Origin of the sequence: Halobacillus sp. B29 (genome assembly GCF_052246755.1) — a bacterium.
Taxonomy (GTDB): domain Bacteria; phylum Bacillota; class Bacilli; order Bacillales; family Halobacillaceae; genus Halobacillus; species Halobacillus halophilus.
The window spans coordinates 115,344-166,193 of sequence record NZ_JBQQCM010000010.1; the positions used below are offsets into that span (position 1 = coordinate 115,344).

A 50,850-nucleotide genomic window follows, 5' to 3' on the forward strand; every position below is an offset into this window, starting at 1 on the left:
TACAAGGATGTCTGGAGAGATCCTTCCTTCTAATACTCCCGGCAAAGAAAACCGGGTTTATCGTTATCCGAAAGGGGTCATAGGAGTAATTGGTCCGTGGAATTTTCCATTCCACTTAGCTATGAGGTCGATTGCTCCTGCGATTGCTACTGGAAACACAGTTGTGGCCAAACCAGCATCAGAATCTCCTGTTACTGCAGGATTACTGATTGCCGATTTATTTGAAGCAGCCGGATTTCCAGCAGGAGTGCTGAACGTAGTAGTAGGAAGAGGTTCAGAGATCGGGGATGCGTTTGTTACACACCCGGTACCTAAACTGATTTCCTTTACTGGATCAACAGAAGTAGGCAGTCATATTGGAGAGCTTGCAGGTAAGCATATCAAAGATACGGCGCTGGAGCTTGGAGGCAACAATGCTATGATTGTCCTTGATGATGCCGATGTAGAAAAAGCGGTGGAAGCAGCAGCCTTTGGAAGGTTCCTTCACCAGGGTGAAATTTGCATGTCCATCAATCGTCTGATCGTTCATGAACAGATTCATGATCAATTCGTGGAAGCATTCAAAGAAAAAGTGGAAACTTTAAAAGTTGGTGACCCATCTGAAAAAGATACAACAGTTGGTCCATTGATTAACCATGGAGCCATCGAACGTATTCAGGAAGATCTGCAAGCTTCCCTTGATCGTGGCGCCACCTTGCTAACAGGTGGTGATTCAGAAGGGAATATCATGCACCCTACTGTACTAACCAATGTTACCAATGATATGCCAATTGCAAGCAATGAAGTATTCGGTCCTGTAATTGGAATCATTAAGGTTTCAAGTGAAGAAGAAGCCATTACAGTGGCGAATGATACTTCCTATGGATTAAGTGGGTCAGTATTCACAACAGACGTACACCGCGGTGTTGAAACAGCAAAACAGATTAACACAGGAATGATTCATGTGAATGATCAATCTGTAAACGATGAAGCACATGTAGCCTTCGGCGGTGAGAAAAGTTCCGGACTCGGCCGGTTTGGAGGAGAGTGGGCTCTCGACAAATTTACAACTGTAAAATGGATTGGTGTCATGAATGGATATCGCAAATTTCCATTTTAATAAAGTAAATAAACGCCCTGAGCAAAGAAAAAGCTCAGGGCGTCTTTCTATACAATATTATTTTTATCAGCGAATTTTTGGAATCTGGATATTGCATCACGCAAGGTTTCTTCAGAGTTGTTCAAACCAATCCGAACGAATCCTTCACCGTAATCACCAAACCCAATCCCCGGTGCTACAAACAACCCGACTTGCTCGAGCAAAGCATCAGCAAATTCTTCAGAGGAGTAGCCATTCGGGACATGAACCCACACAAAGAAAGACCCTTTGCAGGGCTGGAAGCGATAGCCGCTGTTTCGCAGACCCTCAAGTAATAAATCACGTCGTGCTTCATAAGTATCCGTTAGCTCCTCCACACATTCCTGTGAATCTAAGAGGGCTGTAGCTGAAGCTTCCTGCACAGCTCCGAAAAGGCTCACAAAATAGTGATCCTGGACAAGTTCCAATGCTTCAACCACACTTTGATTTCCTACGGCAAACGCCACGCGCCACCCTGCCATATTATAAGTCTTTGACATAGTGTAAATTTCGACTCCTACATCTTTGGCACCGGGAACCTGCATAAAACTTAAAGGTTTCTCACCATCAAATCCGATGGCCCCATAAGCAAAATCATGCACCACACAAATATCATTAGCATCCGCGAGTTCAATGGTTTCTTCAAAAAAAGCCTGGTCAGCCACTGCCGAGGTTGGATTGTTGGGGTAATTGAGAAACATAAGTTTAGCTTGTTTAAGGACCTCTGGATCCATCGCGTTATAATCAGGAAGGAAGTTGTTTTTCTCTAGAAGCGGCATAGGTTCCATGACGGCATCAGTCATTGCTACTCCTGACCAATAATCCGGATAGCCAGGGTCAGGGACTAAGGCTGTATCGCCGGGATTCAAGAAGCATTGGCTCAACTCTACCAGTCCGCTTTTACTGCCAAATAGTATAGCTACTTCTGAAGAGGGATCAAGGTCAACATCATATTCTCGTTTATAATACGTTGCCACAGCTTCTTTTAGAAAATCAAACCCTTGAAAAGGGGGATACATATGGTATTCAGGGTTTTCGGCTGCTTTTTGCAGTGATTGTACAATATGTTCAGGGGTAGGCTGGTCAGGGTTACCTTGACCAAGATTTAGTACGTCTTCTCCCTTTTGTTGCTGGAAATCGTTTAATTTCTTTACAAGCTTTGCAAAGAATTGATCTGGTAAACGCTGAATGGCTTCAGATTGCTTATATTGTTTCATTCTTTTCCACCTCGGCTTATTATTTGAATACTCTAACAACTGAATAATATGGATAGTGTAACATGTCTTTATCCGGATAGGGAATACTAGGAGCAATATACATTCAGAAAACCAAACTAAATACTACATAGAAACACTTAAATTTAGATTATTTTCAGTCGAAATTTTGCAGGGCGATATTTTTGGGTATGCATAACTAGAAGAGAAAGAAGGAGTGGTAGAAATGAAAATTGTAATCTTAGGTGGAGACGCAGCAGGAATGAGTGCAGCCATGCAAATTGTACGTAATAGCGAAGGGAATGAAATTGTTGTTTTTGAAAAAGGAGAGATAACATCTTATGGTCAATGCGGCCTTCCTTATGTTGTAAGCGGCGACGTCAAATCGACAGATGACTTGATTGCCAGGGAGCCCCAGACCTTTCGGGATAAGTATGGAATTGATGTACTTACTTCTCATGAGGTTACAAAAGTGGACTGTGATCATAAAGTGGTTTATGGCATCGATCATAAAACGAGCCAAGAGGTTGAGGAGTCTTACGACCGGCTGTTAATTGCTACAGGCGCAAGCCCGATTATACCTCCATGGGAAGGGCGTCAGCTTGAGGGGATCTTTTCATTAAAGACCATACCAGATGTGCAGGCTATTATGGATGACTTAAACCATTCCATTAAAAAAGTAACGATTATCGGTGGCGGCTATATTGGCTTGGAAATGGCAGAAAGTCTAGTTGCGCTGGGTAAAAAGGTGCGGATTATTGACCGTGGATCCCAACTCGCAAAGATCTTTGATGAAGATATGGCTGACCTCATCCATGAAGAAGCAGAACGCCATGGAGTAGAATTGAATTTGGGTGAGTCTGTTGAAGAATTTAGAGGAGATCATCGAGTAGAGTCGATCGTCACAGATAAGGGTGAGTATGAAACTGATTTTGTACTGGCTGCTACCGGAGTCAATCCTAACACATCCTTCTTAGAAGGAACTGGAATTTCTAAAGGAGTGCAAGATTCGATCAGTGTCAATGCTTTTATGGAAACAAGTATAATGGACATTTATGCCGCAGGTGACTGTGCAGCGCAGTATCACCGGCTGAAACAGAAACTGGATTATCTACCTTTAGGAACTCACGCCAATAAACAAGGTCAGGTAGCAGGACTGAATATGGTGAACAAAAGAAAGGCATTTCAAGGTGTGGTTGGCACTTCAATTTTGAAATTTTTCGACTTAACTCTTGGCCGCACTGGATTATCTGAAAAAGAAGCAGCCAGTGAATATATTCCTTACGATACGATTTCTATTAAATCAACCCATGCAGCCGGGTATTATTCTAAAGAGGATCCAATGACGCTTAAACTTATTTATAACAAAGAAAGCCGAGAACTGTTAGGCACTCAGATTATAGGCCAGGCCGGTACGGACAAGCGGGTCGATGTTATTGCTACCGCCCTTTATCATCATATGACAATTGATGAGCTGGCTGATCTTGATCTTGCCTATGCGCCCCCTTATAACAGTGTCTGGGATCCTATTCAGCAAGCAGCGCGAAGAGCGTGAAGAAGGATCCATGCTTTCTGTTACCGCACGGCGCTGTGGTACTATGGAAACAGGATTAACAATACAGGGGGAACTTTACGTTGAATAGAGAATTACTTCAAAAAGCAGAGCAGTTTATTTTTGAATGCTATGAAGAACTGGGACGGCAGGGTGCCGGTGAAAGGGTCAAAGAGATAGAAAGATCAATTGAAGACTCAGGTACTTATCAGCATACTTTCGAAGAATTAGAATACGGAGCAAAAGTAGCATGGAGGAATAGTAACCGCTGCATTGGACGGTTATTCTGGAACAGCTTACAAGTGTTTGACCAACGCCACTTGCAGGACGAAAAAGAGATTCGGGATGCGGTGTATGAGCATATGAACTATGCCACGAATGGGGGCCGTATTCGATCGACTATTTCTGTGTTTAAACCGAAACAGGGGAATGAGGAAGTTCGATTCTGGAATCATCAGCTGATCCGTTACGCAGGGTACGAAATAAACGGGGAGGTAGTGGGTGATCCGGCTTCTGTCGATTTTACCCGCCAATGCGAAGCTCTGGGCTGGCAGGGCGGAGGAGGAAGGTTCGATGTTCTGCCGCTTGTGGTACAAGTTGATGGTTCTAAGCCTCAATGGTTTGAAATTCCGGAAGAGCACATTCTTGAAGTTCCTCTTCGTCACCCAGAGTATAAATGGTTTAGTGATTTTGGTCTGAAATGGTATGCTGTACCGTTTATTTCAGATATGCGTCTGGAAATCGGCGGTATTGACTATACAGCAGCACCTTTTAATGGTTGGTATATGGAAACTGAAATCGGTGCGAGAAACTTGGCTGATGAATTCCGTTATAATCTATTACCTAATGTAGCTGAAGCCATGGGCCTGAATACGAGAAGAAATAGTTCCTTGTGGAAGGACCGGGCGTTAATCGAATTAAACCAAGCGGTACTCTATTCCTTTAAACAGGATAAGGTGAGTATGGTGGACCATCATTCGGCTGCCCAGCAGTTTCAGCTTTTTGAAAAGAAAGAACGAACTTGCGGAAGAGAGCCCACAGGAGACTGGACTTGGCTGATCCCTCCCGTTTCTCCTGCGTCGACTCATATCTTTCATTCGTCTTACACAGATCGGATGGACACGCCAAATTTCTTCTATCAAACAAATGCATACGAAAAAACCCTTTAGATTAGTGCTCTAAAGGGTTTTTTTTGGTTATTCGTATAGGTCTGGTCTCCGGTCCTGAAAAATAGGAATTTGTTCACGGATAGCTTCTACATCCGTAAAATCTACTTCTCCATAAAGAATTTCTTCGTCACCTGATCCCTCTGCCACTACGTTTCCCCAGGGATCTACAATGATGGAATGCCCGCCAAAAGTATTTGCAGCATCCGATCCTACACGATTGCATGCAATAACAAAGCACTGATTCTCAATAGCCCGGCTGATTAAAAGATTGCGCCAATGATCTACCCGGGGCTTTGGCCACTCTGCTACGACAAAAAGAGCTCTGGATCCATTAAGCATGTGAGTCCGCATCCACTCAGGAAAGCGAATGTCATAGCAAATAACACCAGCTGCGGGCACACCGTTCAGTTCAAAATTTCCCTTTTGGTTGCCGGAATGAAGATGCTTTTCTTCGTTCATTAATCGAAAGAGGTGAGCTTTACGGTACTTGGCAATGCGCTCGCCCATAGAATTGTAGGCAACAAACGTATTATAGAAACGTCCTTCCTCGCGCTCCGCGATTGACCCAAGAATGGTCACCCGGTGTTTGGAAGAAAGGTTCATGAGCATTTGATGTGTCGGTCCGTCCATCGATTCGGCCAGTTCATCAAACCTGCTCAGATCGTACCCCGTTGTCCATAGTTCAGGAAGTACAATAATCTCACTTCCATTCCTGGCTGCTTCTTCAATTTTTTTGGTCGCATGTGTCCGATTTGCTTCAGGGTCACCAAACGCGACATCCATCTGGATAATACCTGCTTTTACTGTCATATCATCACCTCGAACTTCTTTGTTTATCAAAAATCATATCATGAATTTACCTGAGTATGAAACGTTTTCAGACATGCTACAATAATAAATAGATGAACAGGAAAGAAAGGATGGTAGAGATGTTTGAATTATTTCTACCGATGCTTGAACGTTTGGGCATCATTGTTACCGTTGCTTTTATCATAACAAGATTTCGATTCTTCCGGGAACTCATTGACCGTAAAGCCTTAAATCGAAAGCAGCATTATATGGCAATTGCTTTTTTTGGACTGTTTGGAATGATTGGTACCTACACAGGAATCACTTATGATACCCAATCATTCGAATTCGGGAGTTGGGCTTATGAACTGAATGAGTCTGAAGCCATTGCAAACTCTAGGGTAATAGGGATCGTAGCTGCCGGGTTATTTGGTGGATATCGAATCGGTGCGGGGGCAGGCTTGATTGCTGGGTTACACCGATTTTCTCTGGGGGGATTCACGGGGTTAGCATGCGGGATTTCGGCTATTGTGGCAGGGATCATTGCTGGATTTTTTCATAAAAAAGATCAGCCATTAAAGTTGAAAACAGCCCTTCTGGTTGGAGGTCTGGCTGAAACGATTCAAATGGGGATTATTTTAGGAGTCGCACAACCTTTTGAGAGAGCATGGGAACTTGTCCAGGAAATAGGGCTGCCGATGATTGTGGCCAATGGTCTTGGCTCTGCGTTGTTTTTATTAATTATTCGAAACGTACTAAACGAGGAGGGAAAAGCCGGTGCTCTTCAAGCTCAGAAAGCATTGAAGCTTGCTGAATCCACCGTTTCACACCTTCGTCAGGGTTTAACGGAGAATTCTGCCCAAAAAGCCTGTCAGATTATCTATGAAGAAGTGAGGGTAAGCGCTATTTCAATGACGGATAAAGAATATATTCTTGCTCATGTCGGACAGGCAGATGACCATCACCAGGCGGGGAACACCATTCAAACACTCGCTACGCGTGAAGTTATTCAAAAAGGAGAAATGGTTGTCGCTGGCCACAGGGATATTAGTTGTGATCATACCGGATGCCCTTTAGGGGCAGCTGTTATTGCTCCTTTAAAACGAAAAAATGAAACAGTCGGTACTTTAAAGTTTTATGTTCGTTCCGAAAAAGAAATTTCAAATGTATTGATAGAGCTGATCCAGGGGCTAAGTGCGCTGCTTGGTCAGCAACTGGAAATCGCTGAAGCAGAAAAAGCACAGGAACTGGCGCGTGAAGCTGAAGTAAAAGCTTTGCAGGCCCAGGTTAATCCGCACTTTTTGTTTAACTCTTTGAATGTAATTGTTTCACTCACCCGCACGGAACCTGATCGAGCGAGGTCTTTGCTTATTGCTTTATCTAAGTTCTTTCGACAAAACCTTGGGGCAACCACAAAAAGGTGGACATCTCTTGCGGAGGAGCTATCACACGTAAGAGCCTACCTATACATTGAAGAAACACGGTTTGTCGATAAGCTTCATGTACACTACGATATAGAAGATCATGCCCTCTCGGCAAAGATTGCACCCCTTACCTTGCAGCCCTTAGTGGAAAATTGCATTAAGCATGGAATAAAAGATCAAGAGGGCGAGTCGGAGATTCTGATTCAGATAAAATATTTATCAGAGGGAGTCCGTGTATCCGTTAAAGATAACGGCAGTGGGATACTGCCGGAACGACTTCATCATTTAGGTTTAGAAGAAGTTACGTCTGAAATAGGCACAGGGCTTGGCTTATATAACGTAAACAAACGACTGGAACTGTTACACGGGAAAAATTCTAAGCTGCAGATAGAAAGTGAGCCTGGGCAAGGAACGAGGATTTCTTTCCTCATTCCTCATAATAAAGAGGAGGTGTCGGCATGAAAGGACCCATTCAGGCGTTAGTGGTAGATGATGAGCGTTTCAGCCGTGAAGAATTAATTCACTTGTTAAAGCAACACGAGGCTATTCAGGTGATAGGAGAAGCAGAGTCTGGTGACACGGCTATTATGAAAGTCCTTCAGCTACAGCCGGATGTTCTGTTTTTAGATGTGGAAATGCCCCGGATGGATGGAATGGAGGTGGCAAAGGCTGTTCAGGAACTGAAAAAGGTTCCGAAAATAATTTTTGCTACAGCCTATCCAGACTTTGCAGTGGATGCCTTTCGACACGACGCGATCGATTACCTTCTAAAGCCCTTTGACGAAGAACAACTAAAAGATGCAGTTGTTAAATTAGAAAAAAGATTCGCTCCTCAAATGGATGCTTCTCAGACTACTAACCAACCGCCTTCAAAGCTCGCTGTAGAAGGGGAAGATAATATTCATTATCTTGATCCTGAAAACATTGTGTACGTTTATCGCGAGGAGCGGTGGACCAAGATTGTTGGGAAAACCCATACCTATGAAACAAGAGCTCCATTAAAGGAAGTAGAACATCGGTTAAGAGGTTTCCCGTTTTTTCGCATTCATAAGAGTTATCTCGTAAACTTAGATTATGTGAACAGGCTGACGCCGTGGTTCAATGGCGCCTATCAATTAGAACTGCAGAGCAGAGAGGAGAAGCTATCGGTCAGCCGAAATTATGTGAAAGATTTAAGAAAACAATTGGAACTTTAAATCCCGGTCTGTTTTTTAGACCGGGATTTTTACATGTTAACCAGAATTTTCGACATGTTAATCAAAAACCCTAATGATGTAAGCGTTATCTTGTTACGATTATTGTAAGCGATTACAAGAATAGATCGAGGGAGGAGCTTTTTGTGATTACGTTTCTAATCAGTATCGGACTTTTAATCATTGGTTATTTCACGTATGGGAAATATGTTGAAAAAATATTTGGGGTAAATAAAGAAAGAACGACACCGGCTTATTCTCACAGTGATGGTGTGGATTATCTGCCGATGGGTCAAAAGAAGAATGCTTTGATACAATTATTAAATATAGCTGGGGTAGGTCCGATTTTCGGTCCCATATTAGGAGCGCTTTACGGACCAGTGGCTTTTCTCTGGATTGTTCTCGGTGCCATCTTTGCCGGGGCTGTTCATGACTATCTTACGGGGATGATTTCCATTCGTAATCGAGGGGCTCACTTGCCAGAACTGGCTGGGAAGTTCCTCGGGAAAGTAATGAAACACGTGGTTAACGCATTTTCTATCTTATTATTGCTACTAGTCGGGACCGTGTTCGTTACAGCTCCAGCTGATTTGCTTCATAACATGACGAGCAGCTGGCTGAGTCTACCGATTATCCTGCTTGCCATCTTTGCTTATTACTTATTAGCAACGATGCTGCCAATCGATAAAATTATCGGACGTTTCTATCCAATTTTCGGAGCTCTGCTTTTAATCAGTGCTATTGGGGTAGGAGTATCATTGGTCGTGACAGGAGCACCAATCCCTGAGCTGACTTTAACCAATATGCATCCGGATAATGCACCGATTTTTCCATTATTATTTTTAACTATCTCATGTGGGGCATTGTCAGGTTTCCATGCTACACAAACCCCAATTATTTCACGTACGACTCAGCAGGAAAAACAAGGTCGTCGCATTTTCTATGGAATGATGATTGCTGAAGGGATTATTGCTATGATCTGGGCAGCCGCAGCTATGAGCTTGTTCAACGGTTCAGGTGGTCTGAACGAAGTATTGGCAAGCGGCGGACCTGCAGCGGTTGTTAGTGAAGTCTCCGTGGCCATGCTTGGTGCTGTCGGAGGAACGCTAGCCATACTTGGTGTTATTATTCTGCCAATCACTTCGGGAGATACAGCTTTCCGCAGTGCCCGTATGATTATTGCAGATTATATCAAAGTATCCCAGAAGAAAATTATGAGCCGCGTTTGGATTGCCGTTCCGATGTTCGTCATTTCATTTGCGCTGACTCGTATAGACTTCACCCTTTTATGGAGATATTTCTCCTGGGCGAACCAGTCGACAGCGGTTATTGCCCTGTGGGTAGGTGCGATGTACTTGTTTTTATCTCGTAAAAATTACTTTATTGCCGCTATACCAGCAACCTTTATGACTATGGCAACCTTTACGTATATTATTAACGCTCCGATTGGGTTCAATCTTCCTTTGAATATATCCTATCTATTAGCAGCTATTATTACAGTTGCGATTGTCACAGCTTTTTTCATTGCCGCTCGCCGTGGTTTAAGCAAGGATATTCCATTAGAAGAAGATTTAAAACCCACAGCCTGATAAAACAGATAAAACATCCATCAGAGAGATCTGGTGGATGTTTTTATATGTCCTAAACAAAGTATCTCGGTTAATTCGGAATAGTGTATCCCAGCCATTTTATAAGGATCCTTCAATGTTCTTTTAACTTCATCTTTTTAATAAGGTTTGTAATTTTAATAAATAAGTTATTACAAAATAAGGCCGGATTGTTGAAGACTCAGTTTCGAGATATTGAGTTAGTTTAAAGGTCCTGAGGGGGGCGATTTCGCTTTCCGGCCCTGCACGACGCAACGTCGATCGATCCTACGTCCTGTAGAACCATAGGAAAGTGTTCAAATGTGGAATCGTCCCGATAGACACGAACAGCTTATGTCTCGAGTGTCTGGGTGATGGAACAAGACGAGTGATTTTCCCCAGCAGCCCACATCCACATAGAGTAACGGACCCAATTTGTCTCGATACTGAGTCTTAAACAAACGGGAGCTTATCTTTAATACTTAACACTATAACTTAAAAGAGATATTATCTTTTGAGACCTCTTTTTGAGCCATCATATGTCTTAATTTGTTAATCAAAGAGGATTTGGTGAATATCTGTTCCTTATTCAGGGTATGGTTGTTGTAGGATAATTGAAAGGAGAGGTAGATAATATGAGTAAAGCTATTCAAAATGATCAAGGAAGATTTTATATAGGAGATCAGGGTAAACCTGATGCCCATCTGGACTTTGAAGAACACGGAGACACTATGAAAATCTTAAGCACCGTCGTTGTCCCTTCTGAAAGAGAGAACGGTCTTGGAAGTGACTTAGTTGATCATGCTGTTAACTACGCGAGAGAAAATAAACTTGTAATAGACCCAGTATGCTCCTTCGCCCATGAGGTGATTAAAGATACTCCAGAATACCACGTGGTTTGGAAAAAATAGTGAAGAACACTGACTAATCAAAGTTGTGATTTTCATCGTTTCTTCCTCTGGATAATGAGTGATGAATAAACTAACCAGATAAATAGAGAGGGGGATACAAATGATGAGAGCAATGCTGATTGTCAATCCTTCATCCGGAAAAGAAGAAGCAGTAGATTATGTAGAAGAAATCGAAACGATCTTAAATGATAAAGGATATGAAGTTAAAGTATCTCAAACTGAAAAAGAATTAGATGCCATGAAATATTGTCAAAACGCTTGTAAGGATGAATTTGATTTAGTGGTGTCTTTAGGCGGAGACGGCACATTGAATGAAACGATTAACGGAATGGTGGATCAGACACATCGTCCGTTACTCGGCATCGTACCGCTCGGAACTGTCAATGATTTCGCCAGAGCTCTTAATATTCCTTTAGAGCCCAAAAAAGCCGTAGATGTGCTCCGCTCTGATCGCTCAAAGAAAGTAGACATTGGCCGATTTAACGACCGTTATTTTGTGAATATTGTAGCTGTAGGTGCTCTGGCCGAGGCTACTTATGAAGTTAGTCCGGAACAAAAAACCAAATTTGGTCCGCTGGCATATATCATGGAGGGGTTAAAAACCTTATCTGGCGATACCGGCTATCCTTTAAGGATTGAATATGAAGATAAAGTATGGGAAGGGGAGTCTTTTCTTTTCCTCGCTGCTTTAACAAATTCCACGGCAGGATTAGAAAAGCTTTCACCTCAGGCAGAAGTAAATGATGGGCTCTTACATTGTTACGTAATAAAAAATGTAAATCTTGTGCGGCTGGCTACTATTGTGTCGTCGATTCTGAGAGGAAATCTTAAAGATCAGAGTGATGTAGAGTACTTCACTGCACAGAACCTGGAGATTACGTCTTCTGAAAATCTGGTTACCAATGTAGACGGAGAAGAAGGAGATTCACTTCCAGTATCCATTCATGTAAAACCATCGCATATCGATGTGATCGTCGAATAAACGGGAAAAGGCTGTCTCACATTTACTGAGACAGCCTTTTTATGCTTTAGTGATATTTATTGTCTAGAGAAGAGATTGAAAAGTGATAAGAATATTATGACGAATGAGAATAAGGCCAAGCCAATTGCACCCACATAGAAGAATAACGCTGAAAAAAATTCATTGTCTGCTATTGTTCCAAATTCAGATAGCCAGAGTAAAAAGAAGCTCGCTACTACTGCTGCTAAGTAATTAAAGAACGAATTATCAAAATTTAACCCAACCATTTTGCACCCCTCCTTTACTAACACTATATGTACCATCAACTGCTAATATTTCTGAACGTTGAAATTTTTTTGTTACACAGTAAGGGAGTTTGATGGACAAGCTGGGGTTATGGATAAAAGTGACGACTTGGGTCGAAATATAAAAAAGACCCCTCTTTGCAGACCAAAGAGGGGCATGGCAGTGCGCTTCTAAATGAAGGGAGACATGCCATGAAAGCTACAGGTCTATTTTTCCTGGCGGGGAAAAATAGATAGGGTGATTCGACGTAAGAGACAAAAGAGAGAACAGATATAAGTCCAGTAAAACGGAAAAGCCATCTTTTCAGACCATTAATCTTTATTAAATAACTATTATCGAGGGAATGAAATAGTTAATTATCTCTTTTGATATTATTATTGTACCATTGATGACCTGCCTTCTGCTTTGGGAAAAAGCCTTGCGAAACCTTTAAATCATTAGTGTTTTTTTGAGCGTTTTTTCTCAACTTTTGGATTCAAATGGAAAAAAAGGTATTATTTTGACGAATTTCATTGTAGGAAGCAGGAGGATGAGGTAAACTTTAGTTACTAATGTACAATGAGGTGGATGTATGAATTCTGGCAGCTTGAATTTTTTGATTCAAATGCAGAGCATGTCTATGATGAGCCTTTATTCAAATAAGAATCAAACCAACAATGATAACAATAGGGATATGACTTTCCATAATTTATTGGAAGCAGCCTTCTCGCAACCTCCGGCCACTAGTGCGGTTCAGCCGCAAGCGAGAATAACTAGCTTCACAACATTTCAGGTCCAGCCTATACATATGGAATCCAATAAAGAATCTCAAGAGGCACCTGTATCTCATAACCACCGAGAAGCGGGAAAAATAAATAACCCAGAAGAATCGAAAGAAGTAAAGGAAACAGATAAAACAAAGGGGAAAGATCAGGATATTGAGCAAATTATTAAAAAAGCTTCTCAACATTATGGCATAGATGAAAAATTGATTCGATCCGTAGTTCAGGCCGAATCCAATTATAACGCAGATGCGGTCAGCCATGCCGGTGCACAGGGGCTTATGCAGCTGATGCCTGCAACGGCCGAAGGACTGGGGGTTAAAGATCCATTTAATCCTGAAGAAAACGTGATGGGCGGAACGAAGTATTTAAAACAGATGCTTGATCGTTATGATGGAGATTCCCGATTAGCGCTGGCTGCTTATAACGCTGGCCCGGGAAATGTAGATAAATATGGAGGGGTTCCCCCATTCCAGGAAACTCAAAATTATGTAAGTAAAGTATTATCTCATGTATAAAAGCCTTGCCACTAAAAAGTGGCAAGGCTTTTACTTATCCAATTCGATCTCTTGACTCATTTGCATGTATTGATTAAATACTTTAATCATTTCTTGAAGACGATTTCGTACGTCTTCATCAATCAGTTCACCTTGAGTGGAGAAGTGGTTTGTGTGAGTGTACACGTAATTAGGTGTAACCATGCACCTAAAGTAGTTTAAAATCGGCTTAAGCTGGTTTTCGATGACCAGATGGTGCTGCAGGGTTCCGCCATTCGCTACAATGGATACAGGTTTATACCGCATAGCAAGCGGGGATACAGCATCAAACACATTCTTTAAAGTTCCTGGTATCGAACCTTGAAATATAGGAGACGCAATAACATAAGCGTTTGCGTTCTCTACTTCTTTAATGAGCTGCTGCATGTCTTCATTATATTCATCGATCGGACGGCCATCTACGAATTGCAGTTCATAGTTTTCTAAATCAATGATTTTTGTTTCGTGGGATTCAGGCAGCATTTGAATGTATTTGTCAATTTCATCGAGTAAAGTTCTCGTTTTCTTTCCGACTATGGTACCATTCAGTAACAGGATTTTCATTAAAGATTTCTCCCCTTTATCTCTTCCGGCATTCTTTATAGAAAGGTTGCAGCAGGTATATATGTAACGATCACAACCAAGAGCAGGAACTTTTCTTTTTATGTTAAAGCATACGTTTTAATTAAGCAATTGTGACTGAAGGAGTAAAAATCAGTGCTCTCAGGGTATAGAAATAGACAAGGGAAAGGAGGGAGCTGATGCTCAGATTATGGCGCAGAATTAAATTTGTCTTCAATGTAAGGAAATCCGTTCCCTTTATGATGCGTTTTTTTCGTTCGAATGAAGTAAGCGCAAGAAAAAAGTGGCTTTCTGTACTATTTCTTTTAGGTTATATACTCTTTCCGTGGGATGTGATTCCTGACTTTTTGGTTCTATTCGGTATATTTGATGATTTAACCGTATTTACTTATATTACCCAATGGATGGTGAAGACTGCTCCGCTTTCTTTAAAGGAAGATTTTAGAATAGAAGAAAGGTAGCGAGGTTTAGAGAGCATGAATTTGAGGTAAACCTATGTTGTGAATGATTATAATACAAAATCAAGGAGTGATGATATTGAGTAACGTAATGTTTACTGCTCATGCAACAGCACAAGGCGGACGTAATGGCCATGTTAAATCTGATGATGGTTTAATCGACCTGAACCTTGTAATGCCTGGTGAAGGTGACGAAAAAGGATCTAATCCTGAACAGCTATTTGCTGCGGGCTACTCCGCTTGCTATGATGGGGCATTAAATCTGGTTGCAAGCAAGAAGAAGAAAGATATCGAATCTGAAATCACTGCTGATGTAAGTTTACTAAAAGATGAATCAGATAACGGCTTTAAAGTAGGTGTGGTTCTGAACGTGCAAGTTAAAGGAGTTTCTCAAGAAGAAGCGGAAGAGCTTGCTGAGGAAGCGCATAAAGTATGCCCTTACTCTAAAGCAACAAGCGGTAACATTAATGTAGAAATTAATACAAAAGCCGTTTAATAAACCTATGGAAACACCTCCAGAATTTGGAGGTGTTTTTTTGTGGGAAAAAGTACAAACCATAAACTTATAGAGGATCTATAAGCGTTTTCAATTCATATGTAGGGCACATTTGTGGTATTTTATAGTCGAAGGAGATGTCTTTATATGAAAATAACAGATGGAGCTAGAGATTTGTTACTTCAGATCCTCGAAGAAGAAGAGGCCGCCTGTTTACGTTTGTACTTTGCTGGATATGGATGTGGAGAGCCTGACATTGGAATGACAATTGGTGAGCCTGAAGCAGATGATGAATTGTATCATTTAAACGCTATTCCAGTAGCGATTGATAAACGAATTGAACATTTGACCACAGAGTTAACCATTGAAGGGAAACAAACGATGGAGGGGCCTAAGTTTCAGATGGTCGGCTTACCCGAAAAAGACTGCTAAGCAAAAAAACAACCCACATGACTAGAATGTGGGTTTATTTAAATGCTCTATAAAACGTATCTTATTGCTGACTTTTTTCCTGAAGGTTTATTCCCCTAAAGGGCCGGTTAGCTGAAGACTCAGTTTCGAGATAAATGGGTCCTTTACGTTAGATGGACAAGGGCAGGTGGGGAAATAACTCGTCTTGTTCTATCACCCAGACACTCGAGACATAAGCCGTTCATCAACGGACGGAAAGACCACCGTCCTTTTGATGCTCGGCTTATGCTGGTCGTGTCTTGCGGGGTGATGCCACATTTGAACACTTTCCTATGGGGGAACGGTGAGCTTCCTCGCTCGTTTCACTCCCTGCGGGATCTCACCTAGTCCCTTCTCCCATGGGAGTCTCGCCATATCCCCACCAGCCCAACTTTATTAGGAATAACGGTCCCTCCGGAAAGAGAAGATTTATTCTTCCTTAACCTGCCTGAAATGCTTATATATAACAGGCTATCCCGCATAGTTCAGCTTGAATAAAGTGTATACGCCCATGTAGTTGTTTTTCTTCAAGTGGGTGAAGGATAAAGCCGTTTCGAGTCTCTGATTTGGCCAGGTCCGGAGGGGAACGGGGAGACTCCTGTGGGATAAACATGATCGGTGAGACCCCGGAAAGCGTTAGCTTGAGGAGGCTCAGCAAATGCCCACGGAAAGCGAGTCGTTCCCCATAGGACCTATCTCTCACGAGATATCTCGAAATCAAGTCTTCCAGAAAAGGGAGCTTTACTTTAAAAGCAGCTAGGCGTTTTAATAGCCTATGAAAGAAAGATAGAAAGGACTTGAAACATCATGATGGCCACAGGACACCAAGTCGTTGGAATAACATTTGGAATAGGAGCTTTAACCTTAATTCCGCAGCTCGTCCCTCATGCTGATGAGCCATTTTCAGCGGTTTTTTTCTTAGGTTTTGTTTTATTTGGATCACTTTTACCCGATATCGATATGCCGAACTCGAAATTAGGACATAAGTTTTGGCGAGGGCTGCTTACTCTTTTCACTCTTGCATTTATAATTTACTTATTTGTGCCACGGTATCTTGATTTATACAGAGAGGAACTGAAAGTTTTTCTTATGCTTTTACTTCCTATTTTGCTCATGATTAGAAGTCACCGCAAAATGACCCATTCTTTATTATTCGTTGGAATGTTAATTGGATACAGCTGGTTTATTGAAGAGTGGCTGAACATACAATGGTTTTATTTATCAGGGCTGATTATTGGAGTTATTTCACATTTATTAGCTGATTACGTAACAAAGAGAGGGATTCCTCTTGTTTATCCTTTTTCAAGCAAACATATGCGTTTCTTTATTACGTTTAGAACAGGATCGGCAATAGAGAAAGCAGTAGTGTACAGTTTAGTATTATGGAATGTCTGGTATATAAACTTGATATTTTAATTGATACATTTCAGATATTCTTAATAAAAGATGAAAAATGATTGTTTTTTCTTAATAAATAGGAACCCAAAGGATACCTTCATTTAAATTTTACCTTAAATTTACAAAATAATCTGACAGATTGCTAGACTTTCCCAATCAAATACAATAAAATGGAAAATAGGTAATGTGAAAGGGATGAAGCTGGATGGTCAGTTATCAGGTTATTGAACCTAGTCCATTGCATCAATTACAAATAAACTATACCTCATCCTTATATGATATATATATCCCCTTATTAAAAAAACTGTCTAAACAAGAAGCCACATTTCAGGCAAGCCGGTACTGCTTGACTCATCCGCCTAAGTATTTAGAGGATCAAATCGCCTATCTTGAATTTCTTTATATGAATGATTTTCTTAGGGAGATGGACACCCTCCTTCAAAACAATAACTTAGACCCCCAGCTCATTTATTTATATAGGCTGCTATTAAACCGACTGAATAGCAAACCATCAAAAGCGCAATTACAGTCATTGCAAAAAGAAAAATTCCTCCATCCATCTCTTCACTGCTTACATCTTTTTACGATTATCTACTACTATTATGATTTAAAAGAATATACAGGACTTGATAAGTACCTGAACAAATTGATGAAGTTATAAGTACCGTTAACGAGCCGCTGACTCTTTACTATATGAGGATCAGGTATCATGAATTACTGTTCCAGCATTACTGGAAAACGAATAATCCGCTTCTTGCTAAGAAATATGCTTATAAAATTACCAATACAGAATTATCCCCGAAGAAAATCTGCCGGATATATCATAATTTGGCCCTATGCAATTTATATACAGACTATCGAACTTCCATGGAACAAGCTGTAAAGGCATATGAAGCTGCAGAAAAGTATAGCTTGAAACGGTGGGCCGCTATTATTAAAAACCATACGATTCCTTTCATTGCTGCCTACCATCTTCAAACAGAAAAAATGACAACGCCTGACCCCATAGAAACAGCTCATTTAGCCATAGCGGACAAAGAGTTTACTAAAGCGATAGCCATATTAAAAAATCTGGAAACATGGACTCCGTTTCAAGAGTGTTATATGGGAGCAGCGAGTAAGAATATTCGCCTGTTGGAAAATGCCCATCATCGATTTATTCATGAACTTGGAGATCAATTCTTTGCGCTTTTACCCAAACACTATTTAAAGCGTTTATAAAATAAGGGGAGGTAGAAGTAAATGAAAAGGCGTTTAACTGTAATTCTCTTAGGTTTAATGCTTGCCGCAGGGACATTTGGATCGGTACCCCTTGCATTTGATAATGAGAAAGGTCAAGAACCTGGAGAAAGCTCGGAAGTTACTCTGGCAAAATTCAAGGCTCATGACCCGGGAGATTTAGGTATGGGGTAAAGATGGTTTGAATAAAGACGAAAAAGCTGCCTCCTACGAAAGGGGGCAGCTTTTTCATTATCTGGCCTTGCGGTGCTGTTCAAATTTTTGCTGAGCAGGTTCTTCTTTTCTAATCATCTTCGTAAATGCATAGACAAAGAGTATGATCACTATGGTAAACGGTAAAGCAGAAACAAGGGATGCAGTCTGTAAGGCATTTAGCCCACCTGCTAACAGCAGAACTCCAGCAATTGCCGCCATTAGAACTCCCCAAACAATTTTAATAATAAGCGGAGGGGTTAAGCTTCCGTTAGTCGTCATACTAGCTAGAATGTACGTAGCAGAGTCTGCTGAGGTAATTAAAAATGTTGCAATTAATAAGATGGATAAAATAGATAGTACTCCCGTCATGGGCAGATGCTGGTAGGTTTCAAACAATGCTAAAGTTACGTCATTGTTAACCGCTTCAGCTATGTTTGTTCCGTTATTCAAATCGCTGTTTAAGGCTGTTCCTCCAAAAGTAGCAATCCATAAGCAGGCAATTAATGGTGGTACAATGAGCACTCCAAAGATAAATTCCCTGATGGATCTTCCTCTCGATACACGGGCTACGAAGGTTCCAACGAATGGAGACCAGGCAATGACCCATGCCCAGTAGAAGATTGTCCACTCTCTCAGCCAGTCCCCTCCACCGTCTTCATAAGGAGTGAGACGAAGGCTGTAGCCCACAAAGTTTGTAATATAATCTCCAAGTCCTAAGGTGAAGGTGTTAAGTATAAATACAGTAGGTCCTGCTATAAACACGAAAGCTAATAAAACCATACATAAACCGAGGTTCACATTACTAAGCCACTTAATTCCTTTATTTAATCCTGTACTGGAAGAGGCTAAATAAAGGACAAGAAGTACAGCGGTAATGGCAAGCTGGATCGTTGTGTTATTCGGCACATCGAATACGGCTTTTAAGCCACCGTTCATTTGCAGAATTCCAAGTCCAAGTGAGGTAGCGATCCCCATAACCGTGGCAATCACAGCAAGTGAGTCAATAAAGGTCTTAACGCCTTTGTTTTTACCCAGCACTGGTTCAAGGGCGGTAGAGATTAAACCGCTCTTATTCTGCCTGAACTGTAAGAATCCGATTAAGAGGCCGACAATGGCGAAAACAGACCATTGATTGATACCCCAATGAAAAAAGGAATATCCCATAGAAATCCGAGCTGCTTCTTCTGTCTGTGCATCAAGCGTATTAAATGGTGTTGTAAAAAAATGGCTCATTGGTTCTGCTACGCCCCAAAACACTAAGCCTGCTCCAAACCCTGCAGAGAAAAGCATGCCGATCCAAGTGAAGAACGGGTACTCTGGTTCGGAGTCCGGTGGGCCGATTTTAATTTTCCCGTACTTACTTAGGGCTAGCGCACCTAAGAAGATAACGAAACCAAATACAGAGATGAGGTAAAACCAACCGAAATTTTTCGTTGTAAAACCAAATAAAGTGGTGGCTACACTGCCAAACCCTTCAGGATTGACGGCACCTATGACTACTAATATGGCGATCACAGAGGCCGAAATAAAAAATACTGGATTTTTCATACTGACTCCTTTCTTGGAACTGATTTTGATAAATAGATGAGTCAATTAATTCAAATAATATTGATGAGTTTATTCCCTTAAAAATCCCAAAAAAAACATGTAATAGGAGATATGTACAATTGGCTGCTGCTTTTAACGGGTGTTGGATTCAAATTCGCTTTTCAATATACCCATAAGAATAGTGTCATAGTAGCTTCCTTGAACAAATTCATTTCTACGAAGCCTGCCCTCCCGCTGAAATCCAGTTTTTTCGTATAACCGGAGGGCTTGATGATTTCCGCTCCAGGTATCAAGCTGCACCCTTTCTAAGTTAAGGGTATAAAAAAGATGATTGAGCAAAGTGTAAATAATGTCTTTTCCATATCCCCGCCCCCAGTAATCTCGTTCACCAATTGTGAGCCCAATTTCTGCCGCTCTTGTGACGGGATTTAAATTTCGATAATCACATTTGCCAATAGGTTCTTGTGTTGCTTTTGAATAAACAATAAAAACAGTTCCATGTTCCCATAAATGGTGTGAATTCAAATTTTTTTCATATTGGGCTTGAAGAGCTTCCAGAGGGTTATTATTCTGGTTCGCTGATTCACTTCCTGAACTAAGAAAAGTAAGGGACTCATCATTGGCCCATGTGTGAAGATTCTCCATATCTTTTCGGGACACAGGCCACAAATCTACTAAACGTCCTTTTAACATATCCCACCTCCTATGCCTCATTATTCGACTAAATATTGGATTTGTCAAAAAACACTGAATTTTTATTTAGGATCTTTCTAGTCAATCATTCTAAGGTAAGGAGGTATTCTGATTGTTTGACTCATGTGTGCAAGTGAAGGAGTTTATGAAAGGCTATCAAGGTCACTGGTGGATCGCGGGTGGATGGGCAATTGACCTTCATATAGGCGAAGAAATAAGAGAACACGAAGATCTCGATATAGCTGTATTAAGGGACGAGCAGTTTTTGCTCCGATCACACTTTAAGAACTGGAAAATGGAGTATGTTAAAGAAAGTAGTGGAGTAAATTGGAAAGTGGGAGATTGGCTGGGAACCCCTATTCACGAGATTCATTCCACGAATCATTCTGGAGAACATATAGAGTTTTTATTAAATGATAGAAAAGGGGACTATTGGCACTTTAGGCGCAACAGAAACATTGGATTCCCGCTTAGTTACATGCATCTTCGGTCTGAGCAGGGATTACCTTATTTAAATCCGGAAATTGTCCTTCTTTACAAAGCAGAGTATACCAGTGAAAAGGATAACCAGGATTTTCACTATATATTTCCTCACTTAAATGAACGTCAAAAGGAATGGCTCAAGCAGAGTTTGATGCATCACCAGCCTGATCATGCTTGGTTAGAAAAATTATTATTTTAAAGGAAATCCTTAAGATTTTTCGTACTTAAATGATATGGTGGGGAAGTGAGTTAAACAGGAAGGGAGAAAGAAGTTAATGAACAGAGAGAAGATTTGGGTTAAAGTGCGAGACAGTTTCTGGTTTCTTCCAACTCTTTACAGCCTTATATCGATCATTTCAGTTATTCTAATAAGTTTTGTGGACTTATGGATCGTTCCGCAAGTTCAGGAAAGTATGCCGAAAATATTTTTAACCGAAAAAAGTGTGGCAACGACCCTGTATGGGTCGCTGATTACGTCGATATTGACGATGACAACCATTAGCTTTTCAACCATTATGGTGGTGCTGACTACTTATTCCACTCAGTTTTCGCCGCGTACTTTACAGGATTTTATGAAAAGCCGAGTGACCCAGCATGTCTTGGGTGTTTATTCGTTTGGATTTATCTTTGCTCTCGTCAATTTATTATTACTCGGGGGTACTCAGAAGAAAGGTCTGGTCAGTCCCTTTTTAACAGTAGTCGTATCCATCATTTGTTTAGGATTTTTCATCCTGTTTATTCACCATTCGTCCCGCTTTTTACAAGTGAACAATTTAATTGGTGATATCCGCCAAACCACTTCGAATGTTATTGCTAATACGTTCAAGGAAAAGAGTTATAATGAATCAACAGAGTGGGATGAAAAAGATTTGGAAAGTTTGAAACAGAATAGCCAAGGAGTCATTTTTGCCAATGAATCGGGTTATCTTCAAGGAATGCAGATGGGATTATTCATTCAGTGGGCTGTAAAAAATGATTTATTTATTGAAGCCAACACGTTAATTGGAGATTACATTCAGAAGGGGATGCCTTTATTTTATTATTGGAAAGAGGACTCTTCAGAAGAAATTAAACCGGAACAAGCCCTGCAGTATATAATAGTCGGAAATGAGAGGACAGATATACAGGACATTGAATTCTCGATTCAAAAACTCGTTGAAATTGCCGTAAAAGCAATCTCACCTAGTATTAATGATCCACATACAGCGGTTAACTGCATCAATCGAATAGGTTCGCTGCTGGCTGAATTAGGTTCAGTTTATGAGCCGATCCGCTATTATGCTGACGATAACAATAATCTTCGGCTGAAGATTGAGCCAAGGGAATTTCACGATTATCTGTATACCAGCTTCTACCAGATGCGCATCTATGGAAGCCACGATTTTTCTGTGATGAACGGAGTGATTGAGGCTCTCTATAAAATCTCTGTTGTTCATGATGAAAAGATTAAAGAAGATGTATGGAGATTTGGACGTTATATGATGAAAGCTGTCGATACAAAGAGTATGGACCAGCTGGATTTTGAATATTTTGATAAGCAGGCTCAGAAGTTAGCCTCAGCCTGTAATAAAACCGTTCAGTTCCCACGTCCATATTAGATATTCCAACCTTTCCGAGGCTATCGACATTTTTTACAGTTTTTAGACAAATTGTTTACAATTTTGAGGATGGGGTAACAGTTAATTAGTCCTCAATTACCATTTCCTCGCAATTATCTATTGATGTAAAAAAAGTTGAGCACCGGAAAGGAGAAAATGATGAAAAAAGTTACGTCGGTTTTTTGGATTACTCTAGCCATCGCCTTATTTTCAGTTATTTGGGGGGCTGTTGCTCCGGGAAATCTTGAAAGTATTACAGGTTCGATACAGTCGTTTATTTCTGTACACTTCGGCTGGTATTATCTATTAATCGTTACGGGTTTTGTCATTTTTTGTATTTATATGATCTTCAGTCCGTATGGTAAGATTAAACTGGGAAAACCTTCTGATAAGCCGGATTACAACTATGCTACATGGTTTGCGATGTTATTCAGTGCAGGTATGGGAATTGGGCTGGTTTTCTGGGGGGCTGCGGAACCAATTTACTTTTACGCAAAGAATGCTCCAACTGCAGAAACTGGCACACCTGCTGCTCTGAATGAGACTATGCAGTTCGTGTATTTTCACTGGGGAGTTCATGCCTGGGGAATCTATGCAATTGTTGCTTTAGTACTCGCCTACTTTAAATTCCGCCGGGGGGCACCTGCTCTCGTAAGTGCAACTTTAGAGCCGCTTTTTGGAGATAAGATGAAAGGTCCCTGGGGGAAAGCGGTTGACGTGGTTGCTGTGTTTGCAACAATTGTAGGTGTAGCTACCACTTTAGGATTCGGAGCAGCACAAATCAATGGAGGACTTACATTCCTAACGCCTATTAAAGACTCGTTTACTGTACAGCTGATTATTATTGGAATCGTAACTGTCTTGTTTATGATGTCGGCTTACACGGGTCTTAGTAAAGGGATCAAATATCTGAGTAATACTAATATGGTTTTAGCATTACTTCTTTTAGTGATGATGATGGTAATAGGTCCTACCTTGTTCATTATGAATATGTTTACAGATACGATTGGAGCTTATTTGCAGAACTTGCCTTCCATGAGTTTTAGATTAGCTCCAAATAGTGAAGAGAACCGTTCTTGGATTAACAGTTGGACCGTATTCTACTGGGCGTGGTGGATCGCCTGGTCTCCATTTGTCGGTATATTTATTGCCCGTGTGTCCAAAGGGCGTACAATTAGAGAGTTTCTATCCGGTGTCTTGTTAGTGCCATCCGTGATAGGATTTCTATGGTTCTCCGCCTTTGGTTCTTCTGCCATTAAAGTTCAGCAGGGTGGTGAAACGGACTTATCTGAACTAGTTACGGAACAGACGCTCTTTGGTGCTTTCGATAACTATCCTTTAGGGTTGATAATGTCCATTATTGCCATGATTCTAATTGGAACTTTCTTTATTACCTCTGCCGATTCAGCGACGTTCGTATTAGGTATGCAGACTACGAATGGCTCGTTAACGCCACCGACCATGGTTAAATTCGCCTGGGGGATTATCCAGTCTTCCATGGCAGCCGTGTTATTGTATTCTGGCGGCTTACAAGCCTTGCAAAATGCTCTCATTTCGGCAGCATTTCCATTCTCGTTTATTATGATTCTCATGGTTGTATCACTTTACAAAGCACTGCGTGCTGATAAAGCTGCTCTAGAGAAAGAACATAGAGATTCTGAGGAAAAAACCTCTGCATAGAATAGGGGGTAAAGGGGCCGGGGCAAATCCGGTCCTTTATTTATGCAAGAAGAATGATTGATTGAAGGCAATTTTTAGGATACATTAAAAAAGGATCTTAAAATCATAGACAAGTACGATAGAATAAGTGACACTTGGAATTGATTAAAAAGGAGTATTGAACATGTGGGAATGGAGAAATATTTACCGTGGTATGCTTATGGGAGCAAGTGACGTTGTCCCGGGCGTGAGCGGTGGTACAATTGCGGTAGTCCTCGGTATCTATGATCGTCTAATTGAAGCGATCAATGGTTTCTTTACAAAGGAATGGAAAAAACATCTTAAATTCTTACTGCCGTTAGGAATAGGGGTTGTTACGTCTATTCTGCTGTTGGCAAGATTAATAGAGTGGTTGTTTGAACATTACCCTGGTCCCACTCAGTTTTTTTTCCTGGGATTGATTATAGGGGTGCTTCCTTACTTAACACATAAAGCGGATGTGAAGCATAAATTTAAAGCGAACCATTATCTCATTTTACTCATTGGCGCAGTACTCGTGGCTTCAATGGCATTTTTTCAGACGAATGAAACGGAACCTATGCAGAACTTAACGTTTTCCACTTATATTCTTCTGTTCTTTTCGGGCTGGATTGCGAGCAGTGCCATGATCCTGCCAGGGATCAGCGGGTCTTTCATACTGCTGATTATTGGGGTTTACTCTACAGTAGTCGGTGGAGTATCAGATTTGAAATTTGATATTATAGCAGTGGTCGGATTAGGAATTCTATTTGGTATTGTCGTTATGAGTAAGATTGTTAAATTCTTTTTGGAGAATTATACTTCAGGGACCTTTGCCCTAATCATTGGTTTAGTTATTGGGTCAGTATTTGTTATTTTCCCTGGTGTACCGGGAAGCGCAGCATTATGGTTGGTAAGTGCCCTGGCGTTCATTGGAGGTCTTGTGGTTGCATGGCTTCTGGGCCGTGTGGAATATAAATAAGCAAATCATAAGACAAAAGCATTCTTACCGATTATCATATGGATAAGAATCTGTTTAAAAGGAGCATGATGAACATGGAATCAATTCATACGATTGAGAAATTTAACGAAACAATTGAGAGTGAGCAACCGGTTATTATTAAGTTCCAGGCAGACTGGTGCCCGGACTGCCGTCGAATGGATATGTTTATCGGAGAAGTTTTAGAGGAATATAATCAGTATCGTTGGTACGACGTTAATCGTGATGAAATTCCTGAAGTTGCAGATAAGTATGAGGTTATGGGTATTCCAAGTTTATTGATTTTTAAACAAGGTGAAAAAATAGCGCATTTGCATAGTGCGAACGCAAAAACCCCTGAAGAAGTAGAAGAGTTTTTGCAGACAAGTCTCTAAAGTAAACGTCCACATGGTCCATTCCATGTGGACGTTTTGTATAAAGGGGGGAACCTATATTGTCAAAACGATTGTTATTAGTAGGAGCAGGACATGCTCATCTAGAGGTGATCCGAAGGCTGAAAAGCGAAGCATGGGTAAATGTTGAAGTGTGTCTCATTTCTTCCTCGAGGTATCAATATTACTCTGGAATGTTTTCCGGATTCACAGAAGGGCTGTACTCACTTGAAGATACACGAGTTTCATTGGAAAAGACTACGAGAGAAGCACGTATTCATTTCATTGAAAAAACCGTGGTCAGTTTGCGACCTAAACAGAAAAAAGTAATTTGCCATGATGGTTCCGTCTATCCGTTTGATGTTGTTAGTTTTGATATTGGCTCCCAAAGTTTACCCAAGGCTTTTGAACATACGGTGGCACGCACCATCAAGCCTAATTATGAATTCATTTCTCAAATTGAAGAAATTCGTAATACAACTCATCCTTTAATTGTAGGGGGAGGAGCTGCGGGAACGGAACTTGCTCTTTCGATCCAAACTTATAAAGAGAAAAACCAAATTCCGGGACAAGTTAAGCTGGTAACTGCTGAGAAGGTCATGAATGGATTTCCCAAAATAGTTTCCACCCGGCTTAAATCATTACTTATTAAAAAAGGGGTGCAAGTGTGGGAGGATGAAAGTGTAGAGGAGATTCATGATCATTACATTGTAACGAACTCCGGAAATAAGATTCGGCATACTAGTGTCCTTTGGCTGGGCGGAGCTTCAGCCGAGCCTATCTTTAAACGGTCTGGAGTCGAAGTAGATGAGAAAGGATTTGCACTGGTTAGGGACACCCTGCAGTTTCAAGAGTATGATTATATTTTTGGATCAGGCGACTGCGTAACCTTGGCTGCGTATCCTGACCTTCAGAAAAGCGGTGTCTATGCTGTTAAACAAGGCCCCGTGTTATGGAACAATTTAAGCCAATTCTTGTCTGGTCAACCGCTCCAGGAGTATGATCCTCAAAAAAATGCCCTCTATATCTTATCAACAGGAAAACAGCAAGGATTTATGGTCTATGGTCCGCTGAGTCATCACAGCCGGCAGGCTTGGAAGTTAAAAAATAAAATAGACAGAGATTTTATGGCTAAATATAAATAAGCGCCTCCATAAAGGAGACGCTTATTTACTATATTTTCAGCCAGCTTCTCACTTTATTCCGGAATAGAAAAGTCAGGGCAAAGATCAGAGCAAATACAGTCAAGGCGATGAAAATCAATTGGCGGTCTCCACTCGCGAGACTAGTACCAACTAAGCTGTAAGCAAACGTTCCAGGAAGCATGCCGAAAATGGTAGCAATGATAAAGGATCGCAGCTTTACGCGGGTAACGCCTGCCAAGTAACTTAAGATGTCAAATCCTACAATAGGGATGAGCCTTAAAACGAACACATACAAGAAACCCCGTTCCTTCATTCGGTAATATATCTTTTCAGACCATTTGGATTCTTGGAATTTCAAAACCGAATCTCCAAAGAACCGTCCCATTACGTAACCAGTAATACCAGCCGCAGTAGCTCCTATCACAATATATAACATACCTGGCCATAAACCATACGCAAAAGCAGCAGCTAGCGAGAGAATGGATGTTGGAAACACCACAATCGGACCTATCGCGTATAAACCCATAAACAGAAGCGGTCCATAAAAACCGAAAGACAGGATGAAGCTGCGAATACTATCCGCTGTAACATCAAATTGCTGCCGTATAAACCAGGCAATAACAAGAAATACGATGACAAACACGAGGGCCCGTATGAGGCTTTTCCACTTCATAAGTATGAGCCTCCAAACGTTCGGATACTCGATTCTTTAATGTATAGAATGACTTCTTCACTGGATACATGTTCCTTGAGAGGAAGAGAAACCTTATGATCCAAGCCCTCTAAAAATATATGACCGACCGCCTGACCGTTCTGGAAGGTAATGTGCTGCAGGATCCCATCATAGGAGCGTACGTCTTGTTCATTAAAAGGATCGAGAGAGCATTCCTTTAGTGGAACATAGTGTTGTTCATCAATGATCAAATGACCTCCTAAAAAATCGGCAACAAATGAATTAGCAGGGTGCTTATGAATCACTTCGGCCTTGTCAATTTGCTGGAACGTTCCTTCATGAAAGAGCGCTAGCCGGTCCCCCATAATCATCGCTTCCTCGGTATCGTGAGTTACGAAGACTCCTGTTATGGATTGATCAACTAAAAAGTCTCTCACCCAATATCTGATCTGATGACGCAGCTTAGGATCAAGACTGCTGAAAGGTTCATCAAATAAAATGATTTCCGGCTCTGTGGCCATAGCTCGGGCTAAAGCCACCCGTTGCTGCTGGCCCCCGGAAATTTCAGATGGGAAGTAATTTTTGAAGCGATCTAACCCAGTTGATTTAAGCAATTCAGAAATTTTGTTGTTATTCTTTTTGCCCGCCAGCTTTGCTCCATAAGCGATATTTTCCTGAACAGTCATATGCGGAAATAACAAAGGCTGTTGAAAGACAAGGCTGATGTCTCGTCGATTAGCTTTTTGAAAAGTGATCTCTTTCCCATACATATGAATGCTCCCTTGAGATGGAGATTCCAAACCAGCCAGTATGCGCAGCAACGTTGTCTTTCCACTTCCTGATGGTCCTACTATGCTTAGAATTTCTCCTTTTTTTAGTTGAAAGGCTAGGTCAGACAGGATGAAATCTTGATTAAATTGTTTACTGAGATGCTGAACGTCCAATGTGTGGCTCATCTTGTATTCCTCCAGGGCTTTCTAGAATAGGGAAGAAGGAGAATTAAACCTTCTACAATGATGTACATAGCAAGTGGAATCATAGCAAACCAGACAGCAAAAGCAGCCATTACCGATGTATTAGCTGTATCAAGGAATGGAAAGAAAATCATGGGCAGGGTAACGATCCTGCCACCTCCGATAATAGATGTAATCGCATATTGACTTAAACTGATAACGATTGTTAAAAATGTGACACTGCGAATTGCAGGTTTCATTAAAGGAAGTTCTATAGTGAACAATTGCTGCAGTGGTGCGGCTCCAAGAACGATGGGTTGTTCCAGCATACGATTCCCAAGTTGAGCGTACGAATTGTGAAAAATACGTATGCTGTATGGAATGGTAGGAACCAGGTGGATAAGAATTACGCCGAAGACTGTATCAGCCAACCCTGCTTGAATCATGAACAAGTGAAGCCCCATAGCAACCGCAAGCACAGGAATTAAAACAGGAGACAGAAAGAAGGCTTCCAGAAGCGGTTTTCCTTTAAAGGAAAGTGTAGACAGCGCTTTTCCTGCAGCGATTCCCACTGCTATATTCAGAATAAGAACCCCGGCTCCGACAACAATCGACCAGAGAGTAGCTTCAAGAAGGTTAGCTGCTGACCATAGCACCTGAAAACTTTCCAGTTGAAAATGAAACGATTCTCCAGACTGGAAACGCCAGGGAGAACTGATACTCTGTAAAAGAAGCAGTAGGACAGGCATTATAAATAATAAGAGAGCTAATATAAAAAAGGTAAGTTTCTTTAGATTCATACAGATCGTCCTCTCATAGCTCGCCAGCGCTTTTTCTGAAGGATAGAGAACCCAGCAGCGGAAAAAGCAAGAATGAGTAGACTCAGACTGACCATCGCCGCAAAAGACATGGGACGATCTTCCCATCCGCTTCCATAAAACCATTCATAGCTGAGTACAGATATCATCTCTGGAAAGGTCGTTCCCATTAAAGCTGGAACTTCATAGGCAGAAATTGTAAAAGAGAAAACAATCAATGCAGTTTCGATTAATACTGGGAAAATAGCAGGCCATTCGATTGCTGTGAAATGTCTGTACTTACTCCCGCCAAGGGTTTTCACTAGGTCGTAGTATTCTGGTTTAATGGAGCCGTAAACTGGCAGGAGCATAAGAATCACAAAAGGGACTTCCTTCCATACATACGTAACGATAATACCAATCCCTTGCGGATCCCTCGTCCATATGGGGAATGCGCTGCTGTCCGGGATCACTCCTGCTTCTACAAGTAATTGGGCAGCAAGCCCGGTTTCTGATAGCAGAAGGATAATCATGTAGCCCCAAACAAAGTGAGGGAACAGCATCGGAAGCCACACGAGTAGACGTGGGACGTGATGTTCCAAGTAGGGATAAAAGGACCGGGTGATTAGGACTCCGATGATTAAGGATATAATCGTTGCGATCAAGGTTGTTCGGATACTGAACCAAATGGAAGAAAGGAAGCGGCTGGATTCCAATAAATTACTGTAATATTCAAACGTCCATCCGGCTCCTCCCGACAAACTCTGAACAATGGCCGCAAAAAAACCATATAAAGGAAGAATAAGAAACAAAAAGGCCGGTATTAACAGATAGACGGATTTATTGCTGAACAACTTCATTAAACCACTGATCCTTAATCCATTCTACATAACTCGCTTCTGATTCTGGAAGGAAGCTTTCCTCAAGCTTTTCCTGGCTTGGTACGCTCTTCCCTCGTTCTACGGATTCAAATTTTTCGCGCATATTTTCGGATAGCTTACCCAGACTGATGGGAGTATTCTCTCCCCAATAATCCGGCTGTAACTTAGCCAACTGTGCTTCTGGAGAAAGCATGAAATTGATAACGGTTAGAGCTCCTTCAGGTTCAGGGCTGTTAAAGGGAATTGAAAGGAAGTGTGTATTTCCGATAGAACCGGGCTCCATAATGAAGGATCGGGTGGTTTCGGGAAAGACTCCTTCCTCTATAAGTGATTCTGCACGAGCTTCGTTGTACCCCATCGTCATCCATACTTCCCCCTGGCTGTATAATCGGTCCAGCTCAGTTAAGGTGTTCGGATAGTGCTCACCCTTCCTCCATAGGTCGGACTCCATCTCTTCTAAATAACGCCAGGTTTGGTCAGCTGTTGCTGCTATCCTTTCTTCATCTAGAGATTGTTCATAAATCGCAGAAGGGTTCTCAGCTTTCGCGTATAATACATGTCGCAGAAAAGCGTTTCCTGTAAAGTCTTCCGCGTTTGGATAGGTGAATTTACCAGGGTTTTGCTCGAGCCAGCTTTTCAGCTCTTCAAATGATGAAGGAGGGGTTTCGAGTTTGGATTGGTCGTAATGAAAAACAAACTGTACTTTCCCCCACGGAGCTTCCATTCCATCGGTCGATGTACCGAAGTCCGTCTGAAAAGCAGGATCATCGGTATCGTAATATTCTTGAAAGTTAGGAAGTTCATTTACGAAAGAGCCTGCAAGTAGATCGTTTTCTTTAGCATTTTTAAAATTTTCACCGTTCAGCCAAATGATATCAATGGTCCCTTCCGACTTACCAGCCTGCTTTTCGGTTTGCAGCTTTTGCAGGATTTCACCCGTATCCATAGGAACGCGCTCCAGCTCAATATTATAATTTTCTTCTAGACGAGGTGCGGCCCATTCATCAATGTACTGGTTGATGCCTTCATCGCCGCCCCACATAAACAAGCGCACGGTTGTACCATCTGCAGCACTTTCTATATCTGACCAGGGATTTTCTGTCACTTCAGATAATGCAGTTTCGTCTGATGATGTATTTCCGCATGCGGCTAATAGCGCAGTTAGAATGATACTGAATAGAAGCCATCTTTTTCTCATTGGAATCCCCCTTATCTCCTACACCCTACATTATTTTATAAAAGGTTTCTGTAATCTATCATACAAACAAATCCATCTTAAGGAAACTAAATAACTTATAGATAGCGCATAGGATAGCGGAAGGGAGGGAAAAGAGAGAAGAGAATATGATAAGAGGTGAAATAGAATGCTTTATAAACAGTTTGCAAAACCGGAAGGCTCGATTGGTAAAATAACCGGATGGTTTATGGTTAAGGAAAATGAGAGAAGAAATGAGTGGACGCTGTCTTTCCTGGATATCCAAAAGAATGACAAGGTATTGGAAGTGGGATTCGGTCCAGCGGATGCTCTGAAAAAGATAGCGGGGAAAGAGGGAATTACCTTATACGGAATTGACCCGTCGGAGTCAATGGTGGAAACAGCACTTCGCAGGTTGAAAAAGGAGAAGGCAGCTGAACAGATATGTATGATGCAGGGGGAGGCTCAAATGTTGGAAGACTTTTATCAGCCCCTTGATAAAATCTATTCCATTAACAACATTTCATTTTGGGAGACGCCTGTAAAGACGTTAAATCATCTGCATTCCTTATTGCGGCCTGGAGGAAGAATAGCCTTAACCCTTTCCCCACACGGCCGTGGGACTAGTGATGAGACGACTGAAGTTATGGGAGGACAGCTTCGCGCACTGCTAGAAGAATCAGGGTTTAATCAAATTGAGGTATTTATTAAGCCGACATTTCCGAATGATACCGTCTGCGCCCTCGGAATGAAGAAATAGTATAGTAGGAGATAGTTTGACTTCTGAAAACCGTAATATACAAACGTTCTCTACTGCTTATTTTCATTAAAGGGTATGGTAAGCTTTAATTAGGAGGATTTGTTAAATGATATGGTTGACATTTAACGAGAGGCTTATTACGCAATAGGATCGTTTAGTTGAAGACTCAGCTTCGAGATTTTTTAGGAGAAGAAAGGTCCTGCGGGGGATGATTCGCTTTCCGCGGCCCTGCACGACGCAGGGGCGATCGACCCCACGTCGTGTAAGGCCATAGGAAAGTGTTCAAATGTGGAATCACCCCGATAGACACGAACGGCTTATGTCTCGAGTGTCTGGTTGATGGAACAAGACGAGTTAGTTCCCCACCAGCCCTTGTCCATCTAACGTAAAGGACATATTTATCTCGAAACTGAGTCTTCCAGTAATGGGAGCTTTACCTTTAAATTAATACGAAAGTATTAACAGAACCAATTAGAAAGGGGACTGATTCGAATGCTTCCATCTTTAAAAAAGGAAGAGAAAGACTACGTGATTGCCAAAGTGCAGGAGTATTTTGAACTTGAAAGAGGCGAGGAGATCGGTGATCTGGCAGCTGACCAGCTGCTACAATTAATGATCGAAGAGCTGGGTCCCTTCTTATATAACAGAGGGATTCAAGATGCACGTCAGATGGTTGAGCAAAAAGTGATGAATTTAGATGAAGATTTGTTGTCCTTAACGAGGTCGGCGGGTCGTCCTAAGCGCTAGCTACATAATGAAACCTCCGTCTTCATCAGGACGTAGGTTTTCTCCTTCATAAAGTTAAAACACTTTACAGGGAGGGTTAAAATACGAAAAACCAAAACAGGAAAGAAAAGAGAGAAAGTAAAAAACACAAGAACTTGATATGAGATACAAGTTCCTGTGTTTACATTCACTTTTTATGAAGTTGAAAAGCTTCAGCTAAAAGTTCGTAAGAGCGGAGTCGTTCCTCAAAAGGAGAAACGATCGTATTAATAATAATTTCGTTAACTTGATAGTTCTCTGCCAACTCCTCAATCTCTTGCTTTACTCGGTCAGGAGAACCGACAATCATTCGGCTGCGATTATCTTGTATTCTTTCCTGCTCAAAAAAAGTAAAAGAATGTTGCAGGGCCTCGTCAGGTGTAGGGAAACCAGATCTTCTCGCACCCTGCTCAATCTGTAATAAAGCGAGATCGAGACTGGAAGCTAAATACTCGGCATGTTCATCTGTCTCTGCACATACGACGAAAATCGAGACATTCGCGTCCGGAGCGCTTTGCTGCATGGAAGGGGAAAAGTATTTTTTGTAACGATCTACGACTCTTGTCCCTCCATGGCCATTAATAAAATGGGCAAAAGAATATGAAGCGCCTAAATCTGCAGCCAGCCGGGCGCTTGTCCCACTGGACCCGAGCATCCAGATTGGAGGAGAGGTTTCTCCTTTAGGAGTAGCATAGACGTTCATTCCTTGGGGATCCTGCCCATGCAAGTATGCCATCAATTCTTCTATTTGAGCCGGGTACCCTTCAATATCAGGGGAGCTGCCCCGGTTTAGAGCTAAGTTTACGTTTGGCATGCCGCCCGGGGCACGTCCTACTCCAAGGTCAATTCTGTTCGGGTGTAAGGTTTCCAGCACACGAAAGGATTCAGCAACTTTATAGGCGCTATAATGAGGAAGGAGCACACCGCCTGTCCCTATGCGTATACGTTCGGTACGAGCTGCTAAGTGGGCAGCTAAAATAGCGGGTGAGGACCCTGCCAGGCTTTCCGTACTGTGGTGTTCAGCTACCCAGAAACGGTGGAAACCTAATCGGTCTGTCCATTCTGCCAGTTTTGTTGTTTGCTTTAGTGCATCTTGAGAAGTCATCCCGGATAAAATGGGGGATTGATCTAATACACTTAGTTTCATCTATAGGTCCACCTTTACTTTAAATTATCATGTATATCGTGCCATGCAGCGATTCAATATGCAATGGATAGGATCATCATCCATCATTAAAAAGCACCCTTTCCTTTAAGGAATAAGGGTGCTCACCTGATTAAATTAACGAGCTAGCAAACCTAGCAATCCATAATTCATAATACTCTCCTGATCTGAATGCCATATTTGTGAAACATCCAAGTCCTGAGACTTGAGAGGAGTAAAAAAGGTGGAATTCCTTCTAAACTCGTCTTTTGGCTGATAGGCTACCCACTCTCCAGCTTCTAAGCCTTTTTGTATTTCTACCAGGTTATTTTCTTTAAGCCCTGTTTCTACTTCGTGGCGGTCGATCTTTCCATCTTCATTCATCGTCCACACGTAGGATTTCTTCTCGCTTATAAGGCCATCCTCAAGAGTGGTAACGACCCCGTCAACTTGCTTTGTAATAATCTCTACTTCTGCATGATAACCCGGTAATACCTTATCATCTACTTCATCCACCGCGACTTCATATGGATACCTGCTGCTTTCGTTGATTTCAACCTCTTCTGGATGATCCTGAATGGCTGCAAGAGATCCATTAAGCTCCATATTCAGTTCAGGAACGTACATCGTTACCGGCATTTCTGGTTTTACCTCAGGACGGTGTTCTTCCTTTAAATCTCCTTTAAGGTTCAGAACTGTTGATGCAAGGGTTATTATGGGTTCGTCCAAATCATTTGAAGTATCCGTGACAGTCCCTGAGAACGGACTGCTCACCGTAATGACCTCTCCATTCTCACGCAGTTGGTTAAGTTGACTTTCCACCATGGCAGCCATGGCTTCTTTTTGAGCCAGGGCAGTTTCTTGTTCAGCAATTTTTTCTTTTTTTAGAAACTCTGTTTCTGCATAGGACGTTTCCATGTCTCTATTACTAGTTTCTCCATTGGCAGGACTGTCTGGGGTGAGGTTTCCGAAATTTGTATTATTTTCCGTGTTCGGGTCGTTCTGTTCTGGTTCGCTCAAATCATTTTCAGGCTCAGGTACTGTGTAGTCCTCGAGCTCTTGTATGTAATTTTCTAGAGCCGCTATTTCCTGTTCTAAACGGGTTTGTTTATTTTCAAGCTGCGCTTCCTTTCCGGTATAGTCTTCTACTTCATAAGAATATAAGTCATCGCCTTCGTCTACGGTCTGACCTTCTTTTGCAATGAATTCATGAAAAGCGCCAGAATCCTGGTTGAAGTAAACAGGAGTGGTTTTAGCAGATGCAAAAACCCCTTCAGAAGACAAGGTGTTCTGCAAGTCCGATGTAGTTGACTCAGACCATTCCTTAATATAGGACTTGCGTTCCACATGGCCCTCTTCGTCAAAGTAAATAAGCAGAGCATTGGCTGCTATGAATGCAATTATTAAGAAACCTAGGATTCTTTTACTATATCTTTTATTTTTCATATACGTTCACACCTTCTGCTTTCTTACCTGAGTAAATAGTGTAAAAACAGGTCATAGTTGGATAGAGCTGCTGTTCCGGTCCACAAAAGCAAGTGCCAAAAAACCACACCTGTCCATATCCACCTTTTTCGAGTAGGGGAGATGCTCGAGATGCAAGTCACCTGGTACCAAATGATAAACAATTGAAAAATGGAAATAGAGCCAAGTAAATAAATAATCCAATCTATATTGGTTATGTAGGAAGTGATAATTCCAAATGAAAAAGGTGAAACATACCAGTCAAGTCCGAAATAAATCATTAGCGGGATCCATAGTATACGCTCAAGAAGCATGATCAAAAGGACATTCATTTGGATAATCAAAAGCTTCTTATAAGAAACATGATTAAACAACCAGAAAAAGAAAGAAGAAATGAATAAGATGAATACATATAACAGAATTCCAAATGCTACACGACCGATCAAGAACCAGGCTTTTCGAAATTCATATTCCACTCTGTTTAAAGTGGTCATCTCATCTGATAGAGGATCAGTCCCAAGACCCATCCAGGATGTCCAAACATAGGTAAAAATGGTTAAACCTAGTAATAAGAATAATAGTTTCCAAACGTTTTTAATTCGTTCCGCTTCCCTCAATTTGAATAAATGGTCTTCGCGGCGAATAAACAGTTTCATTAAGTTTACTGAATAAGTCATTCGGTCCATCCTTTATCTTTTTTTGTCTATTCTGTATTTATTTTAACTGAATTTGTCACACCTTGCTATATGATAATTGGAATCATTGGAAAAAATAACAATTTACTATTTCTCTTAATCTAAAGGAAGGCTTGATTATGATTTTAGTAGAAGTTATTGTTTAATTTTTCATAAGCGGACTATTAAATTATCGGAACGTAAGCTGGAAGCATTCATTTTGAAATAGAGATTTACGGTGAAGGTTCTTCGTGGGACGATTCGCTTTAGCCCTGCAGCATCCAACGTCGAACGACCCATATTAAACTCAGTGTTAGTATGCAATCGGGAGCTAGTATGATAAATCCGTTGGGAAATGATTAGAATTTTAATAAAAGCCCTGAGTAAACTTCCATATTGATTTTAAGTTAAAGCTCCCGTTTGTTGAAGACTTGATTACGAGATATTTGTTGAGTGGAAGGTCCTCCGGGGGACGATTTCGCTTTCCGCGGGCATGTGCTGAGTCTCCTCAGGCTTCGCCTTCCGGGGTCTCACCGATCATGTTCATCCCGCTCTTACCCTTTAGGAAGTTGCAAACGTCAATCATGACCTAAACGACATGTAGTGCTCTCCAGCTCCAGCACCTAGCGGCTAGTGAGACTTCCCTCACTTCTGTACGATAAGGCAACATCGAATCGCTCCGCTCTTCGTGTTTTCTATATCTCCGCCAGCTCAGTCCAGTCCATACGCCGCTGAGCAAGGTGCATCCGCTTTTAAAATAGGAGTCTTCACCCTCCCCCCTACGGACCTGGCCAAATTAGAAAATCGAAACCATTTAAGACATCGACTGGTTAATGAGAAAAAAGCATGTGATCATGAGGCTATTTTCATGTTATAACGATGTGAGATAGCCTGTCATAAAAGCATTTAGAACCGATTAAAAAGGAGAAGATTCTCTCTTATAAAAGCGTCCGTTATTCTCACTCGGCTGGGTTGGAGGGGAAATGACGAGACTCCCATGGGAGAAGGGACTAGGTGAGATCCCGCAGGGAGTGAAACGAGCGAGGAAGCTCACCGTTCCCCCATAGGAAAGCGAGTTATTTCCCCACCAGCCCTTCTCCACATATCGTAACGGCCCGAATTATCTCGAAACTGAGTCTTACAGTAACCGGCTCTTTTGCGTAATAAGCCTCTAATGAAAAATCAAAAATAAACATTAATAGAGCCTTAATAAAAAACACGACGTCCAAGGACGTCGTGTTTTCATTTACAAGGATGTCGGGGCCGTTTCATAAGGAGGCGTCTCATTCTTTGATTTAAAAAACAAATCCCTATCCTTATATAGAAAGATAATAGAAAGTAGAAAAGCCAGCAGATCAGCTAATGGAAAGGCAAGCCATACACCGGAAACTCCAAAGAAATACGGAAGAATTAAGACGAGCGGGATTAAGAATAAAACCTGGCGGGCCATGGACAAAATCATCGCAGGTTTCGCCATCCCAAGCGCCTGATAAAGACCGCCGCTGACGACTTGAACACCAATTAGCATAGCGAGGGCGAACATAATTCGTATCGCATAAGCCCCTGTTTCAATGGTAGAGGTATCTCCGGTAAAGATATGCATGAGTGCTTCTGGGAAGATCATCATAATGGCAAAGATCCCAAACGATATTATGGTCACAATTTTCATACCGAGAAGAATGGTCTCTTTTAATCGATCATAGTTGTTGGCACCGTAATTATATCCAATAATAGGCTGCATGCCCTGCAGGACACCAATCATCGGCATAATCGTAAACATGGCAAGCTTCTGGACGATGCCGAACACACCTACCTCAAATTCCCCTCCAAATTTAATAAGCATAAAGTTGATGGCAATCATCATTCCGCTCCCAGATACCTGACGAATGAAAGCGGGCATTCCGATAGTGATAACTTCTTTAAGTACTTTCAGGTGAGGACGTAAAAAAGGGACTTTAATCTTTAAAGATGATTTACCGCTAAGGAAATAGTAAAGTACAACCACACTTACCGTCCCCTGTGAGATTACAGTAGCGACCGAAGCCCCTTTAACACCCATGTCCAGTCCGAAAATAAAAATAGGATCAAGAATAATATTTAACACAGCAGGTATGATCATGGTGATCATGGCAAAGCGTGAGTTACCTTCGGATCTTATAATGTTATTGGTTGTAAAAGCAAAGGAAAAGAATAATGTGCCCAGCAGAATGGGAAACAGGTAATCCTTTGCGTATGGCAGGATGTTTTCTGTAGCTCCAAAAAGTTTTAGCAGCGGTTCCATAATAGTGAAAGCACTAATAAAACCAAACACGCTGATAATGAGTATGGTAAATAACACATTTCCAAATACTTGGTTAGCTTCTTCCGGCTTGCTCTCCCCGAGTCTTCTTGAAATAACGGAGGCTCCCCCGATTCCTACAGCGGCTGCGACTGCCATCATAATCATCATGACCGGAAAACCAATACTCACGCCAGATACCCCAAGAATCCCGACTCCTCTTGCAATGAACAGGGTATCGACAACATTGTATAAAGCCATAACAAACATGCCGATCATAGCGGGGATGGACAAGTTAGCAAGAAGCTTTGGTATTGGCTGAGTACCTAAACGCTGACTCTGTTCTTTCAATGTTGGTCACTCCTTTCTACAGAGGGCTTCATATTCTTCTGGACTTTTTTAAGCCACGTAACCATGATTTTCTGTTCTTCCTCAGAAAGCCCTTCTGTTGCCTGAATTTCAATCTTTCGAATAATTTCCTGAATAGTGCTATGCAGTTCGCGTCCTTGGTTCGTTAATGTGATTAAATTAGAGCGTTTGTCATTCGGACTTGTTTTTTTCTCAATTCTTCCGTGTTTAAGCAAGGATTCAATGACTCCATTCATGGAGGAAGCTTTAATATATAGTTTCTTTTGTAAAGCAGTCTGTGATTGTTGACCGCAAGTGGCCAGGAAATAGATCACTCTCGCTTGAGAATGAGTAAGATCGTACTCGCCGAGTTTTTCATTATAAACATTTTGCATAAAGTGCGAGACCATATGGATGTTGTATCCTAAAGAGTTGCTGAAGTCTTGTTTCATTTGTTTAGCCTCCTAATAAATATTAGTATAGTTTAATGTATTTATGAAGTAAATATATTTGATTGGGGCTGCTTTAATGATCATGAATATACGGTGTTTATTCAATGAAAAAGTAGGTTATTAAACTGTTTTATGTAGACTTATCAGAAATAGGGGTAGTGTGAAGATTTTTTATAATCCATGTAATTATATTTAGTAAGCTAAATGTTTTCGGGAGAAATGTTTATGGAAATAGGGAAGGGGGGTAATGGATTTTATAAAGGAGGAACTGAGATGGATACTTTAACCATTATTTCAATTATAGCGCTCGCAATCGGGTTGGTTTCTTCACTGGTCATTATTGTGGATGTGACACGTTACCCGCAGCAGATGGCCATCATGAATGTAGTCTGGCCAATCAATGGATGGTTTCTTGGTCCGATAGCTATTTGGACTTATTTTAAATTGGGACGTATCAAAGCGAAAGATATAGATCGGGAAGACAACCGAGGCAGTGGAGCTCAAGTATTTACATCTACCAGTCACTGCTCAGCAGGCTGTACCTTGGGTGATGCGGTCGGAGTTCCATTTGTAGCTCTCACGGGCATAGCGATAGCAGGGTCTGTATTATTCGCTCATTATATTGTAGAATTCATTCTTGCTTATATCTTCGGTATTATATTTCAATTCTTCGCTATTTATCCTATGAACAAAAAAGCCGGAGCTACAAGTGCTATAAAAGAGGCAATAAAGGCGGATACACTTTCTTTGCTCGCTTTTGAAATCGGAATGTTCGGATGGATGGCTATTGTTCATTTTGTATTATTCACAGAGCCTCCTAAACCTACCGACGTAAGTTATTGGTTTATGATGCAGATTGCTATGATTCTTGGATTCCTTACAAGCTATCCAGCTAACCGATGGCTTGTGAAGAAAGGAATTAAAGAGGCTATGTAGGATTGTAATAAAATTGCAGCCGCAAATTACACATTCAAAATGGAGGGGCAGCACTACTCCTCCTCAGACTGTCGAGAAAGACTCGACAGTCTTTTTGTTTTTTATATGAACCCTTTAAGAAAGTTTCAAGGTGGTAAAAGTTATGATCTGGCTCAGTTTAAAGGGACCAGGAAGGGTTGAGACGTTAATAGACTGCCGGTAGACGAGACACTTCCTGATATGGAACTTGTCCGCTTTCTCACTGCAAGATAAATAGTAAAGAACAGGAGCTATGAAGCAGCTGATCAGCAGGCAGAATTGCTTATACAAAACTAACTGCGGAGCCGCACCGAGCTGGGGAGGTAGAGTAGTACTCCTACTATACCTGTAGTAAAATAAAGGAAGAGGGGTTAGTTTAGTTGAGGGGGACAAGGGTGTGGAAATTTCGCTAAGCCATAAGAAGTCTCTGTACTTCAGTTGCGGTTTTATTATCCTCATTTTATCTTCAAACTTCCTAGTACAGAAAGTAGAAATAACGGGGCGAGTGAATGCCTTCCTTGTATGGGGAACAATTGTTGACGTGATGGCAGTCATTCCTGGAGTTGTATTTCTTTTTATTTTGAGAAGAAAGCCGGCAGTATCTATTTTAGTGCCTATGTTGATGCTTGAACTTTTTATCGTTCATTGGCTTGTTCCTACTTATGCAAAGGGTAGTCTTGTGTCCTTGAACTAATCAGTGATTGTGGTGGAGGTTGTATTGGTAGGGATAGAATTTACCATCTTTTTTTTCTTAAAGACCTTCCCCAAATGGAAAAGAAGCTTCAAAGATGCTCAGGTGAATTACCCGTTTGTTTTAGGGAGGATGTTTGGAGCGAACCGTATTACTTTCGCCCCCTATAAATAGCGTGTTCATTTTCAACGACTCAGCGGATTTCTTGCCACAGATTATCGGCGGTCCGCTATGCATTATTTCCTCATTTGGATCGTTATCCTCCAAAAGAATGCAGCTTCAGTTACCATAAGAACAGTGAATACTTTGGGGTTTTCCTTATGCTTATTCATGCTATGGTTATTGAAATTATTGCGGTCCATGTCCTGCTCATGCAATTCAGTCATTCAGCAGCCTGGATTGCCACTATTCTCGACGTCTATGCTTTACTTTTTTAATCGGGGATTTTCAGGCGATTAGAAAAGCTCCTGTACATGTAGGGAACCGATCTCTAAATCTGCAAAAGGGGCTTCGTTTCCATATTTCCATTCCATTAGAAATAATAAAACAAATGAGACCCTGCGTCCACACTGCAAAAGAATGCTCTAGCGATAAGGCGGCTTTAGATAGGACACTTGCTGGATTAGAGCCTGCGCAGCCTCAATATGTTCTTGAATTATCGCAGTCATTGGAAGCTCATTTATACTTGGGGTTGAAGCGGAAAATTAACCGAATGTACATAACGGTCGATGAACCGTATGCTTTTGTGAAAGAATTGGAGAAACATGGCGTGGTTTTAAATGTGATAAATTAGTAAATCATACCTGTAGGGTTTATAGAAAGGGAGGTTCTCATTTATGGCACGATATGAAACCGGATTATTTATATACAATGGAAATGAAGATAGCAATGTACTCGAAACAAACCTTTCACAAACGATACCGATTTTGACTCAGGAAGTGAAGGAGCTAAAAGTACTCCAGACGGATTCGCTTGATGAGTTCAAGGAAGCCTGCAGAAACTATGGACCGGAAGTGGACGTCCTCTTTATTCTGGGAGGCGATGGAACTGTTCATGAAGGAATTAACAGCATGGCTGACCTGGAAAGACGTCCTGTGATAGGAGTTCTCCCTGGAGGGACGTGTAATGATTTCAGTCGTGTACTGGATACTCCCCAGAATATGCAGCAAGCGGCACGTGCAATTATTAAAGGGGAAGAACTGACGTTAGATGCTGGAAAGACCAATAATTATTACTTTATTAATTTCTGGGGAATTGGATTAGTAACTCAAGCCTCGTTTAACATTGATGAAGATAGTAAAAACCGTTTCGGCGTACTGAGCTATTTCATGAGTGCCTTAAAAACGATGAATGAAGCTACTCCTTTCGAATTTACGGTGACGGTGGATGGAGAAAAATTAGAAGGTGAAGCCATCATGATTCTCGTGATGAACGGACAATTCATCGGAACTCGCCGTGTTCCTGTCCCTTCCATTGACTTACAGGACGGTCTCCTTGATGTTCTAGTAGTTAAAAATTCCAATTTGAAATTATTTAAAGAACTGATGACAATGAAACGTCCATGGGCGAATGAGGAGCGTTTTCAAGAATTGCATCACCTTCAGGGTAAACAGGTGAAAATTGAAGTCGATTCTTCGCAGGAAGTCGATATGGACGGCGAAATTAAAGGAGAGACCCCGGCTGAACTGGAAGTGCTTCCTGATCACTTTAAATTCTTGAGCGGCGGTCCAAATGCTCTGCATGCCTTTTCTGAAAAATAAGCAAAAACAACTACAAAAGCCCCGGCTGCTCCACTAAGGAGAAGGCCGGGGCTTTTTATTTCTCACATACTGCGAGACCAAGAGGGTAATAAACATCCTCTCTGGGCGGCTCAATTAGCACGCCATTTTGATAGAAAAACTCCTGCTTAGCATAATTGGTAAATAAATTTCGGAATTCCTGAGGAGTAATCTGATGGACATGAAAAGGGGAACCGCATTCTTTTCCGCGGCCTTTGCCAAAGGGGGTGGAGATGATGAGTTTTCCACCTGGATTAAGTAATTGGTAATAGTTATGCAAAAGTTTTTCTTCTTCTTTAATATGTTCATATGTTTCAAAACTGACAATCACATCGAACGTTCCAAGGTGAGAGGATAAATGAGGGTCGATGGCATCGTGTATTTCAAAGCTGGATTTCGGATGGTAATAGGTACCTTTCGCGTAACGGATAATTTCCTGGTCGATATCGACTCCTATCACTTCATCAATTACATGTTTGCATTGCTTAGCAATCATATGAGTACCGTATCCCGCGCCGCACGATAAATCTAAAACTCGACCTTGCATGTAAGATAATGAAAACTGGTACCTTGCTGCATGTTCGAGCAGAAGATTATTCATAGGGTCTGAGTATTCGGGAATGACACGTTCTCCTGTATTTTTAACCACGATTTGTCACCGCTTTCTATGCGTCTAACCCCTTTCATTATGCCATATTTTTAGAAATTCACAAAAAAGGGTATAGTTAAATACAAAATTCATGGTGGTTTGACATGCTGATTTTGTTAAACTTATACTATCTTTATCTATAGAAAAGGACGAAAGGGCGAAGGTTTATGAGCGAACAAGAGTCATACTACAAGAAAAAACAAGATCCCTCGTTGAAATTATTTGTTGTTTTAACGAAGGCGCAGCGATCCGTAGCTGACCTGGTCAAAGATGATATCCAGCGTTATGGATTAAACCCCACAGAATTTGGAGTACTGGAACTGCTGTATCATGAAGGAGAACAGCCACTACAGAAAATTGGGGAGAAGATCCTTTTGGCCAGTGGCAGTATTACGTATGTCGTAGACAAGCTGGAAAAGAAGGAATATTTAGAACGGATTCCATGCCCGAACGACCGGCGGATTACGTTTGCTTCTATTACAGAAAAAGGCAGGGAGTTTTTGAACGACATCTTCCCGGATCATTGGAAGCAAATTGAACGGATTACCGGAGGGTTAACGGAAGAAGAAAAAGTACAAGCGATTGAACTGTTGAAAAAGCTTGGAAAAAACACAGAAGGAAATCAGGACTAGAGAATTTTCTGAAAATAGTTTATACTATAACTTAATTCTAAAGGCAAAGGAGGGTATGACGATGTTACAAATGCATGTGCTTGACTATCAATTGAACTATGTCCGCCGTGCAATTATTCACAATTCAGCTGTCAACGGGACACGTGTGTCCATTTTTACAGGTGAATAGTGAATAACATGTAACGTCTCATATCTGATTATACCAATGCGCAATGAAGTCAGAGGGTACGGGACCTCTGGCTTTTTTTGTCTTTAGGAGGAAAATAGAATGCTTATTACATTGAAAGATATTTATAAAATCGTAGGTGGCCGAGTTCTGTTTGAATGCCTTAATTTTGAATTGAATGAAGGGCAGAGAGTTGGGCTAGTCGGCCGTAATGGAAGCGGTAAATCTACTTTATTCCGCTTAATTACTAAAGAGGAAGCTATTGACGGCGGCAATGTGTTTATCCGTAAAAACTTATCGGTTGGGTATTTAAAGCAAATTCCTGAAGAGTGGGATTCATCTGGTAAAGCTTACTTGGAAGCGGCTTTTGGAGACTTGCTGCAAATGAAGAATGATATGCAGAAGCTGGAAGAGAAGATGCTGGATCCTGAACAGATGGAACGATCCCTTAGGGAATACGGAGAAATTCAAGAACGATTTACTCAGGCAGGCGGTTATGAAATCGAATCATCCATCAACCAAGTGGCTAATGGTCTGAAAGTTAAAGATCTCCTGGACCAGCCCTTCTCCCAGTTGAGCGGCGGTGAAAAAACAAAGCTTGGATTGGCGCGAATCCTACTGGAAAAGCCAGATGTGTTACTGTTGGACGAACCAACGAACCACTTGGATTTACAGGCCATTGAATGGCTTGAGGAATACTTGCAGCAGTATGACGGTTCTGTGTGTATGATTTCCCATGACCGTTCTTTTCTTAATCACACGGTTACCGATATTATGGATTTAGAATCTGGAGACATTCAAACTTATAAAGGAAACTATACTTCTTTTGAGAAGCAAAAAGAAGAGAAGCTGCTGGCTGAATTTCACCAGTATCAGGAACAGCAGAAAAAAATTAAAAAAATGAAAGAAGCGATCCGCCGCCTTAGACAATGGGCTAATGAAGCTAATCCACCAAACCCTAAATTATTTAAAAAGGCAAAGAGTATGGAGAAAGCCCTGGAGCGGATGGAAAAAATGGATAAACCGGTGGTTGATCCCAAAAAGATGAACCTTGCTCTCCATGCAGAGGGAAGAACCGGTAAGGATATACTTGTGGCTGAGGACGTCAAAAAATCTTATGGGGCTCGGACGATTTTGAATGGTGTTCATCTTCATTTAAGAAATCGGGATCGATTAGCTCTGGTGGGAACGAATGGAAGCGGGAAGTCCACTTTACTGCGCTTATTACTCGGACAGGAAGAACCTGAAGAAGGATCAATCAAAACAGGACCGTCGATCAGGATAGGATACTTGCCTCAAAACCCATTAATGGGAGCGGATCGTGATCAGAGGATGATTGATTATTTTCGAAATTCGATCAGAGTGACGGAGGGAGAAGCTCGTCACATGCTCGCCGCTTTTATGTTCTACGGGTATGATGTTTTTCAAAAGATTCGGCATTTAAGCGGCGGAGAACAAATGCGGCTGAAACTTGCGGTATTTATGCATGAAGGGATTAATGTATTAATATTGGATGAGCCAACCAACCATTTGGATATCGAGTCTCAGGAAGTACTTGAAGAGGCACTTAAAAAATTCGAAGGTACCGTACTAGGAGTGTCTCATGACCGGTATTTCTTAAATCAATGCTTTTCAGATACAGCTTATCTTTCAGGCGGGAAAATCTACAGATATATAGGTTCGTATGATGAAACCAGGAAGCACTGGATGGAGCTCTTGGCTCAGCAGCAGATGAAACATGTTCGAAAAGAATCTTCTTCAAAGGCAGAGAAGCCAAGAAACCAACCACCTGAAACCAGACAGAAATTTTCAGTCGAAGAGTCCATAGCAGATTTAGAGAAAGAAGTAACACTGCTTGAAACTCAAATGGCAGAAGAGAGTAATGTAGAGGAATTAATGAACCTTCAGGTGGAAAAGGATCAGTTGAATGAAAAGATTGAGGAGCTTTATGAACAGTGGATGGAAGAATAAAGCATAGGTCTAAGATGACTGGTAAGAAAGTTGGAATGTGAAATGAAAAAGCCTTGAGCGTAGACGCTCAAGGCTTTTTTTACAGCTTGAAAATTGGGATGATTCTTTAAAGCAGGGACGTGTGTTTTCGCTGGTCGTGTTTATGACGGCCGTAATAATCGATAAGTGTCTGCACATAAGACGTTAAGTCTGGGCAGGTAATGGAAGACCCCTGTAAGTCATTCTGATCTTCAGTCGAGTCATATTCACTTTGGGTAAGGAAATAGTCCATCGCTTCTTTCTGAATGCCAAGTTTCTTTCTAATCGAACGAATTTGTAATCCTTGGTTGGCCACCGTTCCTGGAAGATTAAGCTTAGGACGGCGATCAAGATAGGTATCGGAAAATAATTGATAAATTTCTCGAGCCGTGTAAGGATCGGGGTCCGTTAAATGATACGTTTTTCCTTTGCTTTTCTGAATATGCACCAAATAAATACTGGCTTTAATTACATAATCCTGAGGTACTAAATTAACCTTTGCCTCTCCCTTTCCAAATTGAGGGATGACCGGCAGTGTACGGAAACGATCCAGCATGTTTAATACAAAGTAGGGTCCGTCAAATTTGAGTGTTTCTCCCGTTCTTGAATGCCCCACGACAATCCCTGGCCGGATGATGGTTAGAGGGAGATGCTCGTTTTCTGATGCGACGAGCTTTTCAGCTTCATATTTTGTATATTCATAATGATTCTTGAAACCTTCTTGATGAGTGAGCTCGTCTTCGTATATTGTCCCTTCCCGTTTTCCTGAGACATAGGCTGAACTAAAATAAAGATACCTTTGTAACTTTAGGAAACCGCGAAGCCATTGGTTTACCTCACGTGTTCCCTGTACATTCACACGCCACGCTTTTGTAAGAGAAACAGCCAAATCATAGAGTGCAGCAAGATGGAAGAAATGAGTAGTCTCTCTTTCAAGTTTTGCACGTAAAGAAGGATCAAGTCCCAATTCTGGTTTCGTAATATCTCCTGGCACAAGCTCGATTTTCTGCCTGTCTACGTAAATTTCCTTTGCTAATTCTGCCACCCTTTGTTCAGCTAATCCTTCCATTTCAGGTAAGTGGATTAAGTAAACTTTGTCTACTGGATACCCTTCGAAAAACAGCTCTTCTACGATGTTGGATGCCAGGTACCCTGGAAACCCTGTACACACATAGGTGTTCGCCAAATCAATCATCTCCTATTAAGTGGTTATTTTATCCATTCGTCAGCTGAGTCAGGTTTTCCTTCTTCAACGCCTGTTGTCGTTTATCGAAAAAAGATGCGGGAATCTTTAAGACTAGATGAGTTGTGACGCCTGTATACTTATTCACCGTAATTTTATCTAAACAAAAGAGTTTTGATTTCGTCAGCATGTTCGTTCAATTTGAAGAGACACTGGCTTATTAGTAACCATTAAAGGGGGAAGTATGTTCTCCCCTTTACATATTTATAGGTACATTCTATCATAATAGGTGGTTTTGAAACTGTAATAAAAGGGTAACGAAAAAGTAATAAAGAGAGACGCAAAGGTAATGAGGAGGGATAGCTATGAGTGACCAGCAAGTTGTGGTGTACACGAGCAGGAACTGTGCAAAATGCGACCAGGTGGTAGCCAAACTCTCAGAATGGGAAATTGATTATGAAGAGCGCAATGTATCCACTAACCGTGATCACTTTAAAGAACTTCAAAATATGAAGATATATGGAACGCCAGCAACATTTGTAAATCAGGAGAAAATCTTGGGCTTTCAGGAAAGAAAGTTAAAACGAGCGCTGGGAATTCAGTCCACTGAACGTTTTGTAAATTCTGATATGATGAATTATTCATAATTCTGCAAGTGATTCTCATGGATCACTTGCTTTTTTTACACTTTTTCAGCTTTCCAACATAGGCTGAAGTAAACACGTCAAGAAGGTGGAACATCCATGTATCCCTATTATCAACAATGGTATGACTGGTCCCGTCAATCAACTGTTTATCCTTATGATCCTGCTTTTTATCAGGGTGCATACCAAAACCAGGGGAATGTAAACGGCTGGTATAATAATGGTTATAACCAAAATGCGTATGTACCTCAAAATCCTTTTCCGTATAGTTACGGCTACACAGGATATACTGAAAATGGAAATCCTGAAACATCTTCCTTCCAAGCAGGGTCGATTCCAAAGGGCGTTATGAATTATTTTCAAAATGAGGATGGGCAGCTGGATTTTGATAAAATGATGTCGACCACGGGTCAGGTAGTGAAAACGGTTCAGCAGGTTTCACCGATCGTCAAAGGCCTCGGCACGTTTGTAAAAGGCTTCAAATAAACGCGCTCCTCTTTGCGGGCGCGTGTTTTTTCTTATGGATCAAGTCGTGTGATATAATATTTCGCATAGCGAAATAATAGTGGAGGCGCGGATAATGAGCATTGGTTGTTTATGTATTCATGGCTATACGGGAAGTCCTGAGGAAGTTCAGCCCCTTGCAGATTTTTTAAGTGGACGAACTACCTGGGAGATTTCCAACCCAACTTTGCCCGGTCATGGGGAAGAATTGGATCTCCAGGGGCACTACTACCAGGAATGGATTGCCACAGCGGAGCTTGCATTATTAGACTTGTTGAAGAGAAACGATACCATTGTCATAATCGGGTTCTCTATGGGAGGGATGATTGCTGCTTATTTAACAGCTAAGTATAGAATTAACCGTCTTGTATTACTCTCGGCTGCAGGGAAATATGTGAGCCTGCCGCAAATGTACAAAGACATTTATGAAATGTTTGCAGATGCCTGGAAGGGAGCGCTTGCTTCCAATGAACTATTCACAAGATACCAGAGGAAATTACAGCAAACCTATTTGTTCTCCACAATCGAATTTATGAAATGCGTGCAGTTCACCAGACCTTACTTAAAGCAGGTTAGGTGTCCAGTGCTGATCATTCAGGGTGAACTGGATGGAATGGTTCCGAAGAAAACGGCGGAATTCCTCGATGAAGAAATTCCGGCGGAAGAAAAAGAGCTGGTCTTCCTTAAAAATTCCAAGCATTTAATCTGTCATGGAGATGATAAGGACGAGCTCTTCGATACGGTATTAGATTTTTTGGACTGATTTTAGAGAAAGGGTGCAGTTAAATGACGAAAGACAAAAATACAAAAGCACCCCTTCAAACTTCATTTTATTATGGGTGGATCATCGTTGCGGTTGCGGGGCTCAGTGTGTTTTTTTCAGGGCCGGGTCAAACCTATTCGGTTTCTATTTTCATAGATTACTATATTGAGGAATTTGAGTATTCACGTTCTCTCGTTTCAGGTATATATTCAGGCGCAACCTTGTGTGCCGGGTTTGCCTTATTCATGATGGGGAGGCTGGTTGATCGATTTGGTCAGCGAACGATGATGGTGGCGGTAGGAATTTTCTTATCCTTGGCGTTGTTTTGGAACGCCTTCCTGTTAGGTCCGATTATGATGTTTTTCGGCTTTTTTATGATTCGTTTATTTGGGCAGGGTTCGATGACTTTAATTCCCAACACCCTGGTTCCTCAATGGTTTATTCGAAAGAGAGGCCGCGCGCTTAGTGTGATGGCGATTGGCGGATTCGCGAGCTCAGCCTTAATGCCGCCTTTAAATACTTGGATGATTGAAACAGCAGGGTGGAGAACAGCATGGGGAATATGGGGCGCCCTATTATTGATTGTATTTGTGCCCGTAGCATTCTTTTTTGTCCGCAATCAGCCTAAATTGGTTGGAGAAGTACCGGATGGAACTCCAAAGCCTGTTAAAGACGATGACGATCCGAATCCAAATATAGAAGTTAATGAAAAAAGCTGGACCTTAAAAGAAGCTATGGCTACGAAAGCTTTCTGGTTTATACTTTTTTGTGTAATCGTACCGGCTCTTGTAAATACAGCTATTACCTTTCATATTGTATCCATTATGGGCTTAAGAGGTCTTGATACGGGAGTCGCTGCGATGGTGTTGACTTTAATGGCGATTATCGGGTTCCCAGTTACATTCCTGACTGGATACTTAGTGGACCGCTTCCAAGTACATTACATATTGGCTATCACTTTCTTTGGTCATATTTTTACTTTGCTGCTTCTACTATTTACAGATACTTGGTGGCTCGCTGTAGCTTTTGGTATACTGTGGGGATTTGTGAATGGGTTTGAACGTATCGTTCTGAATATAGTCTGGCCGAACTACTTTGGCCGTGAACATTTGGGGAGTATTAAAGGACTCGCACAGACCGTCATGGTTATCGGATCTGCTTTAGGGCCGCTTCCATTTGGTATTTTTTACGACTGGCTTGGAGGTTACCAGGAAGTCATTCTGTTAACGATTGCCTTCCCAGTAACGGCTGGAATTTTGGCTTTGAGTTCTCCACAGCCTAGATATGAAGACTATCACGCCTGATTGACAAAACCCAGCTCCGGTTTTTTCAACCGGAGCTGGGTTTTTTATTGCCGCCTAGGAATGACTTTTGCATGGTCTAAAGAAGACGTGGTGTTAAGAAGAGTCTGTTAAGTTGACTTTTACAAGAGATTTATTAAAGTATAGGGCCGTATAGTTGAAGACTCAGTTTCGAGATATTTTATGAGAAGAAAGGTCCTGCGGGGGATGATTCGCTTTCCGCGGGCATGTGCTGAGCCTCCTGATATGAACGAAACTGTCAACCCCTCACACTTTTGACCATCTTTAAGAAGAGAAGCATTAACGCTTCTTTTTTAAGGTCTTCATTCAGGTTTTCCTGGTAAGGGGGTCAAGTGCTCT

Annotated in this window: 53 protein-coding genes (1 of these 53 cut by a window edge); 35 read left to right on the forward strand and 18 right to left on the reverse strand. The window is 41.5% G+C overall.

Annotated elements, in window-relative coordinates; genetic code table 11:
- Window positions 1-1,099 carry the 3' portion of an aldehyde dehydrogenase family protein gene (locus ACTWP7_RS13805; protein WP_443123696.1) on the forward strand. Its footprint begins 356 nt before the window's first position, so the window shows 1,099 of its 1,455 coding nt (coding positions 357-1,455); its start codon lies beyond the left edge, outside the window; it ends in the stop codon at window positions 1,097-1,099.
- A 47-nt stretch (window positions 1,100-1,146) separates the two neighbouring features.
- Here the strand turns inward: ACTWP7_RS13805 and ACTWP7_RS13810 are convergent, their stop codons facing one another.
- Complete coding sequence (locus tag ACTWP7_RS13810; RefSeq protein ID WP_014641611.1) at window positions 1,147-2,334, reverse strand: pyridoxal phosphate-dependent aminotransferase; 1,188 nt, start codon at window positions 2,332-2,334, stop codon at window positions 1,147-1,149.
- Window positions 2,335-2,557: 223 nt separating this feature from the next.
- Between ACTWP7_RS13810 and ACTWP7_RS13815 the strand changes: the two genes are divergently transcribed.
- Together ACTWP7_RS13815 and ACTWP7_RS13820 are read left to right on the forward strand one after the other, a co-directional pair.
- A complete protein-coding gene (locus tag ACTWP7_RS13815) occupies window positions 2,558-3,886 on the forward strand; it encodes an FAD-dependent oxidoreductase (RefSeq protein ID WP_443123697.1) in 1,329 nt (442 codons plus the stop codon).
- Window positions 3,887-3,966: 80 nt separating this feature from the next.
- Window positions 3,967-5,052 carry a nitric oxide synthase oxygenase gene (locus tag ACTWP7_RS13820; RefSeq protein ID WP_014641613.1) on the forward strand — a complete coding sequence of 362 codons (1,086 nt, stop codon included), beginning with the start codon at window positions 3,967-3,969 and terminating at the stop codon, window positions 5,050-5,052.
- A gap of 27 nt (window positions 5,053-5,079) precedes the next feature.
- On the opposite strand, the gene ACTWP7_RS13825 is transcribed toward ACTWP7_RS13820, so the two are convergent.
- Window positions 5,080-5,862: a carbon-nitrogen family hydrolase gene (locus ACTWP7_RS13825; RefSeq protein WP_443123698.1), complete on the reverse strand. Its 783-nt coding sequence runs from the start codon at window positions 5,860-5,862 to the stop codon at window positions 5,080-5,082.
- A gap of 119 nt (window positions 5,863-5,981) precedes the next feature.
- On the opposite strand from ACTWP7_RS13825, the gene ACTWP7_RS13830 reads away from it, so the two are divergent.
- From ACTWP7_RS13830 to ACTWP7_RS13850, 5 genes are all read left to right on the forward strand, one after another.
- A complete protein-coding gene (locus ACTWP7_RS13830; RefSeq protein ID WP_041601508.1) occupies window positions 5,982-7,727 on the forward strand; it encodes a sensor histidine kinase in 1,746 nt (581 codons plus the stop codon).
- Window positions 7,724-8,461, forward strand: coding sequence for a LytR/AlgR family response regulator transcription factor (locus tag ACTWP7_RS13835; protein WP_014641616.1), 738 nt, complete (start codon window positions 7,724-7,726; stop codon window positions 8,459-8,461). Before ACTWP7_RS13830 ends, ACTWP7_RS13835 begins: the two co-directional genes overlap by 4 nt.
- A gap of 143 nt (window positions 8,462-8,604) precedes the next feature.
- The gene (locus tag ACTWP7_RS13840; RefSeq protein ID WP_014641617.1) at window positions 8,605-10,047 is read left to right on the forward strand and encodes a carbon starvation CstA family protein; all 1,443 of its coding nucleotides are present in this window, start codon (window positions 8,605-8,607) and stop codon (window positions 10,045-10,047) included.
- A gap of 632 nt (window positions 10,048-10,679) precedes the next feature.
- Window positions 10,680-10,955, forward strand: a complete 276-nt coding sequence (locus ACTWP7_RS13845) for a GNAT family N-acetyltransferase (protein WP_014641618.1) — start codon at window positions 10,680-10,682, stop codon at window positions 10,953-10,955.
- A gap of 100 nt (window positions 10,956-11,055) precedes the next feature.
- Complete coding sequence (locus tag ACTWP7_RS13850) at window positions 11,056-11,937, forward strand: diacylglycerol/lipid kinase family protein (protein ID WP_443123699.1); 882 nt, start codon at window positions 11,056-11,058, stop codon at window positions 11,935-11,937.
- Between the two features lie 56 nt (window positions 11,938-11,993).
- Here ACTWP7_RS13850 and ACTWP7_RS13855 read toward each other — a convergent pair whose 3' ends face one another.
- A complete protein-coding gene (locus tag ACTWP7_RS13855) occupies window positions 11,994-12,203 on the reverse strand; it encodes a hypothetical protein (protein WP_041601148.1) in 210 nt (69 codons plus the stop codon).
- 590 nt (window positions 12,204-12,793) lie between these two features.
- On the opposite strand from ACTWP7_RS13855, the gene ACTWP7_RS13860 reads away from it, so the two are divergent.
- Window positions 12,794-13,501 (forward strand): lytic transglycosylase domain-containing protein, encoded by a 708-nt coding sequence (locus tag ACTWP7_RS13860; protein WP_443123700.1) that lies wholly within the window; start codon window positions 12,794-12,796, stop codon window positions 13,499-13,501.
- 30 nt (window positions 13,502-13,531) lie between these two features.
- Here the strand turns inward: ACTWP7_RS13860 and ACTWP7_RS13865 are convergent, their stop codons facing one another.
- A complete protein-coding gene (locus ACTWP7_RS13865; protein ID WP_443123701.1) occupies window positions 13,532-14,083 on the reverse strand; it encodes an NADPH-dependent FMN reductase in 552 nt (183 codons plus the stop codon).
- A 197-nt stretch (window positions 14,084-14,280) separates the two neighbouring features.
- Between ACTWP7_RS13865 and ACTWP7_RS13870 the strand changes: the two genes are divergently transcribed.
- The 7 genes from ACTWP7_RS13870 (at window position 14,281) to ACTWP7_RS13900 (ending at window position 18,316) form a co-directional block, all read left to right on the forward strand.
- Window positions 14,281-14,562, forward strand: a complete 282-nt coding sequence (locus ACTWP7_RS13870) for a YkvA family protein (protein ID WP_443123702.1) — start codon at window positions 14,281-14,283, stop codon at window positions 14,560-14,562.
- Window positions 14,563-14,638: 76 nt separating this feature from the next.
- The gene (locus ACTWP7_RS13875; RefSeq protein WP_014641624.1) at window positions 14,639-15,055 is read left to right on the forward strand and encodes an organic hydroperoxide resistance protein; all 417 of its coding nucleotides are present in this window, start codon (window positions 14,639-14,641) and stop codon (window positions 15,053-15,055) included.
- A gap of 147 nt (window positions 15,056-15,202) precedes the next feature.
- Window positions 15,203-15,487, forward strand: a complete 285-nt coding sequence (locus ACTWP7_RS13880) for a hypothetical protein (RefSeq protein ID WP_443123703.1) — start codon at window positions 15,203-15,205, stop codon at window positions 15,485-15,487.
- Between the two features lie 828 nt (window positions 15,488-16,315).
- On the forward strand, window positions 16,316-16,921 hold the full coding sequence (locus tag ACTWP7_RS13885) for a metal-dependent hydrolase (RefSeq protein WP_443123704.1): 606 nt from the start codon (window positions 16,316-16,318) through the stop codon (window positions 16,919-16,921).
- Window positions 16,922-17,108: 187 nt separating this feature from the next.
- Window positions 17,109-17,564 (forward strand): hypothetical protein, encoded by a 456-nt coding sequence (locus tag ACTWP7_RS13890; protein WP_443123705.1) that lies wholly within the window; start codon window positions 17,109-17,111, stop codon window positions 17,562-17,564.
- Window positions 17,565-17,596: 32 nt separating this feature from the next.
- On the forward strand, window positions 17,597-18,124 hold the full coding sequence (locus tag ACTWP7_RS13895) for an AimR family lysis-lysogeny pheromone receptor (protein WP_443123706.1): 528 nt from the start codon (window positions 17,597-17,599) through the stop codon (window positions 18,122-18,124).
- A gap of 21 nt (window positions 18,125-18,145) precedes the next feature.
- On the forward strand, window positions 18,146-18,316 hold the full coding sequence (locus tag ACTWP7_RS13900; RefSeq protein ID WP_443123707.1) for a hypothetical protein: 171 nt from the start codon (window positions 18,146-18,148) through the stop codon (window positions 18,314-18,316).
- A gap of 57 nt (window positions 18,317-18,373) precedes the next feature.
- On the opposite strand, the gene ACTWP7_RS13905 is transcribed toward ACTWP7_RS13900, so the two are convergent.
- Both ACTWP7_RS13905 and ACTWP7_RS13910 read right to left on the reverse strand, forming a co-directional pair.
- Window positions 18,374-19,885, reverse strand: a complete 1,512-nt coding sequence (locus tag ACTWP7_RS13905) for a BCCT family transporter (RefSeq protein WP_443123708.1) — start codon at window positions 19,883-19,885, stop codon at window positions 18,374-18,376.
- Window positions 19,886-20,017: 132 nt separating this feature from the next.
- Entirely contained in the window at window positions 20,018-20,578 is a 561-nt protein-coding gene (locus ACTWP7_RS13910; protein ID WP_443123709.1) for a GNAT family N-acetyltransferase, read from the reverse strand.
- A 112-nt stretch (window positions 20,579-20,690) separates the two neighbouring features.
- Here ACTWP7_RS13910 and ACTWP7_RS13915 point away from each other — a divergent pair, with 112 nt between their 5' ends.
- The 6 genes from ACTWP7_RS13915 to ACTWP7_RS13940 all read left to right on the forward strand — a co-directional run bounded on the left by ACTWP7_RS13915 (window position 20,691) and on the right by ACTWP7_RS13940 (window position 26,852).
- Window positions 20,691-21,260 (forward strand): nucleotidyltransferase domain-containing protein, encoded by a 570-nt coding sequence (locus ACTWP7_RS13915; RefSeq protein ID WP_443123710.1) that lies wholly within the window; start codon window positions 20,691-20,693, stop codon window positions 21,258-21,260.
- Between the two features lie 76 nt (window positions 21,261-21,336).
- Window positions 21,337-22,659, forward strand: a complete 1,323-nt coding sequence (locus ACTWP7_RS13920; RefSeq protein WP_443123711.1) for a DUF2254 domain-containing protein — start codon at window positions 21,337-21,339, stop codon at window positions 22,657-22,659.
- Window positions 22,660-22,818: 159 nt separating this feature from the next.
- A complete protein-coding gene (locus tag ACTWP7_RS13925; protein WP_443123712.1) occupies window positions 22,819-24,339 on the forward strand; it encodes a glycine betaine uptake BCCT transporter in 1,521 nt (506 codons plus the stop codon).
- Window positions 24,340-24,502: 163 nt separating this feature from the next.
- Complete coding sequence (locus tag ACTWP7_RS13930; protein ID WP_014641635.1) at window positions 24,503-25,318, forward strand: DUF368 domain-containing protein; 816 nt, start codon at window positions 24,503-24,505, stop codon at window positions 25,316-25,318.
- Between the two features lie 38 nt (window positions 25,319-25,356).
- Window positions 25,357-25,710 (forward strand): thioredoxin family protein, encoded by a 354-nt coding sequence (locus tag ACTWP7_RS13935; protein WP_443123713.1) that lies wholly within the window; start codon window positions 25,357-25,359, stop codon window positions 25,708-25,710.
- A gap of 59 nt (window positions 25,711-25,769) precedes the next feature.
- Complete coding sequence (locus tag ACTWP7_RS13940) at window positions 25,770-26,852, forward strand: FAD-dependent oxidoreductase (RefSeq protein WP_443123714.1); 1,083 nt, start codon at window positions 25,770-25,772, stop codon at window positions 26,850-26,852.
- 28 nt (window positions 26,853-26,880) lie between these two features.
- On the opposite strand, the gene ACTWP7_RS13945 is transcribed toward ACTWP7_RS13940, so the two are convergent.
- From ACTWP7_RS13945 to ACTWP7_RS13965, 5 genes are read right to left on the reverse strand one after another with little or no spacing between them, the layout of a single operon-like run.
- Window positions 26,881-27,525 (reverse strand): TVP38/TMEM64 family protein, encoded by a 645-nt coding sequence (locus ACTWP7_RS13945; protein ID WP_443123715.1) that lies wholly within the window; start codon window positions 27,523-27,525, stop codon window positions 26,881-26,883.
- On the reverse strand, window positions 27,522-28,481 hold the full coding sequence (locus ACTWP7_RS13950; protein WP_443123716.1) for an ABC transporter ATP-binding protein: 960 nt from the start codon (window positions 28,479-28,481) through the stop codon (window positions 27,522-27,524). Before ACTWP7_RS13950 ends, ACTWP7_RS13945 begins: the two co-directional genes overlap by 4 nt.
- A complete protein-coding gene (locus tag ACTWP7_RS13955) occupies window positions 28,478-29,278 on the reverse strand; it encodes an ABC transporter permease (RefSeq protein WP_443123717.1) in 801 nt (266 codons plus the stop codon). The genes ACTWP7_RS13950 and ACTWP7_RS13955 overlap by 4 nt, the downstream gene beginning before the upstream one ends.
- Window positions 29,275-30,135: an ABC transporter permease gene (locus ACTWP7_RS13960; RefSeq protein ID WP_443123718.1), complete on the reverse strand. Its 861-nt coding sequence runs from the start codon at window positions 30,133-30,135 to the stop codon at window positions 29,275-29,277. Before ACTWP7_RS13960 ends, ACTWP7_RS13955 begins: the two co-directional genes overlap by 4 nt.
- A complete protein-coding gene (locus ACTWP7_RS13965) occupies window positions 30,116-31,354 on the reverse strand; it encodes an ABC transporter substrate-binding protein (RefSeq protein ID WP_443123719.1) in 1,239 nt (412 codons plus the stop codon). The genes ACTWP7_RS13960 and ACTWP7_RS13965 overlap by 20 nt, the downstream gene beginning before the upstream one ends.
- 166 nt (window positions 31,355-31,520) lie before the next feature.
- On the opposite strand from ACTWP7_RS13965, the gene ACTWP7_RS13970 reads away from it, so the two are divergent.
- Together ACTWP7_RS13970 and ACTWP7_RS13975 are read left to right on the forward strand one after the other, a co-directional pair.
- Window positions 31,521-32,111, forward strand: a complete 591-nt coding sequence (locus ACTWP7_RS13970; protein WP_443123720.1) for a class I SAM-dependent methyltransferase — start codon at window positions 31,521-31,523, stop codon at window positions 32,109-32,111.
- A gap of 492 nt (window positions 32,112-32,603) precedes the next feature.
- A complete protein-coding gene (locus ACTWP7_RS13975; protein ID WP_443123721.1) occupies window positions 32,604-32,858 on the forward strand; it encodes a DUF2164 domain-containing protein in 255 nt (84 codons plus the stop codon).
- A gap of 166 nt (window positions 32,859-33,024) precedes the next feature.
- On the opposite strand, the gene ACTWP7_RS13980 is transcribed toward ACTWP7_RS13975, so the two are convergent.
- The 5 genes from ACTWP7_RS13980 to ACTWP7_RS14000 form a co-directional block, all read right to left on the reverse strand.
- The gene (locus ACTWP7_RS13980) at window positions 33,025-34,023 is read right to left on the reverse strand and encodes an LLM class flavin-dependent oxidoreductase (protein WP_443123722.1); all 999 of its coding nucleotides are present in this window, start codon (window positions 34,021-34,023) and stop codon (window positions 33,025-33,027) included.
- A 135-nt stretch (window positions 34,024-34,158) separates the two neighbouring features.
- Window positions 34,159-35,466, reverse strand: a complete 1,308-nt coding sequence (locus ACTWP7_RS13985) for an efflux RND transporter periplasmic adaptor subunit (RefSeq protein WP_443123723.1) — start codon at window positions 35,464-35,466, stop codon at window positions 34,159-34,161.
- Window positions 35,467-35,489: 23 nt separating this feature from the next.
- Window positions 35,490-36,161, reverse strand: a complete 672-nt coding sequence (locus ACTWP7_RS13990) for a hypothetical protein (RefSeq protein WP_443123724.1) — start codon at window positions 36,159-36,161, stop codon at window positions 35,490-35,492.
- Window positions 36,162-37,404: 1,243 nt separating this feature from the next.
- Window positions 37,405-38,787, reverse strand: a complete 1,383-nt coding sequence (locus ACTWP7_RS13995; RefSeq protein WP_443123725.1) for an MATE family efflux transporter — start codon at window positions 38,785-38,787, stop codon at window positions 37,405-37,407.
- Window positions 38,784-39,236: a MarR family winged helix-turn-helix transcriptional regulator gene (locus ACTWP7_RS14000; RefSeq protein ID WP_443123726.1), complete on the reverse strand. Its 453-nt coding sequence runs from the start codon at window positions 39,234-39,236 to the stop codon at window positions 38,784-38,786. The genes ACTWP7_RS13995 and ACTWP7_RS14000 overlap by 4 nt, the downstream gene beginning before the upstream one ends.
- Window positions 39,237-39,509: 273 nt before the next feature.
- Here ACTWP7_RS14000 and ACTWP7_RS14005 point away from each other — a divergent pair, with 273 nt between their 5' ends.
- The 4 genes from ACTWP7_RS14005 to ACTWP7_RS14020 all read left to right on the forward strand — a co-directional run bounded on the left by ACTWP7_RS14005 (window position 39,510) and on the right by ACTWP7_RS14020 (window position 42,641).
- Window positions 39,510-40,172 carry a DUF4396 domain-containing protein gene (locus tag ACTWP7_RS14005; RefSeq protein ID WP_443123727.1) on the forward strand — a complete coding sequence of 221 codons (663 nt, stop codon included), beginning with the start codon at window positions 39,510-39,512 and terminating at the stop codon, window positions 40,170-40,172.
- Window positions 40,173-40,587: 415 nt separating this feature from the next.
- Entirely contained in the window at window positions 40,588-40,884 is a 297-nt protein-coding gene (locus tag ACTWP7_RS14010) for a hypothetical protein (RefSeq protein WP_443123728.1), read from the forward strand.
- Window positions 40,885-41,129: 245 nt separating this feature from the next.
- Window positions 41,130-41,318: a hypothetical protein gene (locus tag ACTWP7_RS14015; protein ID WP_443123729.1), complete on the forward strand. Its 189-nt coding sequence runs from the start codon at window positions 41,130-41,132 to the stop codon at window positions 41,316-41,318.
- Window positions 41,319-41,717: 399 nt separating this feature from the next.
- Window positions 41,718-42,641 carry a YegS/Rv2252/BmrU family lipid kinase gene (locus tag ACTWP7_RS14020; protein WP_443123730.1) on the forward strand — a complete coding sequence of 308 codons (924 nt, stop codon included), beginning with the start codon at window positions 41,718-41,720 and terminating at the stop codon, window positions 42,639-42,641.
- A 55-nt stretch (window positions 42,642-42,696) separates the two neighbouring features.
- On the opposite strand, the gene ACTWP7_RS14025 is transcribed toward ACTWP7_RS14020, so the two are convergent.
- On the reverse strand, window positions 42,697-43,308 hold the full coding sequence (locus ACTWP7_RS14025; protein WP_443123731.1) for a class I SAM-dependent methyltransferase: 612 nt from the start codon (window positions 43,306-43,308) through the stop codon (window positions 42,697-42,699).
- A gap of 167 nt (window positions 43,309-43,475) precedes the next feature.
- Between ACTWP7_RS14025 and ACTWP7_RS14030 the strand changes: the two genes are divergently transcribed.
- The 3 genes from ACTWP7_RS14030 (at window position 43,476) to abc-f (ending at window position 46,077) form a co-directional block, all read left to right on the forward strand.
- On the forward strand, window positions 43,476-43,940 hold the full coding sequence (locus ACTWP7_RS14030; protein WP_443123732.1) for a MarR family winged helix-turn-helix transcriptional regulator: 465 nt from the start codon (window positions 43,476-43,478) through the stop codon (window positions 43,938-43,940).
- 61 nt (window positions 43,941-44,001) lie between these two features.
- Window positions 44,002-44,109 (forward strand): RAxF-45 family protein, encoded by a 108-nt coding sequence (locus ACTWP7_RS14035; RefSeq protein ID WP_443123733.1) that lies wholly within the window; start codon window positions 44,002-44,004, stop codon window positions 44,107-44,109.
- A 99-nt stretch (window positions 44,110-44,208) separates the two neighbouring features.
- On the forward strand, window positions 44,209-46,077 hold the full coding sequence (gene abc-f / locus ACTWP7_RS14040; RefSeq protein WP_443123734.1) for a ribosomal protection-like ABC-F family protein: 1,869 nt from the start codon (window positions 44,209-44,211) through the stop codon (window positions 46,075-46,077).
- A 106-nt stretch (window positions 46,078-46,183) separates the two neighbouring features.
- Here abc-f and ACTWP7_RS14045 read toward each other — a convergent pair whose 3' ends face one another.
- Complete coding sequence (locus ACTWP7_RS14045; RefSeq protein ID WP_443123735.1) at window positions 46,184-47,281, reverse strand: SDR family oxidoreductase; 1,098 nt, start codon at window positions 47,279-47,281, stop codon at window positions 46,184-46,186.
- Between the two features lie 362 nt (window positions 47,282-47,643).
- On the opposite strand from ACTWP7_RS14045, the gene ACTWP7_RS14050 reads away from it, so the two are divergent.
- The 4 genes from ACTWP7_RS14050 to ACTWP7_RS14065 all read left to right on the forward strand — a co-directional run bounded on the left by ACTWP7_RS14050 (window position 47,644) and on the right by ACTWP7_RS14065 (window position 50,493).
- Window positions 47,644-47,925: a glutaredoxin family protein gene (locus ACTWP7_RS14050; protein WP_443123736.1), complete on the forward strand. Its 282-nt coding sequence runs from the start codon at window positions 47,644-47,646 to the stop codon at window positions 47,923-47,925.
- Between the two features lie 96 nt (window positions 47,926-48,021).
- Window positions 48,022-48,408, forward strand: coding sequence for a YppG family protein (locus ACTWP7_RS14055; RefSeq protein WP_443123737.1), 387 nt, complete (start codon window positions 48,022-48,024; stop codon window positions 48,406-48,408).
- Window positions 48,409-48,502: 94 nt separating this feature from the next.
- Window positions 48,503-49,189: an alpha/beta hydrolase gene (locus tag ACTWP7_RS14060; protein ID WP_443123738.1), complete on the forward strand. Its 687-nt coding sequence runs from the start codon at window positions 48,503-48,505 to the stop codon at window positions 49,187-49,189.
- A gap of 23 nt (window positions 49,190-49,212) precedes the next feature.
- Complete coding sequence (locus ACTWP7_RS14065; protein WP_443123739.1) at window positions 49,213-50,493, forward strand: MFS transporter; 1,281 nt, start codon at window positions 49,213-49,215, stop codon at window positions 50,491-50,493.
- The last annotated feature ends 357 nt before the right edge of the window (window positions 50,494-50,850 follow it).

Excerpts from the sequence above, each read along its gene's own strand:
- ACTWP7_RS13810 (WP_014641611.1), bottom strand. The coding sequence starts at position 2,334 with ATGAAACAATATAAGCAATCTGAAGCCATTCAGCGTTTACCAGATCAA.
- ACTWP7_RS13815 (WP_443123697.1), top strand. The coding sequence starts at position 2,558 with ATGAAAATTGTAATCTTAGGTGGAGACGCAGCAGGAATGAGTGCAGCC.
- ACTWP7_RS13825 (WP_443123698.1), bottom strand. The coding sequence starts at position 5,862 with ATGACAGTAAAAGCAGGTATTATCCAGATGGATGTCGCGTTTGGTGAC.
- ACTWP7_RS13830 (WP_041601508.1), top strand. The coding sequence starts at position 5,982 with ATGTTTGAATTATTTCTACCGATGCTTGAACGTTTGGGCATCATTGTT.
- ACTWP7_RS13835 (WP_014641616.1), top strand. The coding sequence starts at position 7,724 with ATGAAAGGACCCATTCAGGCGTTAGTGGTAGATGATGAGCGTTTCAGC.
- ACTWP7_RS13845 (WP_014641618.1), top strand. The coding sequence starts at position 10,680 with ATGAGTAAAGCTATTCAAAATGATCAAGGAAGATTTTATATAGGAGAT.
- ACTWP7_RS13850 (WP_443123699.1), top strand. The coding sequence starts at position 11,056 with ATGATGAGAGCAATGCTGATTGTCAATCCTTCATCCGGAAAAGAAGAA.
- ACTWP7_RS13855 (WP_041601148.1), bottom strand. The coding sequence starts at position 12,203 with ATGGTTGGGTTAAATTTTGATAATTCGTTCTTTAATTACTTAGCAGCA.
- ACTWP7_RS13860 (WP_443123700.1), top strand. The coding sequence starts at position 12,794 with ATGAATTCTGGCAGCTTGAATTTTTTGATTCAAATGCAGAGCATGTCT.
- ACTWP7_RS13865 (WP_443123701.1), bottom strand. The coding sequence starts at position 14,083 with ATGAAAATCCTGTTACTGAATGGTACCATAGTCGGAAAGAAAACGAGA.
- ACTWP7_RS13870 (WP_443123702.1), top strand. The coding sequence starts at position 14,281 with ATGCTCAGATTATGGCGCAGAATTAAATTTGTCTTCAATGTAAGGAAA.
- ACTWP7_RS13880 (WP_443123703.1), top strand. The coding sequence starts at position 15,203 with ATGAAAATAACAGATGGAGCTAGAGATTTGTTACTTCAGATCCTCGAA.
- ACTWP7_RS13885 (WP_443123704.1), top strand. The coding sequence starts at position 16,316 with ATGGCCACAGGACACCAAGTCGTTGGAATAACATTTGGAATAGGAGCT.
- ACTWP7_RS13890 (WP_443123705.1), top strand. The coding sequence starts at position 17,109 with ATGGTCAGTTATCAGGTTATTGAACCTAGTCCATTGCATCAATTACAA.
- ACTWP7_RS13895 (WP_443123706.1), top strand. The coding sequence starts at position 17,597 with ATGAGGATCAGGTATCATGAATTACTGTTCCAGCATTACTGGAAAACG.
- ACTWP7_RS13900 (WP_443123707.1), top strand. The coding sequence starts at position 18,146 with ATGAAAAGGCGTTTAACTGTAATTCTCTTAGGTTTAATGCTTGCCGCA.
- ACTWP7_RS13905 (WP_443123708.1), bottom strand. The coding sequence starts at position 19,885 with ATGAAAAATCCAGTATTTTTTATTTCGGCCTCTGTGATCGCCATATTA.
- ACTWP7_RS13910 (WP_443123709.1), bottom strand. The coding sequence starts at position 20,578 with ATGTTAAAAGGACGTTTAGTAGATTTGTGGCCTGTGTCCCGAAAAGAT.
- ACTWP7_RS13920 (WP_443123711.1), top strand. The coding sequence starts at position 21,337 with ATGAACAGAGAGAAGATTTGGGTTAAAGTGCGAGACAGTTTCTGGTTT.
- ACTWP7_RS13925 (WP_443123712.1), top strand. The coding sequence starts at position 22,819 with ATGAAAAAAGTTACGTCGGTTTTTTGGATTACTCTAGCCATCGCCTTA.
- ACTWP7_RS13930 (WP_014641635.1), top strand. The coding sequence starts at position 24,503 with ATGTGGGAATGGAGAAATATTTACCGTGGTATGCTTATGGGAGCAAGT.
- ACTWP7_RS13935 (WP_443123713.1), top strand. The coding sequence starts at position 25,357 with ATGGATAAGAATCTGTTTAAAAGGAGCATGATGAACATGGAATCAATT.
- ACTWP7_RS13945 (WP_443123715.1), bottom strand. The coding sequence starts at position 27,525 with ATGAAGTGGAAAAGCCTCATACGGGCCCTCGTGTTTGTCATCGTATTT.
- ACTWP7_RS13950 (WP_443123716.1), bottom strand. The coding sequence starts at position 28,481 with ATGAGCCACACATTGGACGTTCAGCATCTCAGTAAACAATTTAATCAA.
- ACTWP7_RS13955 (WP_443123717.1), bottom strand. The coding sequence starts at position 29,278 with ATGAATCTAAAGAAACTTACCTTTTTTATATTAGCTCTCTTATTATTT.
- ACTWP7_RS13960 (WP_443123718.1), bottom strand. The coding sequence starts at position 30,135 with ATGAAGTTGTTCAGCAATAAATCCGTCTATCTGTTAATACCGGCCTTT.
- ACTWP7_RS13965 (WP_443123719.1), bottom strand. The coding sequence starts at position 31,354 with ATGAGAAAAAGATGGCTTCTATTCAGTATCATTCTAACTGCGCTATTA.
- ACTWP7_RS13970 (WP_443123720.1), top strand. The coding sequence starts at position 31,521 with ATGCTTTATAAACAGTTTGCAAAACCGGAAGGCTCGATTGGTAAAATA.
- ACTWP7_RS13975 (WP_443123721.1), top strand. The coding sequence starts at position 32,604 with ATGCTTCCATCTTTAAAAAAGGAAGAGAAAGACTACGTGATTGCCAAA.
- ACTWP7_RS13980 (WP_443123722.1), bottom strand. The coding sequence starts at position 34,023 with ATGAAACTAAGTGTATTAGATCAATCCCCCATTTTATCCGGGATGACT.
- ACTWP7_RS13985 (WP_443123723.1), bottom strand. The coding sequence starts at position 35,466 with ATGAAAAATAAAAGATATAGTAAAAGAATCCTAGGTTTCTTAATAATT.
- ACTWP7_RS13990 (WP_443123724.1), bottom strand. The coding sequence starts at position 36,161 with ATGACTTATTCAGTAAACTTAATGAAACTGTTTATTCGCCGCGAAGAC.
- ACTWP7_RS14000 (WP_443123726.1), bottom strand. The coding sequence starts at position 39,236 with ATGAAACAAGACTTCAGCAACTCTTTAGGATACAACATCCATATGGTC.
- ACTWP7_RS14005 (WP_443123727.1), top strand. The coding sequence starts at position 39,510 with ATGGATACTTTAACCATTATTTCAATTATAGCGCTCGCAATCGGGTTG.
- ACTWP7_RS14020 (WP_443123730.1), top strand. The coding sequence starts at position 41,718 with ATGGCACGATATGAAACCGGATTATTTATATACAATGGAAATGAAGAT.
- ACTWP7_RS14030 (WP_443123732.1), top strand. The coding sequence starts at position 43,476 with ATGAGCGAACAAGAGTCATACTACAAGAAAAAACAAGATCCCTCGTTG.
- ACTWP7_RS14035 (WP_443123733.1), top strand. The coding sequence starts at position 44,002 with ATGTTACAAATGCATGTGCTTGACTATCAATTGAACTATGTCCGCCGT.
- abc-f (WP_443123734.1), top strand. The coding sequence starts at position 44,209 with ATGCTTATTACATTGAAAGATATTTATAAAATCGTAGGTGGCCGAGTT.
- ACTWP7_RS14050 (WP_443123736.1), top strand. The coding sequence starts at position 47,644 with ATGAGTGACCAGCAAGTTGTGGTGTACACGAGCAGGAACTGTGCAAAA.
- ACTWP7_RS14055 (WP_443123737.1), top strand. The coding sequence starts at position 48,022 with ATGTATCCCTATTATCAACAATGGTATGACTGGTCCCGTCAATCAACT.
- ACTWP7_RS14060 (WP_443123738.1), top strand. The coding sequence starts at position 48,503 with ATGAGCATTGGTTGTTTATGTATTCATGGCTATACGGGAAGTCCTGAG.
- ACTWP7_RS14065 (WP_443123739.1), top strand. The coding sequence starts at position 49,213 with ATGACGAAAGACAAAAATACAAAAGCACCCCTTCAAACTTCATTTTAT.